At 69.7% G+C, this 56,794-nt stretch carries 50 protein-coding genes (1 of these 50 cut by a window edge); 25 read left to right on the top strand and 25 right to left on the bottom strand.

What is annotated here, in order from left to right:
• From BIX52_RS20820 to BIX52_RS20810, 3 genes are all read left to right on the top strand, one after another.
• Nucleotides 1-828 carry the 3' portion of a c-type cytochrome gene (locus tag BIX52_RS20820; RefSeq protein ID WP_157956288.1) on the top strand. The gene continues 207 nt to the left of window position 1, outside the view, so the window shows 828 of its 1,035 coding nt (coding positions 208-1,035); its start codon lies off the left edge, out of view; it ends in the stop codon at nt 826-828.
• Between the two features lie 193 nt (nt 829-1,021).
• Nucleotides 1,022-1,738, top strand: a complete 717-nt coding sequence (locus tag BIX52_RS20815) for a Crp/Fnr family transcriptional regulator (protein WP_205647869.1) — start codon at nt 1,022-1,024, stop codon at nt 1,736-1,738.
• Between the two features lie 245 nt (nt 1,739-1,983).
• A complete protein-coding gene (locus BIX52_RS20810) occupies nt 1,984-2,844 on the top strand; it encodes an HWE histidine kinase domain-containing protein (protein ID WP_157956287.1) in 861 nt (286 codons plus the stop codon).
• 97 nt (nt 2,845-2,941) lie between these two features.
• Here BIX52_RS20810 and BIX52_RS20805 read toward each other — a convergent pair whose 3' ends face one another.
• A complete protein-coding gene (locus BIX52_RS20805) occupies nt 2,942-3,157 on the bottom strand; it encodes a hypothetical protein (RefSeq protein WP_075223036.1) in 216 nt (71 codons plus the stop codon).
• Nucleotides 3,158-3,224: 67 nt separating this feature from the next.
• Nucleotides 3,225-4,079 carry an SDR family oxidoreductase gene (locus BIX52_RS20800; RefSeq protein WP_075223035.1) on the bottom strand — a complete coding sequence of 285 codons (855 nt, stop codon included), beginning with the start codon at nt 4,077-4,079 and terminating at the stop codon, nt 3,225-3,227.
• Between the two features lie 455 nt (nt 4,080-4,534).
• On the opposite strand from BIX52_RS20800, the gene BIX52_RS20795 reads away from it, so the two are divergent.
• From BIX52_RS20795 to BIX52_RS20780, 4 genes are all read left to right on the top strand, one after another.
• Nucleotides 4,535-5,680 carry an AI-2E family transporter gene (locus BIX52_RS20795; RefSeq protein WP_075223034.1) on the top strand — a complete coding sequence of 382 codons (1,146 nt, stop codon included), beginning with the start codon at nt 4,535-4,537 and terminating at the stop codon, nt 5,678-5,680.
• A 285-nt stretch (nt 5,681-5,965) separates the two neighbouring features.
• A complete protein-coding gene (locus BIX52_RS20790) occupies nt 5,966-6,211 on the top strand; it encodes a DUF2934 domain-containing protein (RefSeq protein WP_075223033.1) in 246 nt (81 codons plus the stop codon).
• Nucleotides 6,212-6,242: 31 nt separating this feature from the next.
• Nucleotides 6,243-6,926 carry an SRPBCC family protein gene (locus tag BIX52_RS20785; protein ID WP_075223032.1) on the top strand — a complete coding sequence of 228 codons (684 nt, stop codon included), beginning with the start codon at nt 6,243-6,245 and terminating at the stop codon, nt 6,924-6,926.
• A 2-nt stretch (nt 6,927-6,928) separates the two neighbouring features.
• On the top strand, nt 6,929-8,107 hold the full coding sequence (locus BIX52_RS20780) for a zinc-dependent alcohol dehydrogenase (protein WP_075223031.1): 1,179 nt from the start codon (nt 6,929-6,931) through the stop codon (nt 8,105-8,107).
• Nucleotides 8,108-8,420: 313 nt separating this feature from the next.
• On the opposite strand, the gene BIX52_RS20775 is transcribed toward BIX52_RS20780, so the two are convergent.
• Together BIX52_RS20775 and BIX52_RS20770 are read right to left on the bottom strand one after the other, a co-directional pair.
• Entirely contained in the window at nt 8,421-10,262 is a 1,842-nt protein-coding gene (locus tag BIX52_RS20775) for an amidohydrolase (RefSeq protein ID WP_075223030.1), read from the bottom strand.
• 28 nt (nt 10,263-10,290) lie between these two features.
• A complete protein-coding gene (locus BIX52_RS20770; protein ID WP_075223029.1) occupies nt 10,291-11,502 on the bottom strand; it encodes a TIGR03032 family protein in 1,212 nt (403 codons plus the stop codon).
• A gap of 236 nt (nt 11,503-11,738) precedes the next feature.
• Between BIX52_RS20770 and BIX52_RS20765 the strand changes: the two genes are divergently transcribed.
• Nucleotides 11,739-18,578 (top strand): autotransporter outer membrane beta-barrel domain-containing protein, encoded by a 6,840-nt coding sequence (locus BIX52_RS20765; protein WP_083660612.1) that lies wholly within the window; start codon nt 11,739-11,741, stop codon nt 18,576-18,578.
• 25 nt (nt 18,579-18,603) lie between these two features.
• On the opposite strand, the gene BIX52_RS23055 is transcribed toward BIX52_RS20765, so the two are convergent.
• Nucleotides 18,604-19,269: a TetR/AcrR family transcriptional regulator gene (locus tag BIX52_RS23055; RefSeq protein WP_245803254.1), complete on the bottom strand. Its 666-nt coding sequence runs from the start codon at nt 19,267-19,269 to the stop codon at nt 18,604-18,606.
• Nucleotides 19,270-19,488: 219 nt separating this feature from the next.
• Here BIX52_RS23055 and BIX52_RS20755 point away from each other — a divergent pair, with 219 nt between their 5' ends.
• From BIX52_RS20755 to BIX52_RS20740, 4 genes are all read left to right on the top strand, one after another.
• Nucleotides 19,489-20,031, top strand: coding sequence for a (2Fe-2S)-binding protein (locus tag BIX52_RS20755; RefSeq protein ID WP_075223028.1), 543 nt, complete (start codon nt 19,489-19,491; stop codon nt 20,029-20,031).
• Nucleotides 20,028-21,119: an FAD binding domain-containing protein gene (locus BIX52_RS20750; RefSeq protein WP_075223027.1), complete on the top strand. Its 1,092-nt coding sequence runs from the start codon at nt 20,028-20,030 to the stop codon at nt 21,117-21,119. Before BIX52_RS20755 ends, BIX52_RS20750 begins: the two co-directional genes overlap by 4 nt.
• Nucleotides 21,116-23,392, top strand: coding sequence for a xanthine dehydrogenase family protein molybdopterin-binding subunit (locus BIX52_RS20745; protein WP_425426695.1), 2,277 nt, complete (start codon nt 21,116-21,118; stop codon nt 23,390-23,392). The genes BIX52_RS20750 and BIX52_RS20745 overlap by 4 nt, the downstream gene beginning before the upstream one ends.
• A gap of 241 nt (nt 23,393-23,633) precedes the next feature.
• Nucleotides 23,634-24,551: a LysR family transcriptional regulator gene (locus BIX52_RS20740; protein WP_139312831.1), complete on the top strand. Its 918-nt coding sequence runs from the start codon at nt 23,634-23,636 to the stop codon at nt 24,549-24,551.
• A 7-nt stretch (nt 24,552-24,558) separates the two neighbouring features.
• Here BIX52_RS20740 and BIX52_RS20735 read toward each other — a convergent pair whose 3' ends face one another.
• Nucleotides 24,559-25,356 carry an aldolase/citrate lyase family protein gene (locus BIX52_RS20735; protein WP_211098207.1) on the bottom strand — a complete coding sequence of 266 codons (798 nt, stop codon included), beginning with the start codon at nt 25,354-25,356 and terminating at the stop codon, nt 24,559-24,561.
• Between the two features lie 228 nt (nt 25,357-25,584).
• On the opposite strand from BIX52_RS20735, the gene BIX52_RS20730 reads away from it, so the two are divergent.
• From BIX52_RS20730 to BIX52_RS20720, 3 genes are all read left to right on the top strand, one after another.
• Nucleotides 25,585-26,181 (top strand): TRAP transporter small permease, encoded by a 597-nt coding sequence (locus tag BIX52_RS20730; RefSeq protein ID WP_211098206.1) that lies wholly within the window; start codon nt 25,585-25,587, stop codon nt 26,179-26,181.
• Nucleotides 26,178-27,458 carry a TRAP transporter large permease gene (locus tag BIX52_RS20725; RefSeq protein ID WP_075223023.1) on the top strand — a complete coding sequence of 427 codons (1,281 nt, stop codon included), beginning with the start codon at nt 26,178-26,180 and terminating at the stop codon, nt 27,456-27,458. The genes BIX52_RS20730 and BIX52_RS20725 overlap by 4 nt, the downstream gene beginning before the upstream one ends.
• Nucleotides 27,459-27,522: 64 nt before the next feature.
• Nucleotides 27,523-28,491, top strand: a complete 969-nt coding sequence (locus BIX52_RS20720) for a TRAP transporter substrate-binding protein (protein ID WP_075223022.1) — start codon at nt 27,523-27,525, stop codon at nt 28,489-28,491.
• Between the two features lie 23 nt (nt 28,492-28,514).
• Here the strand turns inward: BIX52_RS20720 and BIX52_RS20715 are convergent, their stop codons facing one another.
• Nucleotides 28,515-29,555, bottom strand: coding sequence for a dihydrodipicolinate synthase family protein (locus BIX52_RS20715; protein WP_083660632.1), 1,041 nt, complete (start codon nt 29,553-29,555; stop codon nt 28,515-28,517).
• Between the two features lie 74 nt (nt 29,556-29,629).
• Here BIX52_RS20715 and BIX52_RS20710 point away from each other — a divergent pair, with 74 nt between their 5' ends.
• The gene (locus tag BIX52_RS20710) at nt 29,630-30,946 is read left to right on the top strand and encodes a flavin monoamine oxidase family protein (protein WP_075223021.1); all 1,317 of its coding nucleotides are present in this window, start codon (nt 29,630-29,632) and stop codon (nt 30,944-30,946) included.
• 25 nt (nt 30,947-30,971) lie between these two features.
• Here BIX52_RS20710 and BIX52_RS20705 read toward each other — a convergent pair whose 3' ends face one another.
• From BIX52_RS20705 to BIX52_RS20675, 7 genes are all read right to left on the bottom strand, one after another.
• On the bottom strand, nt 30,972-31,733 hold the full coding sequence (locus BIX52_RS20705) for an SDR family NAD(P)-dependent oxidoreductase (protein ID WP_075223020.1): 762 nt from the start codon (nt 31,731-31,733) through the stop codon (nt 30,972-30,974).
• Nucleotides 31,734-31,875: 142 nt separating this feature from the next.
• The gene (locus tag BIX52_RS20700) at nt 31,876-32,796 is read right to left on the bottom strand and encodes an acetamidase/formamidase family protein (protein ID WP_075223019.1); all 921 of its coding nucleotides are present in this window, start codon (nt 32,794-32,796) and stop codon (nt 31,876-31,878) included.
• Between the two features lie 71 nt (nt 32,797-32,867).
• Nucleotides 32,868-33,734 carry an ABC transporter permease gene (locus BIX52_RS20695; RefSeq protein ID WP_075223018.1) on the bottom strand — a complete coding sequence of 289 codons (867 nt, stop codon included), beginning with the start codon at nt 33,732-33,734 and terminating at the stop codon, nt 32,868-32,870.
• Complete coding sequence (locus BIX52_RS20690) at nt 33,731-34,486, bottom strand: ATP-binding cassette domain-containing protein (protein WP_205647868.1); 756 nt, start codon at nt 34,484-34,486, stop codon at nt 33,731-33,733. Before BIX52_RS20690 ends, BIX52_RS20695 begins: the two co-directional genes overlap by 4 nt.
• An 85-nt stretch (nt 34,487-34,571) precedes the next feature.
• Nucleotides 34,572-35,588: an ABC transporter substrate-binding protein gene (locus BIX52_RS20685; protein WP_075223016.1), complete on the bottom strand. Its 1,017-nt coding sequence runs from the start codon at nt 35,586-35,588 to the stop codon at nt 34,572-34,574.
• 487 nt (nt 35,589-36,075) lie between these two features.
• On the bottom strand, nt 36,076-36,672 hold the full coding sequence (locus tag BIX52_RS20680; RefSeq protein ID WP_075223015.1) for a ferric reductase: 597 nt from the start codon (nt 36,670-36,672) through the stop codon (nt 36,076-36,078).
• A gap of 4 nt (nt 36,673-36,676) precedes the next feature.
• Nucleotides 36,677-37,219, bottom strand: a complete 543-nt coding sequence (locus tag BIX52_RS20675) for a peptidase associated/transthyretin-like domain-containing protein (RefSeq protein WP_075223014.1) — start codon at nt 37,217-37,219, stop codon at nt 36,677-36,679.
• Nucleotides 37,220-37,618: 399 nt separating this feature from the next.
• On the opposite strand from BIX52_RS20675, the gene BIX52_RS20670 reads away from it, so the two are divergent.
• A complete protein-coding gene (locus BIX52_RS20670) occupies nt 37,619-38,221 on the top strand; it encodes an HD domain-containing protein (RefSeq protein ID WP_075223060.1) in 603 nt (200 codons plus the stop codon).
• Nucleotides 38,222-38,262: 41 nt separating this feature from the next.
• On the opposite strand, the gene BIX52_RS20665 is transcribed toward BIX52_RS20670, so the two are convergent.
• Complete coding sequence (locus BIX52_RS20665; protein ID WP_075223013.1) at nt 38,263-38,664, bottom strand: winged helix-turn-helix transcriptional regulator; 402 nt, start codon at nt 38,662-38,664, stop codon at nt 38,263-38,265.
• 103 nt (nt 38,665-38,767) lie between these two features.
• On the opposite strand from BIX52_RS20665, the gene BIX52_RS20660 reads away from it, so the two are divergent.
• On the top strand, nt 38,768-39,514 hold the full coding sequence (locus BIX52_RS20660) for an SDR family oxidoreductase (RefSeq protein ID WP_075223012.1): 747 nt from the start codon (nt 38,768-38,770) through the stop codon (nt 39,512-39,514).
• A gap of 139 nt (nt 39,515-39,653) precedes the next feature.
• On the opposite strand, the gene BIX52_RS20655 is transcribed toward BIX52_RS20660, so the two are convergent.
• The gene (locus tag BIX52_RS20655; protein ID WP_075223011.1) at nt 39,654-40,478 is read right to left on the bottom strand and encodes an undecaprenyl-diphosphate phosphatase; all 825 of its coding nucleotides are present in this window, start codon (nt 40,476-40,478) and stop codon (nt 39,654-39,656) included.
• Nucleotides 40,479-40,735: 257 nt separating this feature from the next.
• Nucleotides 40,736-41,449, bottom strand: a complete 714-nt coding sequence (locus BIX52_RS20650; RefSeq protein ID WP_075223059.1) for a GntR family transcriptional regulator — start codon at nt 41,447-41,449, stop codon at nt 40,736-40,738.
• 112 nt (nt 41,450-41,561) lie between these two features.
• On the opposite strand from BIX52_RS20650, the gene BIX52_RS20645 reads away from it, so the two are divergent.
• Nucleotides 41,562-42,947 carry an NAD(P)H-dependent oxidoreductase gene (locus BIX52_RS20645; RefSeq protein WP_075223010.1) on the top strand — a complete coding sequence of 462 codons (1,386 nt, stop codon included), beginning with the start codon at nt 41,562-41,564 and terminating at the stop codon, nt 42,945-42,947.
• A 286-nt stretch (nt 42,948-43,233) separates the two neighbouring features.
• On the opposite strand, the gene BIX52_RS20640 is transcribed toward BIX52_RS20645, so the two are convergent.
• The 8 genes from BIX52_RS20640 to BIX52_RS20605 all read right to left on the bottom strand — a co-directional run bounded on the left by BIX52_RS20640 (nt 43,234) and on the right by BIX52_RS20605 (nt 50,827).
• Entirely contained in the window at nt 43,234-44,010 is a 777-nt protein-coding gene (locus tag BIX52_RS20640; RefSeq protein ID WP_075223009.1) for an SDR family NAD(P)-dependent oxidoreductase, read from the bottom strand.
• Nucleotides 44,011-44,027: 17 nt separating this feature from the next.
• Nucleotides 44,028-44,537, bottom strand: a complete 510-nt coding sequence (locus BIX52_RS20635; protein WP_083660610.1) for a TRAP transporter small permease — start codon at nt 44,535-44,537, stop codon at nt 44,028-44,030.
• On the bottom strand, nt 44,534-45,826 hold the full coding sequence (locus BIX52_RS20630; protein WP_075223007.1) for a TRAP transporter large permease: 1,293 nt from the start codon (nt 45,824-45,826) through the stop codon (nt 44,534-44,536). The genes BIX52_RS20635 and BIX52_RS20630 overlap by 4 nt, the downstream gene beginning before the upstream one ends.
• Nucleotides 45,827-46,197: 371 nt before the next feature.
• On the bottom strand, nt 46,198-47,220 hold the full coding sequence (locus BIX52_RS20625; RefSeq protein ID WP_075223006.1) for a TRAP transporter substrate-binding protein: 1,023 nt from the start codon (nt 47,218-47,220) through the stop codon (nt 46,198-46,200).
• Nucleotides 47,221-47,415: 195 nt separating this feature from the next.
• Complete coding sequence (locus BIX52_RS20620) at nt 47,416-48,084, bottom strand: cyclase family protein (RefSeq protein WP_075223005.1); 669 nt, start codon at nt 48,082-48,084, stop codon at nt 47,416-47,418.
• 6 nt (nt 48,085-48,090) lie between these two features.
• Nucleotides 48,091-49,377, bottom strand: a complete 1,287-nt coding sequence (locus tag BIX52_RS20615; protein WP_075223004.1) for a TRAP transporter large permease — start codon at nt 49,375-49,377, stop codon at nt 48,091-48,093.
• Nucleotides 49,374-49,832 carry a TRAP transporter small permease gene (locus BIX52_RS20610; RefSeq protein ID WP_075223003.1) on the bottom strand — a complete coding sequence of 153 codons (459 nt, stop codon included), beginning with the start codon at nt 49,830-49,832 and terminating at the stop codon, nt 49,374-49,376. Before BIX52_RS20610 ends, BIX52_RS20615 begins: the two co-directional genes overlap by 4 nt.
• An 8-nt stretch (nt 49,833-49,840) precedes the next feature.
• The gene (locus BIX52_RS20605; protein WP_075223002.1) at nt 49,841-50,827 is read right to left on the bottom strand and encodes a TRAP transporter substrate-binding protein; all 987 of its coding nucleotides are present in this window, start codon (nt 50,825-50,827) and stop codon (nt 49,841-49,843) included.
• A gap of 284 nt (nt 50,828-51,111) precedes the next feature.
• Here BIX52_RS20605 and BIX52_RS20600 point away from each other — a divergent pair, with 284 nt between their 5' ends.
• The 6 genes from BIX52_RS20600 to BIX52_RS20575 form a co-directional block, all read left to right on the top strand.
• Nucleotides 51,112-51,774, top strand: coding sequence for a GntR family transcriptional regulator (locus tag BIX52_RS20600; protein ID WP_075223001.1), 663 nt, complete (start codon nt 51,112-51,114; stop codon nt 51,772-51,774).
• Nucleotides 51,775-51,928: 154 nt separating this feature from the next.
• Entirely contained in the window at nt 51,929-52,708 is a 780-nt protein-coding gene (locus BIX52_RS20595) for an SDR family NAD(P)-dependent oxidoreductase (RefSeq protein WP_075223000.1), read from the top strand.
• Nucleotides 52,709-52,952: 244 nt separating this feature from the next.
• Entirely contained in the window at nt 52,953-53,450 is a 498-nt protein-coding gene (locus tag BIX52_RS20590; RefSeq protein WP_075222999.1) for a TRAP transporter small permease, read from the top strand.
• Between the two features lie 12 nt (nt 53,451-53,462).
• Complete coding sequence (locus BIX52_RS20585; RefSeq protein ID WP_075222998.1) at nt 53,463-54,740, top strand: TRAP transporter large permease; 1,278 nt, start codon at nt 53,463-53,465, stop codon at nt 54,738-54,740.
• Between the two features lie 162 nt (nt 54,741-54,902).
• Nucleotides 54,903-55,862 carry a TRAP transporter substrate-binding protein gene (locus tag BIX52_RS20580; protein WP_075222997.1) on the top strand — a complete coding sequence of 320 codons (960 nt, stop codon included), beginning with the start codon at nt 54,903-54,905 and terminating at the stop codon, nt 55,860-55,862.
• Nucleotides 55,863-55,939: 77 nt separating this feature from the next.
• A partial coding sequence (locus tag BIX52_RS20575) for an isocitrate/isopropylmalate dehydrogenase family protein (RefSeq protein WP_075222996.1) occupies nt 55,940-56,794 on the top strand: 855 nt, incomplete at its 3' end.

Genomic DNA, 56,794 nt, shown 5'->3' with positions numbered 1-56,794 from the left:
CAAGGTCATCCGCGGATCGTCTACGACGCGATTGCGGTCGCGCGCGACGCCTCCATCGCGATCCAGACGCGCAACATCACCGTCCCTTCGGACTTCGCGCCGGCGCTGAGCGAAGAAGGCGCCCGGCTCTACCAGGCGCACTGCGTCACATGTCACGGTGCTCCGGGGGTGGCCCCCTCGTCGCTGGCGCTCGGCATGAATCCGCTGCCGACGCCGATCGTCGCCGCCGCCAGAGCCAGGCCCGCGCGCGAGATCTTCTGGCTCGTCAAAAACGGCCTCAGGATGACCGGGATGCCGGCATGGGACGTGCGTCTCACCGAGGCGCAGATGTGGACCATCACCGCCTTCACCGAAGCGTTGCCGGACGTTTCGCCGGCGCAATACAAGACCTTCGTGAACGGGCTCGGCGAGGAGCTGTCACCGCCGCCCGATATGGCGCCGGACATGTCGTCGCCCATGGCGCCGGACAATGATCTCGTTGTTCGGGGCGAGCGCGCCATCCGCATGTACGGTTGCCACGGCTGTCACGACATTCCGGGGGTCGTCGGCCACGAGACGGCGGTCGGGCCGAGGCTCGAGGCCATCGGCGAGCAGCGCTTCCTCGCCGGGGTTCTGCCGAACACCGAAGCGGCGATGGTGCGCTGGCTGATGGAGCCGACCCACGTCGACCCGTTGACGGCGATGCCGGACCTCAACGTCACGCGACCGGCCGCAGAGGCGATGGCGGCCTTCCTCTACGCCGGAAACCCGCCCGAACGCCATGCGCACGATGATGAAGGCGGAACCCGAGAGGCCGTTCATCATCAACCGGCGGATGTTGCCGAGTGATCGTTCCGCGGGTGATGCCCGCCGGCATGAGCATCCCCATGCGGGACCCGCGTCGCGGAGTGGGATGGTGCGGGCCGAGGGGGCGAGGCGCCTTCTCGCGCAGGGGCGCGCGCCTGCCGGGCGCTAGGCCAGTGGCGCACCTTGAAACCTGCGGCTGGCTGGTGCCGGAGCGCCGTGTGATACGTGTCGGCCTATGATGTTTCATCCGCTCATCCAAAAGATTTCGAACTTCACGCAGCTCGACGATGGTGAACGGCGCGTTCTCCATGAGGTTCTCAGCGAGCGGGTGCGCGTGTTCGACCCGCGGCACGTGCTGCTCCAGGAAGGGATGTCGCCGCAACACGTCTACGTGCTGATCGACGGATGGGCTTATCGCTACAAGATCCTCCCGGACGGTCGCCGGCAGATCACATCGTTTTTGCTCCCCGGTGATCTATGCGATTCGCATATGTTTGTTCTTGCGGCGATGGATCATTCCATCGCTGCCCTTTCGTCGGTTACGGTCTCCGAAGTGGGACGCGAGTCGTTCGTAGATTTGACGACCCGCTCGCCAAAACTCGCGCGGGCGCTGTGGTGGGATACACTTGTGAGCACCTCGATCCAGCGTGAGTGGACCGTCAACATCGGGCGCCGCGATGCGACCGAGCGCATGGCGCACCTGATCGTCGAGATCATGTTGCGGCTGCAGAGTGTCGGACGTGCCGGCAATGGCGCGTTTTCGTTTCCGGTGACCCAGGGCGAACTTGCCGATGCCTTGGGGATCACCACGGTTCACGCCAACCGGACATTGCAGTCGCTGAGGGCGGCGGGATTGATCCTGTTGGAAAAGCGGCACCTCACCGTCTTGGATCTCAGTCGACTGAAGCAAATCGCGATGTTCAATCAGCGCTACCTTCATCTCGACGAATGACGAAGCGGCAGCGTCCCGGACCTGGCTCGAAGTTTTGACAGGCACGGCCTTGGCCCACTGCACCTTTCCATAGAGTTTGCGTCATGAGCACAACGAGGAATACGGGATGGCGCGCGATCGAACGGCATCCTTGGGACGCGTCTGCGCTCGGCCCGATGCGCGACTGGCCGGCCAGCCTTCGAGGTGCGGTCGATCTTATGCTGGCTTTGCCCTGTCCGGCGTCCGTCCTCTGGGGACGAGAGCTCGTGTTGATCCCGAACCGGCCGTTCGCATCGTTGTGGCCGGGGCCGAGGGCGCCGCTGGGCTGCGACGCGGTCGCGGCGTGGCCGCAGGAGTGGCCGGGCGGTGACCGCGTCTGGTCGGCCGTGCGCGGCGGCGACACGGTGACGAGGATGATGGAGAGTGGCCGCTCCCTCGTCTTCAGCGCCTTGCGCGGCGAGGACGGTGATGTCGCCGGGATTTTGGTGATCATCGGGTCGCTCGGCGACGACGTGGAAGTCCGCCGCAGCCGCGTGCAGCACGAGCGCAGGAATGCGGTGGCGTGGGTCCGCTCGATCGCGAAGCGCACCGCCCTCACGAGCGTCGACGTCGACGACTTCCTCATGCACCTGGACGGCCGTGTCGACGTCTTCTCGCGGGTCGATTCGGCGATGTTGCTTTATTCCGGCGGGATCCCGCTCGCCTCCCTCGTCGCGTCCGAGCTGTTGGCCGCCGGTGCGCAAGAGGACGAGACGCTCAAGTACGACGGCCCCGATGTGATGATCGACGCGCGCGCCGCACGCACCGTCGCGCTGGCGCTGCATGAGCTTGCGACCAACGCCGTCAAGTTCGGTGCGCTCGGCATCGAGGGTGGGCGGATTGCCGTGCGCTGGCGGGTGGACGATGGTCGCGACGGCCGCCGCCTGATCTTCGAGTGGATCGAGGACGGCCTTCCCGCCGCACCGACGCTCACACATCGCGGGTTCGGCTTCGAAGTGTTGGAGCGGACGGTCGTCTACGAATTGGGAGCAGAGACCGTGATCACGGCTGAAGCCGGAGGAATCCACGTGACGATCGACGCGGATTGGAACCGGCTTCAGCCGACTGCCGGAGGGGGATCGGCCTAAGGCGGCCGCCCACCCCGGCGGTGATGACGGCGCAGCTCCTCACCGTCGGCGTGGGCGCCGTTGTCGACCTCGCGGCGGCGGAGCGCTCGCCCGCCGCTCAACCCGGCTGACGCCGTTCCTTGCGAAGGGCCTCGTCGACCTCCTTGGTCGCGGGAGGATCACCTGCGGCTTCATCGTCCGTGCCGAGAGGTGAAGCCGCCGGGTCGGGGTGGTCCACCTTGTCGCCGGTGTGACCACTGTCGATCTCCTTGCGAAGCTGCGCCGTGGTCGGACGGTCCGGCTCTTGGTCCGAACGGTCTCTTTCGTGGGTCATGTCGTTGTCCTTCACGTTCGCTGTGGCGGTGTCGAAACTCGCGCGAGGGGCGGAACGTTCAGGCCGCTCAGACGAAAGGCCGCCCGCCCGTGACGGGGATCGTCGCGCCGATGATGTAGCTGGCCTCGTCGCTGGCGAGCATCACGTAAGGCGGGGCCAGCTCCTTCGGCTGCGCAGCCCGGCCGATGGGGGTGTTTTGTCCGAACGTCGCCACGTCCTCTGCCGGTAGGGTGGAGGGGATCAGCGGCGTCCACACCGGCCCTGGCGCGACGGCGTTCACGCGGATCCCGCGCGGCGCCAGCATCTGGCCGAGGCCCGCCACGAAATCGCGGATCGTCCCCTTCGTCGTGGCGTAGGGCAACAGGCCGGGGTTCGGCGAATCGGCGTTGATCGAACTGGTGCCGATGATCGAGCCGCCTTCCGACATGTGGGGCAGCGCCGCCTTCACGAGGTAGAAGAACGGATCGACGTTCACCGCGAAGGTGTGACGCCACTCCTCGTCGGTGATGTCCTCGAACTCGGCGAAGTTCGCCTGGTGTGCGGCGTTGCTGACGAGGACGTCGATACGGCCGAAGGCCTTCACGCTCTCCTCGACCACGGCGCGGCAATGGGAGGGATCGCTGAGATCGCCCCGCACGAGGATCGCCTTGCGGCCGGCGTCCTCGACGTGGCGGGCCGTCTGCGCGGCATCCTCGTCCTCCGACAGGTATGCGATGACGACGTCTGCACCTTCGCGGGCGAAGGCGATGGCGACGGCCCGGCCGATGCCGCTGTCGCTACCGGTGATGACCGTCGTCTTGCCCTCCAGTCTTCCGTGGCCGACGTAGGACGTCTCGCCATGGTCCGGGGTCGGCATCATCTGGTCCGTGGTTCCGGGCATCGGCTGCTTCTGGGCAGGGCGGTGGGGATTGGGTTGATCCATCGTCGGCTCCAATGGCTTTGAGAATGGTGGATGGAACGTCGGCGCGGCAGGCCGGGCGGTTCGGCCGGGACGGGTCCCGCCGCAAGGCCGGGAAGGGGCCCACCCGCAAGGCCGGGAAGGGGACCACCCGCAAGGCCTGGAAGGGCCCACCCACAACGAGGCGGCGCGCGCCCTCTGCCGTGCATCTCGTTCGTTCTGAACCAAGAGCAAGGCCCCTGTGTTCCCTCCGCCCGGTTCCCTCTCGCGCCCATCTGCGACGCGATTGACCTAAGTGATTCCACCACCCCGTTGGCGCGCTTTCCAGGACCGGCGGGCGACGACGCCCTCGCCGTCGAGCGGCGGGGCCGAGGCAAAGGCCATTGAACGGACCGGGGGCCGTTGCCGTTGGCGGATAGAGGCAGGGAGCGTCTTCGGCGTCCCGATGTCCCCGCAATCTCACCGCCTGGAGATCAACAATGGCCGATGCCGATCAGGGCGTGTCGACGCCTCAATCAGCGCAGGGCGACCGCCGCACCTCGACGGTGACTTGGCTGCTCGCCGCGATCCTCACCATTCTCGCTGCGTGGGCGCTGCGCACGGCTGCGGTTGTTGCGATCCCGTTCGTCACCGCATTGTTCGTCACGCTCGCGGTGGCGCCGGTCGATTCGCGGATCCGCCGTGCCGTGCCGGAGCGGCTGAGCTGGCTGGGCCATCTGACGGCGATGCTGATCGTGCTCGTCGTCCTCGCGGCCTTCTTGGCGGGCATCTTCCTCGCCGCGCGGCAGGCGCAGGGCGAGTTTCCGGATGTGTCGGCCGAGCTCAACGCTGCGCTCAATCAGGAGGGTGATGCCGGGTCCATCCTCCAAGGCATCGAGCTCGGCGATCCATTCGGATTGGAGGTCGATGCCGAAGCCGTTCTGGAGCGCGTCGTGTCGTATCTCGCATCCCACGCCAGCGCCTATGGCCGGGCCATTCTGGATGCGGCGACGCAGGTCGTCAGCGGGGTGGTCCTCGTCCTCTTCCTCGTCGTCCTCATGCTTGTCGAGGGGCCGACATGGCGGGACAAGATGATCAACGCCCTCGGCGAACGGCGGGCGGCCGGCTGGCACACCACCTTCAGCGTCATGGCCGTTCGCTTCCGCTGGTACATTCTCGTTCGCACGGGGCTCGGGCTGCTGTCGGCGCTGCTCTACGGCGCGTGGCTTGCGATCTTCGGTGTCGACCTCATCATCGTCTGGAGCGTCCTCGCCTTTCTGTTGAACTACATCCCGACCATCGGTTCACTCATGGCGGCGGCCTTGCCCGCGCTCTACGCCTTGTCGACGAAAGACTGGGGGACGGCCCTCATGGTCGCGGGCGGGCTTCTCGTGATCGAGCAGGTGATGGGCAACTACGTCGATCCACGGCTCCAGGGGCGTCAGCTCTCCGTGTCGCCGCTCGTCACGTTCTTCGCTCTGCTTTTGTTTGCCTGGATCTGGGGTGTCGTCGGTGCGCTTCTCGCCGTGCCGATCGCGGTTTTCGTCGTCGTTGGTTGCGCCAACATCGACAGTCTGCGCCCGGTGGGCCTGATCCTGAGCAACTGCCACGACATGGATGAGCTTCGCGAAACGACGACCCGCTGACGCCCGGCGTGAGCGGCCCGTCGCAGCGTCCCTTTCGGCTGGCGGCCGCCCAATAGCGGAGGCCGGTTCAAGTTATGGCACCCCGCACGGCCGGCATCGGATGAGATGAAGCGCGACCATTTGAAGCGTTCTATTTTAATCTATGTTTTTATTCTTCGATGTGGCGCGGGAAATGAAATGTAATCGCGCATTTCACAGGAACGAAAACCTGATCCCGCGTCTTCCCTCGGAACGGCGAGGCGTCCCACGCGGATGAGACCCGGCCGCTCGAGAAGGACCGGCATCATGGACAACGACAACGAGCTCGAACACCGCATCCGGCAGAGAGCCTACGCCCTTTGGGAGGCGGAAGGCCGGCCGGACGGAAGACGCGAAGCGCATTGGAACGAGGCGTGGCGTGAGATCGCGGCGCGGCAGCACGGCGAAATGGGAACGCCCCCGCCGGTGCCGGACGCCTATCGCCCCGAGGGCGACGCCGCTCCGAGTTCGGACGAGGCGCCGATCGGCGCCGTTCCGTCCCCCCGTATCTGATCGATCTGACCCATGGACACCCGTTGATATCATGACCCTCACTCATCACGCCCCGCCCGCGGGAGAGGCGCCCGAGGCCGACCGTTCGTCCCACCGATGGGCCGGCGCCGGTGCCTTGGCGGCGGCCGCCGTCGGCCTCATCGCCGTCACCGCACTGATCGAGCGGCCGCACCGCTCCGGCGCATCCGATTCGGCGCCTGGGCGCACCCGCCGCGGCCTGGCCCGTTTCGGCAAGCACGACGTCGTCGGCCGCACCGTCACCATCAACCGCCCCCGCGCGGACGTCTATGCGGTGTTCAAGGACCCCGCCCAGCTCGCCCGCTTCATGGAGAACATCCATAAGGTGAAGCGCACAGGGGACACGCGCGCGGTGTGGACCATCGCCGGCCCCGCCGGTGTGAACTTCGACGTCGAGACCGAAATCGTCACCGACCGCGAGAACGAGGAGATCGCCTGGCGCTCCGTCGAGGGCTCCGAGATCGAAACGCGTGGCAAGATCCTCCTGCGCGACGCCCCGGCCGGCCGCGGCACCGAGGTTGAGGCGGTAATCGCCTACAAGGCCCCGTTCGGCGAGATCGGCCGCGCCATCGCCGCGCTGTTCCAGAAGGAGCCCGCCATCCAGGGCCGGCGCGACCTGAAGCGTCTCAAGATGCTGATGGAGACAGGCGAGATCGCCATCTCCCGCAACCACCGCCCGACGTCGCAGGGAGACTGAACATGCGCGCTCTGACTTGGCACGGCACGCACGACGTGCGCGTCGAAACGATGCCCGATCCCGAAATCATGAACCCGCGCGACGCGATCCTGAAGATCACGTCCACAGCGATCTGCGGTTCCGACCTCCACCTTTATGACGGTGTCATTCCGGGCGTTCTGCCGGGGGACATTCTCGGCCACGAATTCATGGGCGAGGTCGTCGACGTGGGGCCGGGGTCGACGCTGAAGGTGGGGCAGCGCGTCGTCGTGCCGTTCACCATCTCCTGCGGCAGCTGCTTCTTCTGCGAGAAGAAGCTCTACTCGGCGTGCGACAACTCCAACCCCGTCGCCAAACAGGACATTTCCGAGACGCTCTACGGCCACGCGGTCAGCGCTCTGTTCGGCTACTCGCACCTCACCGGCGGCTATCCGGGCGGCCAGGCCGAATATGTGCGCGTGCCCTTCTCCGACGTCGGCCCCATCGTCATCCCCGACCATCTGGAGGACGAGAAAGTGCTCTTCCTGTCCGACATTCTGCCGACCGGCTGGATGGCGGCAGAGAATTGCGACATCGAAGAGGGCGACACCGTGGCAGTGTGGGGTGCCGGTCCCGTCGGTCTGTTCGCGGTGCAGTCGGCCCTTGCGATGGGGGCCCATCAGGTGATCGCGATCGACCACTATCCCCACCGCCTGGAGCTTGCGCAGCGGCTGGGCGCGAAGACGATCAACTTCCGCGAGACGTCGGTGCTTCAGGCGCTGATGGAGATGAGCGGCGGTCTGGGGCCGGATGCGGTGATCGACGCTGTCGGCATGGAGAGCCACGGCTTCGCCCTCGACAACGTGATGGATACGATCAAGCAGAAGGTCGGCATCGGCGCGGATGTGGGGCACGCCTTGCGTGAGGCGCTGATGGCGGTGCGCAAGGGCGGCCGGGTTTCGATCCCCGGTGTCTATGGCGGCTTCCTCGACACCTTCCCCCTCGGCGCGTTGATGGAGAAGGGGCTGCAGGTCCGCACCGGGCAGACGCACGTCCAGCGCTACACGCACGAGCTGCTGAAGCGCATCGAAGAGGGTGAGCTCGACACGACCTTCCTCATCAGCCACCGCCTGCCGCTGGACGAGGCGCCCACCGGCTACGCCAACTTCAAGAACGAGCAGGACACGTGGACGAAGGTCGTCCTGAAGCCTGGCGGGGTGTAACGCCCGACCGCCACGAAATGCCGCGAACCGAGACGGGCCGCCGATCGCATCGGCGGCCCATTTTCGTGCGCGCAGGAGCCGCCGCCGGGTCTTGTATCGCTGCTTCGGCGATGACCGAGTCCGGCGTAGAAGGAGACTTATGGAACGCCGCCTCAGACCCAGGGGGTCAAGAGCGCCGTGCCCATCGGCTCGAAGTCGCGGCGGTTGCGCGTCACCACCGTCAGGCCGTGGAGGAGCGCCTTGGCGGCGCTCGAGGTGTCGCGTTCGTCGGTTGTGTTTCGCGCGCAAAACACAACCGGAAATAAAGCTGCGCTCAGCGGTGCATGTGGCCGGCGTCCGGGGTGGCGCCGAGGCCGTCATACATGGCGTGCAGCAGAAGGTGGGCGGTGACGGGGTCGGCGCCGAACGGCGATTGCATGCGGCCCTGGCGCATGCCGCCGTCCCCGTTTTCGTCGCCGCGGGTGAAGACCACCGTGCCGTCCTTGATGGTGGACATGACCTGAAGGTCGGCCAGCGTCTCGGGATCGACGGCGGTGGGGTCCTGCGACAGGATCACGAAATCGGCGAGCTTGCCGACCTCGATGGACCCCTTGTCGGCCTCCTCGAAGTGCTGCCAGGCGGGCCAGATCGTCATCGCCTTCAGCGCCGTCATGACGTCGACGCGCTGGGCGGGGCCCAGAATGTCGCCGGAGCGCGTGCGCCGGGTGACCGTCGCGGCGAGAACGCGCATAGAATCGGGGAAGGCCACCGGCGCGTCGTGGTGGGTGCCGAAGATCATGCCCCGCTCACGCACCCAGCCGGTGGGCGAAATGTTGTCGGCATTCACCGGCCCCACCGTGTGATCGCGGTGCCAGTCGCCCCAGTAGAAGGTGTGCATCGGGAACAGCGACGGAAACACGCCGAGGCGCTTGTAGCTGTCGATCTGGTCTTGGCGCACGAACTGGCCGTGGACGAGGACGGGGCGGATCGGCTTCGCGCCATAGGTCGCCTGGGCGGCGTCGATGGCGGCGATCAGCATGTCGGACGCGCCCTCGCCGTTGGCGTGGGTGATGATCTGAATGCCGTTATCGTAGCACCAGTTCACCGCGTCCTGGACCTCGTCCATGGTGACGGCGGCGTAGCCCGCATAGCCGGGGGGATAGTCGCCGACCGGGTCGTAATAGGGCCGGTCGCGCAGGGCGGTGAAGCCCTGGGGCGAGCCGTCGATGGTGAGCTTGCAGCCGCCGACGCGCACCCGGTCGGTATAGTCCGGCGCAACGTTGGCGGCGATGAAGTCGCGCGCCTCCAGAACGTCGGGGAAGGTCACGACGTCGATGGGAAGGTCTCCGGTGCCGCCCACGGCGCGGATGGCCTCGACGATGGCAGGCGTCGAGCGGCCCTCCTGGGCGGTGGTGTAGCCGAAGCTCGCCCACAACGCGGCGCCCGCCTTGGTGAAGGATTCCAGCCCGGCCGGGCCGAGGCCGGCGAGGTTTTTGATCAGCACCGGGAAGAAGGCGTATTCCTCCATCACGCCGTTCAGGGTGCCGTCGGCGCTCCGCTGGTAGACGCCGCCGGGCGGGTTCTGCGTCGCGTCGGTGATCCCCGCCACCTCCAGCGCCTTGGAGTTGGCAACGCCCAGATGGCCGGACTGGTGGACGATGATGACGGGATAGTCGGTCGTCACCGCGTCGAGCTCGGCGCGGGTCGGGTGGCGCAGCTCGGAAAGCTGGGCGTTGTCGTAACCGAAGCCGACGACGACGCCGACCTTCTTCACCTCGTCGGCGTTCGCCTCCATCCAGCTCTTCAGCGTGGCTTGCAGGCTGGCGATGTCGGTCACCTTGCCGTCCGGCGGGGAGAGGAGATTGGCCGACAGCGCCTGCAGGCCGCCGAAGACAACGTGGCCGTGACTGTCGACGAAGCCCGGCAGCATGGCGCGCCCGGCGAGGTCGAAGGCCTCCGTCGCCTCGCCGCGGAAGGCGTCCATGGCGTCCAGCGTGCCGACGGCGACGATGCGCCCGTCCTTCACCGCCACCGCCTCGGCGGTGGGGCGGGCATCATCGATGGTGACGATGGGGCCGCCGGAATAGATGGTGTCGGCGATCTGTTGCGCGGTGGCGGCGCCGGTCCAGAGCATGGATCCGGCCAGCAGCGCGGCGGCGAGCGGTAGGTGTTTCAACGGGGTCTCCGTGCAGGCCAAGAAAGGGTCAGGCGGGCGCGGACCAGCCGCGCTCAGACAGCGGGCGGTCGGGCGCCTCGATGGTGATGAAGCTGGCGAGTTCCGGGCCGAAGGTCGGCAGCGCCATGGGGCAGCGCACGCCGGGCAGGACGCGCACGTCGAAGAGCTCGCGCACGGCGCCTTCCAGCCGCAGCCATTCGACGATGTCGCCGTTGCGCGTGTCGACGATCTGGACGCCGCACCAGGGGTCGGCGCCGCGCGCCTCCAGCGCCTCCTGCAAGGGAAGCCCGGAGAAGACGCCCTCGTGGCGGGCGAGCGATAGGCCGACGACCGCGTAACCGCCATGGAAGGACAGGCCGCGCAGGAAGCCGGGGCAGAAGGCGACACGCTCGGCCGCGCCGGTCTCGGGGTCGATGCGCGTCAAATATCCGTTGCCGGAATCGAGCACCCACACCGCGCCCTGATGCACCCGCGGCGAGTGCGGCATGGAGAGGCCCTCGGCAAGGATGCGGTCGGTCGCGATCTCCACCACCACGCCGCCGTCGCGCCGCTTGTCGCGCCAGCCGTCGACGATGTCGGTGGTGGCGACGGCGGTGACGTAGCGCGGAACGCCCTCCTCCATGGCGAGGCCGTTGAGGTGGCAGCGGTCCTCCGGGGCGAGGCGGGAGACGAAAGGCGGGCGCCAGACGGGCTTGAAGGAATGGAGCGTGCTGTCGGTGGCGAGGCAGGAATATTTGGTGTTGACGAAAAGGAGCCGCCCGGCGCGGTCGATGCCGAGCTCGTGGACGTCGAGGTCGGCGACGGTGTGGCCGCGGCGGGGCACGTAGAGCCGATCGAAGTGGGCGTTGGCGCGCTGGTCGGGGCCGAGCACGTTCTCGAACCGCCAGATTTGGGCAAGGCCCGCCAGCAGCAGCGTCTGGCTGTTCCCGGCGAGGCCCATGGCGCGCACGAAGTTGCGCTGGTGCAGCGACAGCGCCCCGTCCGGCCGCACGCCGACGAGGAAGAATTGGCCCGTCTGGTAGGAGGTGAAGGCGAGCGAGGCGTTGTGCAGCGCCAGCCACTGGGCGAAGCCGCGCGATGCGGTGATGGTGGTGAGGAGCGGCTGCGGCGGGGCGGCCGCGTGTGCGCCGGGTGCATCGGCGGCCGCGGGCGCGGCCGTTGCGGCGGGCTTATCGGTCGCGGCGGCGTCTCGGCTCGGCGGCGGGGCGGGGTTCGCGCCGGGTTCGATGTCGTCGTTCATGGGGGCGGGGATCTCTCAGCTCGGGCGCGGGGCGGGGGTGGCGGCCGGACCCGCGCCGGCGGCGGGGGCGCCCGTGCGTCCCATAACATCACCTCGCGATTCGATTAAATGCATGTGGTTCAAAGTCCCCACTCCAGTGGCGAATGCCCCGGCTTTCAAGCATCCCAACGAGAATGCGTTGACATAATTATCGCTTTCCGTCGACGAAAAGTAAGATGATTTCGGGGCGGCGGACGATGACGGCGGACAGATTTGACGAATACAACGGGGCGACTGCCGCGAAATCCACCTCTCGTGAGACGCTTCCTGCCCGCGCGGCGGCCGTGACGCGGCCGCGGGGGGCTGCGATCAGGCGCATCGCCTCCACGCTGCTGCTGCAGTCGACCGCGCTCGCCGGGACGATGGCCGGGGTGCCCTTGGCGGTCTATTCGCGGGCCTATGCGCAGGCGTCCTGCAGTCCCTCGGTGTCCAGCTATACGATCGACGGGTCGCAGAAATTCGACCCGTCCGACGTGGCACAGCAGCGCCAGGACCGCGCCGACGTGGTCTTCACCTGCACCATCACGTCCGACTCGGCGCTGACGACGCCGCAATATGGCTATGCCGGCGCCTACGCCTACTACCTCAACACGCCGGCGCAGGAGCTCTACCTCAACGACGGCAACTATGTCGTCAGCCGGCACATCCCCGCCTATGGGCGCAAGGGGCTCTCCCTCACCGCGACCAACAGCGCCGACATCACCGTCACCGACAAGGCGGACACGTCCTCCTTCCTGCCGAACACGGCCGGGAGCGCCCTGCCCAACCAGCAGTCCCAGCAGGGCAGCGCCTTCTCGATCTATTCGCACGGCTCGATGGCGTCATTTAACGCCTATTACTACAACAACACGGTCAATCCGGCCGGTGACGGCGGGGCGATCTCGATCACCAATACCGGGGCGCTGTCGTCCTCGGTGGGCGCGGGCATCGCCGCGGTGTCGGTGGGCAACATGCAGCCTCTGGGCGGGCTGACCGGCAAGGGCGGCGCCGTCACCATCGTGACGAGCGGCGACGTCGCGGGGTCGGCCGGCGGCATCGTGGCGCTCAGCCAGGGCGGCATGTCGACCATCCAGGACTATTCGCCGATCCCGCCTTACGCGGTCGGCGGCAAGGGCGGCACGGTGTCGGTCACCGTCACAGGCGCGGCCAAGGTCGCCGCGACGTCCACGGGGGCGGGCATCTTCGCCGGGTCCTATGGCGGCAACGCGCTCTATCAGCCCAACCCGTTCGGCCAGTATCTTTATGGCGGCCCCGGCGGCAAAGGCGGCGACGTCACCGTGGCGCTCGGCACCGCGTCGGACGCCTTCACCGGCGAGGTGTCCAGCACCGCCGCGGGCACCAACCCCGGCGAGACGCAGCTCATCCGCAAAACCGGCGCCGCGGTGGCGGCCGTCAGCCAGGGCGGGCGCGGTGTCGCGGTCGGCGTCACCATCTCCGAAGGCGGGCACGCGGGCGACGTCAACGTCACCGCCAACGGCTCGTCCGACACGTTGATCCACACCAGCGGCGATGCGTCGTTCGGCATCCTGGCGCAGAGCGTGGCGGGGCTGGCCCAGGCGGAGATCGGCGAGTCCTACAAGCTGAGCGGCGGCGATGGGGGCACCGTCACCGTCGACCTTGCAGGCGGCGGCTCGATCACCACGGCGGGCGAGAATTCCAGCGCCATCGTCGCCCAGTCGCTGGGCGGGGCGGGCCAGAACAACGACGTGAACACCGGCAGCGCCTATGGCGACGCGGGGTCCGGCGGCGTCGTGAACGTCACCTCCGACTTCGCCCTGTCGACGGCGGGGATGCTGGCGCACGGCATCGTCGGCCAGTCGATGGCGGCATCCATCGCCGGGGCGATCTACGACAATCCGAGCGACCAGAAGTTCGTCGTCGGCGACGTCGCCGACAGCGCCACGGGTGCGCAATCGGTGACGATCACCAACCACGGCGCGATCACCACGAAGGGCGTCGATTCGGCCGGCATCATCGCCCAGTCGATCGGCGGCGGCGGCGGCATGGTCCACTCCACCGCGGACCTGTCGACGGACAGCCGCGGCGTGGTCAATTCCAGCGCCTTCCAGGGCGTCGGCGGCTATGCGGGCACGGCGGCCGGCAACGACGTCACCGTGAACAACTACGGCGCCATCACAACCTATGGCGGGACGACGGACTCGTCCGGCGATGCGGTCGGCGGCGGCATCGGCATCCTGGCGCAGTCGATCGGCGGGGGCGGCGGCATCAACACCGGCAGCGGCGCTTATGGCGCGCTGGGCGGGGCCGGCAACAGCACCGAAAAGGGCAGCGACGGCGGCACGGTGACGGTGTGGAACCGCGCGGCGATCACCACGGCGGGCGACGAGGGGCACGGCGTGCTGGCGCAGTCGATCGGCGGCGGCGGCGGCATGGGGCGCAACGAGAAGGGGCTGTTCCGTGCGGTCGGCGGGTCCGGCGGCGCGGGCGGCGACGGCGGCGCGGTCACGGTGCATCAGCACAGCGACATTGCCGTCAGCGGCGACTATGCGGCCGGCGTGATCGCCCAGTCGATCGGCGGCGGCGGCGGCAATGGCGGCAGCGCGACCGCGTTCGGCCTCTTCGGCAGCTCCAGCGTGGGCGGCGCCGGCGGTGCGGGCGGCGACGCGGCCAAGGCCGAGGTGCTGACGCTGACGAGCAGCAAGACGGAGACCACCGGCGACCACGGCATCGGCATCCACGTGCAGTCGATCGGCGGCGGCGGCGGCACCGGCGGCGCGGCGAAGTCGACCAGCGACGGGCTGCTGTTCTCGTTCGCGCTGGCGACCGGCGGCACCGGCGGCAGCGGCGGCGCGGGCGGTGAGGCGGAGGTGGAGCACTACGGCGCGGTGACCACCACCGGCACCGACGCCATCGGCGCACTGATCCAGTCGATCGGCGGCGGCGGCGGCGCGGGCGGCACGGCGACCACGAAGGCGACATCGCTCGGCATGCCGATCGACGAGGACGGCGACTCGCTATCCCTCAACCTGACGATCTCGCACGGCGGCGTCGGCGGCGACGGTGGCGATGCGGGCGAAGCGGTCGGCATCGTCCAGAAGAGCGCGTCGATCGTCACCAGCGGCGACGGGGCGACTGGCCTGCACATCCAGTCCATCGGCGGCAGCGGCGGTGCGGGCGGCGACGCCACCGCGACATCGGTCAGCAAGTCGCTGGGCGATCTGGTGGGCGACGACGACTCCAAGCCGATCAGCGCCGACCTCAACCTCACGATCGGCGGCGCGGGCGCAGGGGCGGGTGACGGGGCCAAGGCCTATGGCCACGTCCTCGGCACCATCTCCACCTCCGGCGCGTTGGCTGACGGCATGCTGGTGCAGTCGGTCGGCGGCGGCGGCGGGGCCGGCGGCGCGGGGGCCGGCACGGCCAAGACGGTGAAGCATGCGGTGTCCGGCACGCTGAACATCTCGGTCGGCGCGGCCGGTGGCGGCGGCGGTACCGGCGGGCTGGCGATGGGCGGCCTCGCGTCCGGCGCGTCGGTGACCGCCAAGGGCCTCGGCGCGCGCGGCATCGTGGTGCAGTCGGTCGGCGGTGGCGGCGGCTCGGGCGGCGGCGGCACCGGCAATGACGGCGCGGACTGGACGGTGACTGTCGGCCTCGGCGGCACAGGCGGACCGGGCGGCGACGGCGGGACGGTCTACGCCTGGAACGCCGGCGCGATCTCGACGTCCGGCGACGACGCCACGGGGCTGATCGCCCAGTCGGTCGGCGGTGGCGGCGGCACGGCGGGCCTCGGCACCAGCTCCATCACCCACACCGAAGAGAAGAAGAAGGAGGACGACGACGGCGGGGACGATGATGGCGGGGACGACGACGATGGGGATGGCGGCGACGAGACCGCGATCCTGGTCGGCGACGACGACGACACCGAGACGAAGAATTATCTGACGGTGGGCGACGGCACGGGCGGCGGCGGCGGCACCGGCGGGACGATCTATGTCGGCATCGGCGAGACGGGCGGCGCGATCAAGCGCGGCACCATCGTCACCACCGGGGACGTGTCGCACGGGGTGCTGGCCCAATCGGTCGGCGGCGGCGGCGGCGCGGGCGCGGTCACCACGTCGTCGGACTCCTCCTCCTCGTCGTCCTCCTCCTCCGACTCCTCCTCGGACGACAGCGGCGACGACCCGGACGTGACCTTGACGATGGGGTCGAGCGGCGGCCTCGGCGGCAACGGACGCGACGTGACGGTCTATGCCAGCACCGTGACGACGTCCGGCTTCGGGTCGAGCGCGATCATCGCCCAGTCGATCGGCGGCGGCGGCGGCACGGGCACATCGTCCGGCTTCGCGGTGCCGAAGGTGAAGGTGTCGCTGGGCGCCAAGTCGTCGGAGAATGGCGGCGGCACGGGCGGCACGGTCACCGTGGACGTGCTGGACGGCGAGACGCTGAAGACCGGCGGCGACAGTTCGCACGGCGTTGTGGCGCAGTCGGTCGGCGGCGGCGGCGGCCTCGGCATCGTCGCCCTCGGCACGGCCGATCTGGCGCACGACGACACGTTGCAGGGCGTCATCTCCGTGGAGCTCGGCACCAACGGCGGAACCTCCGATCCCGCGAACAAGCTCTTCGCCAACACGGTGACGGTGGATCACAAGGGACATATCGAGACGGCGGGGGATCGGTCGATCGGCATCATCGCCCAGTCCATCGGCGGCGGTGGCGGCTTCCTCTCGGCCTCGTCGCAGAATTTCGACGGCGGGGTGAACTGGGTCAGCGACCAATCGGCCGCTGCGGGCGCGGACGTGACGGTGTCGCTGGAAGGCGCCACCATCGTCACCTCAGGCGATGGGGCGTTCGGCATTCTCGCCCAGTCGATCAGCGGCGGCGGCGGCGCGGTGACGGACACCTCGGAGATGGTCCAGGTCGATTCCGACGGCCTGTCGTCCTACAGCTACGCCCACGGCACCGCCACATCGTCCGGGCAGGTTGCGGTGACGCTCGATTCCACGTCGTCGATCGCAACGAGCGGTTTCCAGGCGCACGGGATCATGGCCCAGTCGATCGCCGGCGGCGGCGGCCTCATCTTAAGAGATCAGGGAAGCTTCGCCGGCTCGCTGAACCGCAATGCCGGGTCGAGCAATTCCGGCGGCGTCACGGTCGACGTCAACGGCAGCGTCTCGACGACGTCGAGCTATGCCTGGTCGGTGTGGACGCAGACCCAGGACGGCACGGTCGACATCACCATCGGCGAAGGGGGCACCGTCTCGGGCGCGATCGGGATTGGCAGCTACGGCGACAACCTCGGCGGGGCGGTGTACGCCAGCGTCGGCACCGCGGGCACGATCAACGTCACGAACAACGGCACGTTGGACGGCGATCTCGTGACGACTTACAACGTTGCGACCGGCCAGAGCAGCGCCGTGCGCGGGGCGGCGCCGACGGTGACCACGGTCCCCTCCAATTCCGCCCCCTCCAATTCACCCCCTGCCAATTCGCGCCTCGTCAACACCGGCACGTTCCGCACGGGCGGCACCGTCGCCGTCAACAACGTGCTGAACGCGGGCACGATGACCGTCGGCAAGGTGGGCGACTTCGCCGCCACGACGGTCCACGGCGACCTCACCAGCATCACGGCGGCGCAGGCACGCCGGCTCACCCGCACCGCGCTCCCCGCCGACGCGCGCGCCCGTGGCCGCGGCCACCTCGCCGGGGTCGATGTCGACATGGAGAAGGGCCTCAGCGACCAGCTCGTCGTGAAGGGCGATTTCGCGGGCGATTGGGACGTGTCGCTCAACGTCGCCACGCTGCTTCCCAACGTGCGGGCGGAGTTCCTCGCCATCGAGGGCGCGGCGACCGGCACCATCGACGTTGAGGACTCGCTGATCTTCGGCTTCTCCGGGCTGACGACGGGCGCCAACGGCCGGTCCGGCGTGACGGTGGAGCAGGCCAACTTCGACGCGGCGGGCGCGGGCCTGTCACGCAACCGGCAGGAGGCGGCGCGCGCCCTGCAAAGCGCGTGGGACACGATCGCCGCCGCCAACGGCACGCGCGCGATGAACGACGGCGGCCCGACGATGGGCGAAATGTTCGGCGCCTTCCACGGCGCGACGGCGGACACCTACGACGACATGGTGGCGCAGCTCGTCTCCCACACGGCGCTCGGCCCCCTGGCGCGGGCGCCGTCCATGGCGGTGGCGGCGGCCAATTCCGCGATGGCGTGCGAAGGGTTCGCCACCGGCGCCATCCTGGAGGACGGGGCCTGCATGTGGGGCACCGTCAACGGCGCCGCCGCGCGCTATGACGGTTACGACGGCGACCCCGGCTACAGCCTCGACGCCTACGGGGTGACAGGCGGGGCGCAGTTCGAGCTCGGCGGCGGCTGGTTCGTCGGCGGCACGGTGGGCTACGAGAACGGCGCCTATAGCGGCAACGGGGCGACGCTCGACACGGACACCGCGTTCGGCGCGCTGTCGGTGAAGAAGGAGATCGCCGGGTTCACCGTGGGCCTGGCGGCGGGCGGCGGCTACACCTGGGGCGACGGCTCGCGCACCGTGGTGAACGGCGCCTTCGTGGGGCGGGCGGAGTCCGAGCCCAACTCCAGCTATCTCTTCGCCCGTGCGCGCGGCGCCTACACGCTGGCGCTGAACGAGTGGGCCTATGTGCGCCCGGCGCTGGACTTCGACGTGATCAGCGTCAACCAGGAGAGCTACCGCGAGAGCGGCGCCGGGGCGCTGAACCTCGACGTCGCGGGCGCGACGGAGACCTTCGTTGTGCTGACCCCGTCCGTCGAGATGGGGGCGCGGGTGAACGTGACGGAGACGCTGCCGACGCGCATCTTCGCCACCGCCGGGGTGAGCTTCTTCTCGGAGGACGAGTTCACCTCCAAGGGCCGTCTCGCCGGTGTGCCGTCGATGGAGACGTTCGACACGAAGACCTCGATCGGCGATGCGCTGGCGCGTGTCGGCATCGGCGTCGATCTCTCCCCCGCCGAAGGGTTCGAGGTGAAGCTGCAATATGACGGCGCCTTCTCCGAAGAGATGCAGTCGCACGGCGGCTCGCTGAGGATCGGGTACCGGTTCTGACGGGCGGCGGGGTCCGCCCCGCCTTTCACGTCCGGATCGCGAGACCGTCGACGAAGATGTCGAGGAGGTGGGTTGCCGTCTCCTGCCAACCGGCGGCGGCCTGGGCGGGGGCGTAGCACACGCCCAGCAACATGCGCAGGACCTCGTCGGGCGTGACGTCGGCGCGCAGGGTGCCGGCGGCGGCGGCGCGCTCCATCAGCCCGCCCAGCGCGGCCAGGATGCGCGCGCCTTTGTCGGCATAGAAGGCGGGATCGTCGATCGCCGGGGCGAGCGCGGCCACCATCCCCTTCTTCGTGGCGATCATGCGCACGGCGAGGCGCAGCCAGGTGCGCAGCGCCTCCAGCGGCGGGGTGGTCTCGCCAAGCTGGGCGGCCAGCGCCACAAGCTCGTCCACCTCGCGGCTATAGACGGCCTGAAACAGCGCCTCACGCGTCGGAAAATGCCGGTACAGGGTGCCGATGCCGACGCCCGCCTCGCGCGCGACCGCCTCGAGGCTCGCCCCCGGCCCGCCTGCCGAAAATATGTCGCGCGCGGCGTTGAGCAGCCGCTCGCGATTGCGCAGCGAATCGGCGCGCGGCTTGCGGCCGGTGGCGGCGGCGGGCGGCTTCGCGCTCGTCCGCGTGGGCGCGTCACCGGCCGCGGACGGGGGCGAACCGGCGGAGGCGACAGGCGCGGCGTGCCCCTTTTTCACCGCCGAAACAGGCGGTTCTGCCGGGGCGGCGTCAGATTTTGGCCTGTCGCGTGCGATTTTGAAGTCCTCCAGCTTGAAAAGCGGAGGCGCCCTCCGCATATGGCCCTACGCAGATCGCGTTGTCCCGGCCGTTCGTCTTCTACCTCACTTCGGCTCCGGATGGGTCAATGCGTCCCCACCTCCCACGGTTTCACCGTCATGCCTCCATGGAGGGCGCTCATGCCACTGACTTTGCACCTCACAGTCAACGGAGAGGCGCACAGGGTCGATCTCACCGATCCCCGCCCCACCCTGCTCGACGTCCTGCGCGAGCGCATCGGCCTGACCGGCACCAAGAAGGGCTGCGACCGCGGCCAATGCGGCGCATGTACCGTTCTCCTCGACGGTCAGCGCGTCAACTCCTGCCTCGTCCTCGCCGCGAGCGCGGACGGGGCGGAGGTCACCACCATCGAGGGCCTGTCCGCGGACGGGGCGCTGCACCCGGTGCAGGCCGCGTTCATCGAGAACGACGCCTTTCAGTGCGGCTTCTGCACGCCGGGCCAGGTGATGAGCGCCGTGGGTCTTCTGGCGGAGGGCGAGACGGGGGGTGACCCTGAACGCATCCGCGAGGGGATGAGCGGCAACCTGTGCCGCTGCGCCGCCTACCCCGGCATCACCGCCGCGGTGATGGACGCGTTCGCCCGCATGGAGGCCGCCGAGGGCGAGCGTGCCGACGACCGCGCCCGCACAGAAGACCGAGCCCGTCAGGGAGAACCGGCATGAACCTCTTCGACTATGTGCGCCCGGCGACCCTCGGCGAGGCGCTCGGCGCAGCGGCCCATCCCGGCGCCGCGGTGCTGGCCGGCGGCACCAACCTCGTCGACCTGATGAAGGCCGGCGTGGCGCGGCCCGAACGCATCGTCGACATTTCCCGCCTCCCCGGCCTGTCCGAGATAGAGACGCTGGAGGACGGCGCCATCCGCATCGGCGCCCTCGTCGGCAACGCGGCGCTGGCGCGTCACCCGGCGGTGAAGGCGGCGGCGCCCGCGGTGGCGGAGGCGGTGCTTGCCGGTGCCTCGGCCCAATTGCGCAACAAGGCGAGCGTCGGCGGCAACCTGTTGCAGGCCACCCGCTGCGCCTATTTTGGCGACCCCGCCAGCGCCTGCAACCGCCGCGTCCCCGGCTCCGGCTGCGACGCCAAGGGCGGCGACCGGCGCGGCCACGCGGTGCTCGGCTGGTCGGACGCCTGCAGCGCCACCAACCCGTCCGACCTCCTCGTCCCGCTGGCCGCGCTCGGCGCAGTGGTCGAGATCGCCGGGCAGGACGGCACGCGCGAGGTGCCCGTCGCCGAATTCCACACGCTCCCCGGCGCGGACGGTGACGCGGGCGGGCCGCAACTCCGCCACGGCGAGATCGTCACCGCCGTGCGCCTTCCCGCGGACGCCGCGCGGTTCGCCGCCGCCTCGCGCTACGTGAAGGTGCGCGAACGGACGTCCTTCGCCTTCGCCCTCGTCTCCGCCGCGGCGGCGCTCGACATCGAGGACGGCACCATCCGCGCCGCGCGGCTGGCGCTGGGCGGTGTCGCCGCCCGCCCCTGGCGCGCTGCCGAGGCGGAGGCGGCGCTGACCGGCAAGGCGCCGGACGCCGCCGCCTTCCAGGCCGCAGCCGAGGCCGCGATGGCGCAGGCGCGCCCGTCCGCCGAGGACAACGCCTTCAAGATTGCGCTGGCCCTCCGTGTCGCGGTGCGGGCGCTCACGCTGGCCGCCAAGGGGACGCCGGAGCGCATGCCCGCCCTCCCCGCCTCCGTCTTCGCGCCCACCCTCTCCGCGCCCTCCCCTTCCGCGCCCTCTTTCCAAGGGACCGCCCGATGACCGACATGATCGAACCCGTCTCCCCCGATACGCTGGCGAACGGTTCGGCCCACGTGCGCCTCGGCTCCAACGCCGGGCAGCCGCTGACCCGCGCGGACGGCCGCCTGAAGGTCACCGGCCGCGCCACCTTCGCCGCCGACAACCGGCCGGACGGGATGCTCTACGCCGTCTACGTCTCCGCCACGATCGCCCGCGGGCGCGTCACGCATCTGGACGTCGACGCCGCCAAGGCGCATCCCGGTGTGGTGGAGGTGATGACGCCGGCCAACCGCCCGCCGCTGGCGCGCGACCCCGACGCCAAGCCCCACCCCTTCGCGCTCAAGGTGGACGCGCTGCAGAACGACCGCGTGCGCTATGCCGGCCAGCCGATCGCCCTGGTGATCGCCGAGACGCTGGAGGCCGCCGCCGAGGGCGCCGTGCTGCTGGCGCCCGCCTACGCCGCCGAGCCCGCGCGGATGGACGAGGCGACCGGCGAAATCTTCGCCACCGAGATCGCCGGCTTCGGCAACCCGGCGCTGTTCGAGAAGGGCGACGTGGAGGCCGGCCTCGCCGCCGCCGCGCGCCGTGTCGAGGCGCGCTACACCACGCCCGCCCAGTATCATAACGCGATGGAGCCTCACGCCATCGTCGCCGCGTGGGAGGGCGACCGGCTGATCCTCGACATGCCGACCCAGGCACCCGCGCTCTCGACGGCCGAGTTCGCGAGCTTCTTCGGCATCCCGCCCCAGAACGTTCTGGTGCGCAGCCCCTTCATCGGCGGCGGCTTCGGCTCCAAGGCGTTTGCGACCGGGCCCTATCTCCTCGCCATGCTGGCGGCGCGCATGGTCGGGCGGCCGGTGAAGATGGTGCACCGGCGCGACCAGCAATTCGGCCCCGTCGGCCATCGCGGTGCGACGCGGCAGACGCTGCGGCTCGGCGCGGCCGCGGACGGGCGGCTGACCGCGCTCGACCATACCGCGCTCTCCACCACGTCGAGCTTCGACGACTTCCTGGAGCCCGCCGCCAACGCCTCGCACAACATGTATGCCAGCCCCGCGATGCGCATGGCCCACCAGGGCCTGCGCAACGACGTCGGCACCCCCGGCGCGATGCGCGCGCCAGGCGAGGCGACCGGCTCGGCGGCGCTCGAATGCGCGATGGACGAGGCGGCCGAGGCGTGCGGCATGGACCCCCTCGCCTTCCGCCTCGCCAACTATGCCGAGACGGACCCGCAGACAGGGCGCCCCTTCTCGTCCAAGGCTCTGCGCGAATGCTACACCGCCGCGGCCGAGCGCTTCGGCTGGTCCGGCCGTCCCCTGGCGCCGCGCCAGATGCGCGATGATGAAGGCCGCCTCGTCGGCTGGGGCATGGGAAGCGCGCTCTTCCCGTGCCCGATGTTCGAGGCGGAGGCGCGCGCGACCATCCACGCCGACGGCACCGGAACGGTGGAGATCTCCGCCTCTGAGATGGGCCAGGGCGCGTTGACGGCGCTCGCCCAGATCGCCGCCGACGGGCTGGGGATCGACGGCGATCGTCTCGATTTCCGGTCGGGCGATTCCTCGCTTCCCAATGGCGGCATCGCCGGCGGGTCGGGGCACACGGCGACGGCGGGAAGCGCCATCTTCACCGCCGGGGCCGACGCGGTGCGGCGCCTCGCCGAGATCGCCGTCGCCGACGAGGCCTCGCCGCTCTTCGGCGCGTCGAACTCCGGCGTCGAGGCCCGCGGCGGCCGTCTCCACCGGGTCGACGATCCGTCCCGCAGCGAGACCTATGCGGCGATCCTGTCGCGCGCCGGGCTTTCGTCGGTCACCGGCGAGGGCAAGGGGGCGCGCGACCCCGCCGCCGCCGAGAGCCGGGCGATGTTCTCCCACGGCGCCGTCTTCGCCGAGGTGACGGTGGACCCTGACCTCGCCCAGATCCGCGTCACCCGGCTCGTCGGCGCCTTCGCGGCGGGGCGGATCGTCAACCCGCGTCTGGCGACGAGCCAACTCACGGGCGGCATGATCTGGGGCATCGGCTTCGCGCTGCACGAGGAGACGGTGTACGACCCGCGCACCGGCCGGCCGATGAACGCCGATTTCGCCGGCTACCACGTGCCGGTGAACGCCGACGTTCCGTCCGTGGAGGCGCTTCTCGTCGAGGAAACCGACCGCCACGTCAACGCGCTCGGCATCAAGGGTGTGGGCGAGATCGGCATCACCGGCACCGTCGGCGCCATCGCCAACGCGCTCTGGCACGCGACCGGCGTGCGCGTGCGCGACTTCCCGGTGAAGATGGAGACGCTGCTGGGGTAAGGCGCGGCGGCCGGCCTTGCGCCGATCGACACGTCCCATCCCGAGCGCGGACGGCCCTACCGGCGGCCTGCGCTCGGCTCTTCGCGCCTCTCAGTCCCGCGGCGCGTTTCCCGTCGCGGCGGCGCCGCCCTCGATCGCCTCCCCCGGTGGGGGCCGAGCGGTTTGCGATGGACGCCGCACCGTCCGCCGTGCTCATGGAAAAGGTGGGTGCGCGCCCCAACCAGTGCGGGAGGCAGGACGGGTGAAGCGGTTGAACTTGCGCGAACTGGAGATCTTCCGCGCGGTCATGGTCCTCGGCACCACGGTGCGGGCGGCGGACGAGTTGTCGATGTCCCAGCCCGCGGTCAGCAACGCGCTGAAGACCATGGAGGCGCGGCTCGGCTTCACCCTGTTCGAGCGCGCCGGCAACCGGCTGGACCCGACCGACGAGGCGCGGCTCCTCCACCAGCGGGCCGAGCCCGTCTTCCAGCTCATCGAGACGGTGAACCAGAGCGCGCTCGACATTCGGTCGGGCAGTCTCGGCCGCGTGCGCGTCGTCGCCACCTCGGAGGTGACGGAGGCGCTGATGCCGATCGCCATGAGCACCTTCCTTTCCGCCCGGCCGGATGTTCACGTGACGCTCGATACGAAGCCGCTGCACACGGTGCTGGAGGCGGTGGAGAGCGGCCTTGCCGATGTCGGCTTCGCGATGGATCCGGGCGCGCGCACCGGCCTGTTGCTGCAGCCGATCGAGAGTCTGCGGACGGTGTGCGTGTGCGCGGCAGGGAGCGCGCTGGCGCAACTGCCGTTCGTGACGCCGCAGGACCTCGTCGGCCAGCGGCTGATCTGTCCCCTGTCGGGAACGCGCATCGCCTCTCAGTTGGAAGAGGCGTTCCGCAAGTCCGCCCTTCCTTACGAGCCGCGGGTGGAGGTGCGCTTTCTCAACGCGGCCGCGCAGATCGTGCAAAAAGGTTGGGGCGTGGCGATCCTCGACGAGCTGACCGCGTCGTCCGGGCGCTACCCGGACCTTGCGGTTCTGCCGTTCGAGCCCAGCATTCCGCGGCCTCTGGCGGCGATCGGGCCGCGCCACAAATCGCAGTCGCGGCTGACGCGCGAGTTCGTCGCCAACTTCATCCTGGAGACGGGGGCGCTCATCGCCACGGTGCGCGGCACCGGGTGAGCCTCACTCAGGCGGCCGCGGCGTCCTGCCGTGCGGTCAGGTCGCGGTAGCGGCCCAGCACTGCGCGCCCGCCGTCGGCGATGAGATTGATCTCGTTGGTGGCGACGAGCAGCGAGGCGCCGAGGTCGCGCGCGTGGCTGGCCACCAGCGGCTCGGGCAGGCCCATGGCGCCGAACCCCTTGGCCGAGGCGTGCGCCGCCCCGGCGATGGCGCGGAAGGCGCCGAGAACCTCCTCGTGGCCCAGCGCGCCCAGATGCCCCATCGCCGCGGCGAGGTCGTTGGAGCCGATCATCAGCGCGTCGATCCCGTCGAGCGCGGCGATGGCGGCGGCGTCGGCAAGCCCGCTGCGGCTTTCGATCATCGCGATCACGCGGGTGGCGGGCTCGGCCTCGCGCACCATGGTCACCGCGTCGACGGGCTCGAAGCCGAAGTGGGCGATGGCGCCCGGAAGCGCCCGCTCGCCGGTGGCGGGAAAGCGCGTGCGGCGGACGATCTCGCGCGCGTCGTCCAGGCTGTCGACATGGGGGATGATGACGCCGGTGGCGCCGCAGTCGAGCACGCGGGCAAGGTCCGGCGAGGCGGGGCCGGTGACGCGCACATAGACCGGAAACCCGCCCATCTGCCCGGCGACGCAGATGGCGGCGGCGGCGTTCACGGTGATCGGCCCGTGCTCCATGTCGACGACGAGGAAGTCGTAGCCGCAGCGGCGGGCGACGGCGACGGCTTCGGGCGTGCCGAGGACGCATACGGCAAGGCCGATGGCGGTCATATCCTCGGATGTGTCGGTCGGGTGAGGGGCGGGCATGGGCGCAATCCAGTGGCAGGCCGGACCGTTATCGCGGAGGTCCGGACCTGGCGCAACGGACTTGGTGCCTATTATAGAGGCGTGCCTATTTCTGATACAGCGACCTCTGGCGACGGTCGCGATTGTCGGTAATCTGAGGCCGGTCGCGACCCGGTCCGCCGGGCGCCGCCACGACGATCCGGTCCGCCGGATGCACCGACTTTCGCGAACCACCTCGCCCGGATGCCGATGGAACGTCTCACGACCCCGCCCAGACCTCGAAAGGTCGCCCTGCCTCTCGCCGCGGCGCACTTCGCGCTCATCGCCCTTCGGCGCGCGGTCGACACGGTGGCCGGCCTCCTCTTCATCTACATGTGCTTCGCCATCCTGGTGCAGATCATGGGGCGCTACGTCTTCGCCTACTCCATCGCCGGGACGGAGGAGACGGCCACCTTCGCGCAGATCTGGCTGGTGCTGCTGGGCGCCGGCATCGCCATGCGCAACGCCCAGCACGTGGCGATCGACGTCCTCATCGTGCGCTGCCCGCCGCTGGTGCAGCGGATCGCCAAGACCGCCTCGCTGGCGCTGGGGCTGTGGTTCCTCGGCGTCGTCCTCGTCGGCAGCTTCGGCCTTCTCTCCATCGGCATGATCGTCAAGTCGCCGGCGCTGCGCATCCCGCTCGCCTGGCCCTATGCCGCGCTCCCGGTCGGCATCGCCTATTTCATGCTGGAATTCGCCATCGCCACGATCCCCGACATCGTGCGCGGACAGGCACGGCCCGCGCCGCTCCCCGCCGACGCCGACCTTCCGGCCGACCTCGCCGCCGACAAAGGACGCGCCGCATGATCCTCGCCTTCGGCGGCTTCGCCCTCCTCATCGTCTCCGGCATCCCCATCGTCCTGGCGCTCGGGATCGCCGCGCTCATCACCATCGTCACCTTCACGGACGTGCCGCTGGCGATCCTCGCCCAGCGCGTCTATGGCGGCGTCAACTCCTTCCCGCTGATGGCGATTCCCTTCTTCGTCGCCGCGGGGCTCATCATGGAGGCCGGCGGCATCGCCCGGCGCTTCGTCAACCTCGCGGCGGCGCTCGTCGGGTGGATCACCGGCAGCCTCTTCATGGTGGCCGTCGTCACCGGCACCGGGCTCGCGGCGATCTCGGGCTCCGGCTCGGCCGACACCGCGGCGATCTCCTCCATCCTCGTGCCCGAGATGAAGAAGCGGCGCTACGACGTGGACCTGTCGGCGGTCATCATCGCCGCCGCGGGGTCGATGGCGTCGATCATCCCGCCGTCCATCATCATGGTTGTCATCGCCATCACCACCAACCAGTCGATCGGGGCGATGTTCCTCGGCGGCATCGTGCCGGGGCTCCTCATCGCGCTCAGCCTGATGATCGGCTCCTACATCTTCGCCAAGCGCGGCGGCGCGACCTACCGCGACGCCGAGCCCTTCTCCGGCCGCCGCCTGTGGACCGCCTTCGTCGAGGCGATCCCGGCCTTGTGCGTGCCGATCATCATCGTCGGCGGCATCGTCGGCGGAGTGTTCACCGCCACGGAGGCGGCGTGCATCGCAGTGTTCGCGACGCTCATCATCTCGCTCTTCATCTACCGCGAATTGAAGCTGCCGCAGGTGTGGGGGCTGATCCAGCGCACGGTGAGCCTGTCGGCCGCCGTCCTCATCATCGTCGCGACGGCGAGCATCTTCTCCTGGATCATCGCCAACCTCGGCGTGCCGGCGGCGCTCGATGCGTGGCTGCGCTCGGTCACATCCTCGCCCGCCGGGTTCATCCTCATCGTCACGCTGCTGCTCCTCGTCGTCGGCATGTTCATGGAGAGCATCTCGGCGATCCTCATCATCCTGCCGGTGCTGATGCCGATCGCCGTCGGCTACGGCATCGATCCCATTCAGTTCGGCGTGCTCGTCGCGCTCAACCTCTCCGTCGGGCTGATCACGCCGCCTTACGGGATCTGCCTCTACGTCGCCGCTCTGGTGGCGGGACGCAGTGTCGAACAGGTGTCGCGCCGGGTGTGGATCGCGCTGGTGCCGATGCTGATCGTCCTCCTCCTCACCGCCTTCGTCCCCGTCCTCACCCTCGCATTGCCGCGCCTCGCCTTCGGGTGAGGTCGGCGCCCGTCCTGTCGTTCCCCCCTCCTCCGGCCTCATGCCGCTTTACGGAGCCTCATCCATGACGTTCGCTCGTTACGCCTTCGCCGCCGCATTCGCGTGCTTGTCCCTGCCGGCGCTCGCCGCCGACTACACCTTCAAGGTCGCCCACACCAACGCGGCGGACGAGGTGCAGGACAAGGGCCTGCAATTGATGCGGGACCTTCTGGAAAAGAAGACCGACGGCCGCGCCACGCTGGAGATCTTCCCCAACGGCGTGCTCGGCGACGAGGCGCAGCTCGTGGAGGGCGTTCTCCTCGGCACGCTCGACATGGGGATGACCGCCAACTCCACCCTGTCGAACTACGTCGCCGACTACCGGGTGTTCGACCTGCCCTTCCTCCTCACCAGCATCGAGGCGCTGTCGACCGCGGTGGAGAAGGACGACGTCTACGAGAAGATGGAGGCGGCGGCGAACGGCTCGGGGTTCGAGCTGATCGGCGTGTTCGCGTCGGGCATTCGCCACATCATGACCAAGAAGCCGGTGTCCGACATCGCCGACATCGCGGACCTGAAGATCCGCACGATGCAGAACCCGATCCACGTCGACGCCTTCACCGCCTTCGGCGCCAACCCGACGCCGCTCGCCTATTCCGAGCTCTATGGCGCGCTGCAGTCGGGCGTGGTGGACGGCGCGGAGGGTGCTGCCACCAACTATACCGGCCAGAAGCTCTACGAGGTGGCGCCCGACTTCGCGCTGCTCGGCTGGCTCAACATGACGTCGGTGGTGTTCGTCAACGCCGGCAAGTTCGCCGCGCTGCCGGAGGACATCCGCGTGGCCCTGAAGGAGTCCGGCGAGGAGGCCGCCGCCTGGCAGCGCACCTATGTCGACGAGCAGGAGAAGCCGCTCTTGGATGCGCTGGTGGAAAAGGGCGTGAAGATCACGCAGCCGGATCCGGCCCCCTTCCGCACCGCCGTCACCCCGCTGTGGGATCAGATGCTGGAGACCGACAGCCAGCGCGCTCTGTTCGAGGCCGTCTCCGCGGAGTGATCCGCCGCGGCTGACACGCCCCTCTAAACGAGGCGCTGGAGCAGGGGCTTCAGCGCCTCGTCCACGTCCGGCGTCGTCTCCCGGTTGGGGGCATAGACCGCGCCGGAGGGGATGATGCCGAGGAGTTTGAGGCACGCCTTCAGCCGCGCCCCGGCCTCGAACCCGGTGCGGCCGCGATAGATGAGGGCGGCGAGCGGGTAGAGCCGCTCATGATGCGCGCGTGCCGCCTCCCAGCGCCCGGCCGCCGCCGCCTCCCACAGGTCGCACACCAGGCCCGGAACCACGGCGGCCAGGCTCACCTGGCTGCCCACGGTGCCGATCAGATAGGACGTCAACAGATGCTCGTCGCCCGAGGCCATCACCGCCACCTCCGGCGCGATCCGGGACAGCATCCGCCAGTTCTCCTCGTATCGGGCGACCTCCCAGCTCCCCTCTTTCACCCCGGCCACCGACGGCAGGCGGACGAGCGCCTCCAGCGTTTCCAGGCTGTAGGCGATGCGCCCGGCCAGCATCGGCGCCTGATAGAGGACGAGGGGCAGGCCGGTCGCGGCGGCGATGGCGGCGTGGTGATCCAGCGCGGTGCGGGTGTCGTGGCCGAGCGCCCAGCCGTTGGGCGGGAAGACGAGGATGGCGTCGGCGCCGGCCTCCTCCATGGCGCGGGCGTGGGCGGCGGCCTCGGCCGTCGCCTCACTGTAGACGCCGCTGGTGAGGAAGGTGCCCGGCGGTGTCGCCTGCCGCGCGATCTCGACCACCCGGCGCTTCTCGGCGAGCGGCATCTGCGCGTTCTCGCCCGCGTGGCCGTTGATCAAGAGGCCGCGGATGCGCGGCTCGGCGCAGACGGCCGCGAGGTGGGCGGCGAGGGCGCCCTCGTCCAGCGTCAGGCCGCCATCCGCGCCGGGGGTGCCGGTTGCGAGAGCGCCAGGAGCGCCGGGGGCGAGAGCGTCGGGCGCGCCGGGGGCGACAGCGGCGGGCGCGAGCGGGGCGACGGTGGCGGCGTGGATGCCGGTCAGCCGCGCCGCAGCCGCCCGCACATGGTCCGGCCGCGCGATGATCTTTTCAGCCATGTTCAAGCCTATACACGCGGAATCTGCCGGATCAACACACGTTCGCGCAGCCTGATGCGCCGCCGGGGCGGGCGATGAGCGCGGCCACCTGTGACGTCGTCGTGGTCGGGGCGGGGCTTGCCGGGCTCGTCGCCGCCGACCGGCTCGCCGCCTCGTGCGACGTGCGCGTTCTGGAAGCGGACACGCGGCCCGGCGGGCGCATCCTCTCCACCGGCGACGAGGCGGGCTGGCTCAACTTCGGCGCCCACATGTTCGGCGGTCCGGGCACGCGCGTCGGTGATCTGTGCGCCGCATTGGGGCTGCCGCTGCGGCCGATCGCGGGCCGCCTCTTCGGCATCGAGGACGCGGGGCGGCTTCTGTTGCGCACCCGGCCCGAGGCGCTGCCTTTCGTGCTGGAGCTGCCGCCGCGTGCGCGGCTGTCGCTGGTGCGCATGGGGCTCGTCCTGCGCGCCGGGTCGGGCCGCCGGACGCCGCGCCCGGCCGATGCAGAGCGCACCCTCACCGCCGCCATGGGCGGCCGCCTCCACCCGCGCGTGGCCGCTCTCCTCGCATCTCTGACGGAGCGGTGCGGCGGCGATCCGCAGGAGATCAGCGCCGCCCATGCCTTCCGCTCCTTCGCCAACGTCTGGCGCGTCGGGGCGCCGGGCAACACGCTGGAGGGCGGCTCCGCGCGGCTGCCGCAGGCGCTGGCGGCCCGCCTCGGCGAGCGGCTGACGCTCGGCGCCACGGTGCTGTCGGCGCGGAAGGAGGGCGACCGGGTGCGCATCACCCATACCGGGACCCAGAGCGGGACCGGCGGCGACCTCCTCGCCCGCGCGGTCGTCCTCGCGGTGCCGGCCCCGGCGGCGCATGCGATCGCGCCGGGCCTTCCGGCGGACACCCGCGCGGCGCTGGCGGCCATCCGCTACGGACCGTTCCTCACCGCATCGCTCCACACCGCCGAGACGGCCCCGCCGCCGTGGGACGAGACATATGCCGTCGCAACGCCCGCCCGCATTTTCTCCGTCCTGTTCAACCAGGCGACCGGGCGCTTCTCCGGCGGCCGAGGTCCGTCGCAGGGCAGCCTGATGGTGTTCGCCGGGGCCCGCCGCGCCGCCGCTCTGATGGCGCTGAGCGATGCGGAGATCGCCGCCCGCGTCCGCGCTGATCTCGCCGCGATGACGCTTCAGAGCGGCGGGATCGCGGACGCGCCGATCCATGTGCAGCGCTGGCCGCTGGGCGCACCCTTCGGATTTCCGGGACGGGCCGCGCTTCAACCCGCCCTCACCCGGCCGATGGGGCCGTTCGTCCTCGCCGGCGACTATCTCGACTTCCCCAACATGGAGGCGGCGGCGGCCTCCGGCGAGGCGGCCGCCGCCCGCGTGGCGCTGCTGCTGGGCGGGGCGGGCTGAGGCGCCCGGTCCCGCCGCCGCACGCTCAGAGCTGCACGCCCTTCGTCAGCGCGCCGTCCACCACCAGGTTGGTGCCGGTGGTGAAGGAGGAGGCGGGGCTCGCCAAAAAGACCACGCCGCGCGCGACCTCCTCGGGCTTTGCCATCCGCCCGGTCGGGTTCAGCGCCAGCGCCTGCGCGAACAGCTCCGGGTTGCCGGTCTCGATCTGGTTCCAGATGCCGCCGGGAAAGTAGGTGTTGCCGGGCGAGACGGCGTTGGCGCGGATCATCTTCGGCGCCAGCTTCACCGCCAGGCCGTGCATGTAGTGGACGAGGGCGGCCTTGTAGGCGCCGTAGGCCGGGCCGGTAAAATCCGTCTCGCGGCCCGACACCGACGAGATCGCCGTGATCGACGCCGCCTTGGAGGCTTCGAGGAACGGCATCGCCGCCGTCACCAGCCGCACGGTGTGCATCATATCGACGTCGAAGCCCGCCTTCCACGCCGCCTCGTCGTCCGCCACGGCGAGCGCCGAGACGTTGGCGACGACGATGTCGAGACCGCCGAGCGCCGCGCCCGCGTCGGCGACGAAGCCTTCCAGCGCCGCCTTGTCGGCAACGTCGACGGAGCGGCCGAACGCCTTCACCCCGGCCGCCTCGAGCGCGGTGACGGTGGCCGCCACCTCGTCCCCATTGCGCGCGCAGACCGCGACGTCCGCCCCCTCGGCAGCGAAGATTTCGGCGCATTGCCGGCCGATCCCCTTCGTCCCGCCGGTGACGAGCGCCTTCATTCCTTTCAGACCGAGATCCATGCGGTGTCCTTCTTGTGTCTCACGGCGCGCAGCGCCTCCGACGGGGCGGCTTCGCCGGCGCGCGGTCGCGCGCTGTGGGGGATGTCCGATCGCCCGGAGCGAGGGTGCGTGCGGGCGGCGCAGAGAGGCCGGCCGGACGCGGTCAGCCGAACTGCTTCAAGAGCTCCTTGGAGACCTTGCAGATATACGTGTATTTCGGATTCACGACCTGGGTGCAGCGCGCCTCGGCGATCTGGCCGAGCAGCATGTAGGCCTCACCGGCGGGGATGCCGTAGTCGTCCTCCAGCCAGTAGCACATCTCCTCGAAGGCGATTCGCATGGCGTCCTCCAGCGGCCGCGCGCAGCCGATGGTGCCGATGTGCGTCGCGTCCTCGATGCGCGGCCAGGTCATCCGCTCCGGCGCCGGCTTCAGCGACACCTTCAGCGTCAGCACCGCGGCGATCTCGGTCGCACCCATGCCGTTGGCCTCGCCGTCGCCCTGCACCGCGTGGCAGTCGCCGGCGAAGAAGTGGGCGCCGTCCTTGTGCACGCGGAACATCGCCGTGGTGCCCGGCGTGAACTCCTGCGCGTCGAGGTTGCCGCCGTTGGGGCCGTTGTCGACGGTCGGCGTAGCGCCGTTCACCGGGGCGACACCCATCACGCCGATCATCGGCGCGACCGGGATCTTCACCGTGTCCGACCAGTGGACGAAGCCGTCCTTCACCGCCATCACGCGCGGCTGGTAGCCGAATTCCTTCTGGCGCACCCAGTCGGGGAACATGCCGATGCCGGGCCATAGGGCGGTGAAGCCGAGCTCGTCCAGCTCCATCTCGACGATCTCGACCACCAGCATGTCGCCGGCCTTCGCGCCCTCGACCTCGATCGGCCCGGTCGCGCCGTTGACGAAGGGCAGCTTGACGAGAGCCGGGTCCGGGATCTGGCCGGGATGGGTGAGGATGCCGTCGCCGATATTGATGGCGCACTCGACCTTGAAGGTCTCGCCGGGCGCGACCTTGTCGACGAACGCCTCGTGCCCCGACAGGGCGAATTTGATGTTGCCCGCCTTGGGGACGACGTGGGTCATGGGAGCTCCGTTTCTATGATGGGCGGCGCGAACCGGTGGCCGCGCCGCATGTGCCGAAGTTCGGTGCGCGGTCAGAGATCGCGGCGCCAGGGCATCAGCCGCTTCTCCAGCTTGCCGACGACGAACGTCAGCGCCAGGGCGAGCGCGATGGTGGCCACCAGCGAGGCCAGCACCTTGGGGATGATGTAGAGCGACCCGGCCTTGAAGATCGCATGGCCGAGGCCTTCCGAGGACGACATGAACTCGCCGATGATCGCCCCGATCAGCGCGAAGCCGACCGTGAGCTTCAGCCCGGCGAAGATGTCGGTCAGCGAGGCCGGCACCACCAGGCGGTTGAAGATCTGCCACTTGCGGGCGCCGAGCGTCCTCATCAGGTTGATCTGGTCCGGATCGACGCTCGTCGCCCCCTTGTAGGACGTCACCAGCGCGACCACGACGACCGACAGCGTCGCCATCGCGATCTTGGACGCGAGGCCGGTGCCGAACCAGATGATCACCATCGGCGCCAGGGCGATGATCGGGATCGACCCCAACGCGACGACGAACGGGCTGACGACGCGCGACACGAACGGCGAGTACCAGAGCGCGAGGCCAAGCACGGTGCCGAGAACGTTGCCGACGACGAAGCCGAGCACCGTTTCCATGCCCGTGACCCAGGTGTCGCGGAACAGGCTGCCGTCCGACGCCATGGTGACGAGGAAGCCGAAGATCGCCGTCGGCCGGCCGAACATGAAAGCGGCCTGCCGGTCGGCATAGGTGGCGTATTCCCAAAGGCCGAGCAGGACGGCGAGCAGAGCGAGCTGGGTGAGGAGCACGAGAAGCCGGGTGCGCCGCGCGCGGCGGCGGACCGCGTTGCCAGTCCGCGAAGCGGCTTCGGCCGGGGGGGCAACTTCGGCCGGAGGGGCGGCGGCCTCGGTCGATGCGGTGCCGACGCTCATGCCGCCCGCTCCCGGCCGACGTCGAGGTCGCGCCAGATCTGTTTCACGTAGGCGCTGAAGCCGGGGGCCTCCCGCGCGGCGATCATGTCGTTCCGGTCGCCCGCAGCGCCGGGGTGCAAGTCGATGGTGTAGGTGGACCGGATGCGGGTCGGCCGCCCGGTCAGCACGATCACGCGGTCGGCCATGGACACAGCCTCTTCGATGTCGTGGGTGATGAGGAGCAGCGCACGGCCCTCCGAGCGGACCAGGCGCACCGTGTCGCTCTCGATGAGCAGCTTGGTCTGGAAGTCGAGCGCGGCGAAGGGCTCGTCGAAGAGCAGCACCTCCGGGTCGTGGATCAGCGTGCGGGCGAGCGCCACGCGCTGGCGCATGCCGCCCGAGAGCGTCGACGGGTAGTGGTCGGCAAAACCGTGCAGGCCGAGCTGGTCGAGGAGGGCGCGCGCCTTGTTGTGGGCCTCCGCGCCCGTGTTGCGGCGGATCTCCATGCCCAGCATCACGTTGGCCTTCGCCGTGCGCCAGGGGAACAGGAGGTCCTTCTGCAGCATGTAGCCGATGCGCGGGCGGCGGTGCGCCATCTCCACGTTCCACGCCACCTCGCCGCCGGTGGGCGCCAAAAGGCCGGAGATGACGTTGAGCATCGTCGTCTTGCCGCAGCCGGACGGGCCGACGATGGCAACGATCTCGCCCGCGTGAAGGTCGAACGACACGTCGCCGATGACGGGGACGCGCGTGGTCCCGTCATCGAACGTCATGGCGAGGTTCCGCGCCGAAAGCTTCGGCGCGGTCCCCGTTGCGGATCCGGACATGATCATGCCGGTGCCCTTCTCGCCCTGGCGCTCAGCCGTCGCTCTCCATGGCCGCCTTCTCGGCGAAGGAGTTGTCGATCACCTCTTCGAACGGCACGGTGCCCTTGATGTTGCCGAGATAGAGCTGCATCGCCATCAGGTTGTCCCACTGGTCGCGCTCCACGATGACGCCCTCGGCGGGGATCTTGTACTCGAGCTGCGCGTCGATCGCGGCGTTCACCACTTCGGCCGGAAGGTCCGGGAACTCCATCCGCGCAACTTCCTTGGCGTAGTCGGGGTCGGAGTAGGTCAGCTTGGAGGCTTCCTCGAAGGCCGACACCAGGGACTGGACCATCTCCGGATCGTTCTCGATCGTCTCCGGCAACACCATGATGCCGGTGTTGCAGAACGGGCCGACGAAGCTGGCGAAGTCGAACACGACCTTCGCGCCCTGGTCGACGGCGGAGGCGACGCTCGGCTGGTAGGCGATGGCCATGTCGGCCTGTCCGGCGAGCATGGCGCCGATCTCGGTGCCGGGGTTCACCTGCAGGATGGTGACGTCCTCGCCGACCTTGAGCCCCGCCTCTTCGATCATCTTCTTGGCGACCGAATAGTTGGTGTTGGGCTCAGGGGAGGTGACGATGGTGAGGCCCTTGAAGTCCTTCGGGTCGGTGATGGTGTCGAGGTTCTTCGACACGCCGAAATAGTGCGCCCGCTGCACCACGGTGCCGACCACCATGCCCGGTCCGCCGGCCTCGCGGCTCATCACCGCCATGGTGGCGTCGCCGATGGCGAAGTCGGCCGAGCCGCCCAGCACCGCGGCGAAGGTCTGGGTGTCGCCGCCCGCGGCCGACACGTTCATGTCGAGGCCGTGCTTCTCGAAGATGCCGGCGTGCATGCCGACATAAAGGTTGATGTAGCCGAGGTTATGGACGGCCTCGCTGAAATTGACCTCTTTGAGGTCCTGGGCCTGCGCACCGGCGACGGCGCCCAGGGTGCCGGCAAGCGTGAGGCTGGCCGCGAAGAGACGGCCCTTAAGGCCGAGGGTCAGGGTCCGTAGAGTGGTCATGCGTTCTCCCGTGGCAGGCGCGGGCGTCTGGCGCCGCGTGTTCGGTGGGGGTCGGCCATCGGGCGGCTCGTGGTCGCGCCCGGTCCGGTCCTCCCGCTACGAAGCAAACGGCATGCCATTGCGCCATTTTCGCGAACGCCGCCGCCGTTCCCGCGCACTCGGCGCACGTTCGGAGGCTTCCACGCGCAACATCACGACACGCGGCCGCCCGGCGGGGGTGCGCGACGGGGAGCGATGCCGGATGCGCAAGCAACTGCTTAATTTATAAGTCGGTATCGGCCCCCGAGAACGCGGCCCGAAGCACGTCATGAAGCCGGCGCAAGGGATGCGCGCCGGGACGGGCGCGGACATCGCTCTGCGGTGCGGCCCGCGGGTCCGGCCGTCGCTGCGGCCAGACCGTGTTGGGGAGCCGGAGTCGCGACGTTTGCTGACGGCCTCTGAGCGTGTTCGCGCCGGTGCGGCCCGCGGCCCGGACGGGTGCGCCGCGTCAGGCCCGGACGCGGCGCAGGCCGAGGCGGGGCCAGAACCGCACCGTCACCCGCATCGTCGCAGCGGCGACGAGAACGCACAGCGCGATCTTGGTGACGGTGCCCATCGTCCCGTCGATGAGAATCGCGTGAATGGCGCTGCCGGTGACGATCACGGCCGCCAGCGACAGATGGGCGATGCGCCAGGCCGCGGCGGACAGGCCCCGCCTGGCGAGCGCGAGGACGGCGGTGGCGACCACGCCCCAGAGCGCCACCACGCCGAAGACCGAAAAGGCCGTGGGTGCGCGCAGAAGCAGAGCGTCCACGACATCGGGCGGGCTTGTCACGGCGAGACCGCCGACGTGGACGGCCACGGCCGCGACCAGCAGCGCGCCCCCCGCCGCGTGCAGCCGGCGCGACAGGCGCGGCGACAGGCCGGGCAGCGACCGCCCCGCCAGCAGCGGCTGGAGAAGGAGCACCTCCATGCCGACGATGCCGGCAAAGCACGCGGTGATATAGACCGCGTCCCTCCAGGCGAGCAGCGGGCTCGTCGCCGCCACGGCGAGCGGCAGCGCAAGGGCGAGCCCCAGCCCGCCCCAGATGAGGATGCGCCGCAAAGGTTCAGGCCGAAACGAGGACGAAGTCGGCCGAAAGGCTGGTGTCGCCGCGGCTTTGCAGGAGCGGGCGCAGGAACACGGTCTGGAAGCCGTGATCGTCGAACTCGGCGTCGTAGGCGAGGTGGGCGTGAGCCTGGCCGAAGGCGGGGACGATCTGCGGCATGTCCATCACGAAGCGCCCATCGGCGTCGGTGAGGGTGGCGCCGTGGCTTCGGGCGTCGCGCTCGTTGCCCTCGGTGGTGTGGGCCCAGATCTGGATGCGGATGCCGGACAGCGGGGCGCCGTCACCCGCGCGGCGCACGCGGCCCGACATCGCGAACCCGCCGCCGCCGATGCGCGGGACGATGGGCGCGCCGGGCCGGTAGTTGTTGGCGCCGCCGCGCATGGTGGGTGTCGGCGCGAGGCCGGCGGCGCGGGCGGGGAGGACGCCGAACGGCCCCCCGGCGAGGACGGCGCCCGCCGCTGCGGCGGCCCCGCCGGTCAAAAGCGCGCGGCGCGACGGCAGGCGGAGTGCGGACGTGGCGGTGATCGGAGGGGCTGACGTCATGTCTCTCTCCTCTGGTGTGGCGGACACCGTGCGGCGGTCGGGCCGGGTGCGGCACCCGCGGTGTTGTAACACGCAAAGGTGCCGCCCGGCCTGCCGCAGCGGCGCCGGTCAGGCTCCTATATAGAACGCGTCGGTGCGGGGGCCGATGCGCCCACCCGTCGCGCCTTCGCCCTCCGCCACGCCCGCCTGCGCGCCCACCCGTCGCGCCGGCGTCGCCCTCGACCCCTCGCCGCCCCGCTGTGCCGCGGCAATGCCGCCCGGCGGCCGGCGCGTCGCATGTTGCCGCCGGGCATCGGCTCCCCGCCGCCGCCTCTCGCACCGTCCGCCGGGCCGGTGCTAAGGCGGGGGCGCGGCCGCGAGGAGACCGGCCGCACCCCTTGCCCGTTGGAAAGCGCCGCGATGACCCCGACACCCGCCGACACCTTGACCCGCCGCCTCGCCTTCCTCGGCGAGATCGAGAAGCTGAAGGCGGTGACGCGGCAGAACCGGCTCGTCGACGGCAGCCGCAACGAGAACACCGCCGAGCATAGCTGGCACGTCGCCATGTTCGCCTTGGTGCTGGCGCCCCACGCGCCGGGCATCGACCCCGTGCGCGTCATGCAGATGCTGCTGGTTCACGACATCGTGGAGATCGACGCGGGCGACGTGCCCTTCCATCAGCCGGGCAAGGACCTGTCGGCGATCGCCGCCGCGGAGGATGCCGCCGCCGCGCGCCTTTTCGGCCTGCTGCCGGAGGAGGATGCGGCCCGCCTGCGCGCCCTGTGGGACGAGTTCGAGGCGGCCGAAACGCCGGACGCGCGCTTTGCCAAAGGCATCGACCGGATGCAGCCGGTGCTCCTCAATCTGATGACCGGCGGCGGCACCTGGCACGACTTCGCCGTCACCGAGGCGCAGGTGATGGAGCGGTGCGGCCCGCCGATCCGCGGCGCATCCCCGGACCTGTGGGACGCGGTCGCCGCTCTGGTGCGGGACCATTTCGCCGCCCGCACCCCTGCGGCCTAGAGGTTGGAGCCTCGGCCCGGCGGGACGCGGGCGAGGCGGCGCTAAGCCTCCTCCTGCGCGGCGGCGTAGGCGGCGCGCGCGGCCTCGATCGCCTCGCGGTTCGCCTCGGCCCAGAGCCACACGCCGCAAAACGCCTTCGCCAGACCCAAACCGAGATCGGTGAGACGATACTCCACCTTCGGCGGGACGACGGGGTAGACGGTGCGCGTCACCAGACCGTCCCGCTCCATGGCGCGCAGGGTCTGCGTCAGCATCTTCTGGCTGATCCCCTCGCAGGCGCGGGCGAGCTCGGAGAAGCGGCACACCTCCTGCTCGGTCAGGACCTCGATCAAAAGCATGGTCCATTTGTCGGCGACACGGCCGATGATCTCCTCCACCAGCCGATCGACCGCCGGGTCGCTCGGCGGCAGCGTCATGAGCTGGTGCCGCAAATCGTCCGCCATCCGCCTACACTCTCCGCCAGGTAAGTATGGATCTTTCGGGTGCCTTCTTTCCATAAGGTAGCACGAGGCGCACATCCGGCCCAGTCAGTCACAGGGGCACGGCATGAACTTCACGAACCGGACGATCCTCATCACCGGCGGCAACTCCGGCATCGGCCAGGCGCTGGCCGAGGCGCTGCAGGCGCACGGCAACCGCATCATCATCACCGGCCGCAACCCGGCGAGCCTGAACGCCGCGCTGGAGCGCAACCCGGCGATGACCGGCTACACGCTCGACGTCACCGACCCGGCGGCGCTGGAGGCTTTCGCCGCGCAGGTGCTGGCCGATCACCCGGCGCTGGACGCGGTGATCCTCAACGCCGGCATCATGGAGACGGAGGACTACGCCGCCGCCCCGGTGGCGCTGGGCGCCATGGAGCGCACGATCGCCACCAACCTCGCGGCGCCGATCCGCCTGGCCGCGGGGCTGCTGCCGCATCTGCGCGCACGGCCCGAGGCGGCGCTGGTGACGGTGTCCTCCGGCCTCGCCTTCGTGCCCAAGGCGTCGACGCCGACCTATTCGGCCACCAAGGCGGCGATCCATTCCTGGACCCAGGCGGTGCGGCACCAGTTGCGCGGAACGTCCGTGTCGGTGCACGAGATCGCCCCGCCTCTGGTGGCGACGGAGCTGACGCCCGGCCAGTCGCAGGTGGCCGCGGCGATGCCTCTCAAGGACTTCACCGACGAGGTGGTGGGCATCCTCACCGGCCCCGACGTGCCGGACGAGGTGCTGGTGAACCGCGTGCGCTTCCAGCGCGATGCGGAGGCCGAGGGCCGTTATTTGGCAGCCTTCGCGGCGATCAACGGCTGAGGCTTGCGGGCGGGTTCCACCGCCTGCGTGCGCCTCGTCCGCAAGGCGCACGCGCCGGCCCGGCGCCCAGCCGGGCCGGGCGCGCGACCCGCCGGGGCGAACCCGGCCGCACCCCGGCGGGTGCGCACGCTGATGAACGTTAGCCCATCACCAGCGCCAGGAGCGCGACGCCGAGAACGACGCGGTAGATCACGAACGGCGTATAGCTGCGCGTCCTCAGCCAGCCCATCATCAGGCTGATCGCCACCAGGGCGCTGACGAAGGCCATCGCCCCGCCGATCAGCGCATCCGTCGTCACCGTGGCGTCACCCGCCTTGACGAGGTCCACCGTCGCCAGAACGCCCGCGCCCATGATCGTCGGGATCGACAGCAGCATCGCAAAACGCGCCGACAGCGTGCGGTCGAGGCCCAAGAAGCGCCCCGCCGTCATGCAGATGCCCGAGCGGCTCACCCCCGGAATGATCGCCAGGCACTGGGCGAAGCCGATCAGCACGCCGTCACGCAGCGTCAGATCGCCGAGCGCGCCTTTGACCTGGCCGCGCCTGTCCGCCGCCCACAGCAGCAGCCCGAACAGCACCGACGTCCAGCCGATCACCACCGTGCTGCGCGCCTGGTCGGTGATGAAGTCCTTGGCGAGGAAGCCGATGATGACGATCGGCACGCTGGCGGCGATGGTGAGAAGAAGGAGCCGCCCCGCCTCCCCCATGCGGCCGGTGACGAGCTCCAGCGCGCCGCGCACGAACATCAGCATCTCGCGCCAGAAGTAGATCACCACGGCGCCCAGGGTGCCGATGTGCAGGGCGATGTCGAAGGCCAGCTCCTCCATGGGCGTCATCTGGCTGGAGGCGACGCCGAGCGCCTGCATCAGCTCGCGCCCGAGGATGAGATGCGCCGACGAGCTGATCGGCAGAAACTCGGTAATGCCCTGTACGATCGACAGGAAGGACAGTTCGGCCAGGTTCAAGGCGTGTCTCGCTTCGTGGTTCGGTCGGCCCGCCGCGGCAACGGGCCGGGCGGCATGGGCCGACAAGCTCGCCGCCGCGGCATCTTGTCAAGCCGCCCGCCCCCCCGGTCACGACGGCGCTACCCCGGGCCGCGCGCGGCCGACCGCGCTGTGCCTCAGCCCGCGGCCGGCCGCGGGGGTACATCAGCCCGCGGCCGACCGCGGGGGTACATCAGGCCGCGGCCGAGCGCGGGGGTACATCAGACCGCGGCGGCCACTCAGCCCAGCTCCTCGCCCCACTCCTCGCTTAGAACCTTCGCCGTCGCCTTCCAGCCGTTCCAGTGGTGCGCCCGCAGAACCTCGCGCAGGATCGCCCCCTCGCGCTGCTTCAACGCATCCAAAATCTGCTCGTGCTCCTGGACCGCACGCGGCCAGCGCGTCGCCTCGCGGTTGCTCACGAACCTGAACCGCCTGATCCGCGCACTCTCCGCCCGGTACACCCTCAGCAGCGCCGCATTGTGCGCACACACGAAAATCTGCTCGTGAATCTGCTGGTTGATGTTGAAATATTCGATCAGCGCCCCGCGCCGATAAGCCGACGCCATCTCGTGGTGCAACTCCTCCGCCCGCGCGATCTCCTCGTCGCTCGCCCGCACACACGCAAGCTCCGCCGCGCTCAGCTCCAGACCGATCAGCATCTCGATCACCGCCTCCACATCGCCGAGCGACAGCTTCACCACCATCGCCCCGCGGTTGGGCGAGATCTGCACCAGCCCCTCCACCTCCAACACCTTCAACGCCTCGCGCAGCGGCGTGCGCGAAATGCCGAGTCGCTCGGTGATCACCCGCTCCGGCACCCGCTCCCCCGCCGGAAGCTCGCCCGACACGATCATGTCCCGGATCGCCTGAACCGCGAACGCCGAGCGCTGGCCGCGCTGCGCCGCGTCGGGTGCCGCCTCTCCGGACGTCGCCTGCCCTTCGACAATCTGCATGCAAAACCCTTTAGATGCGGCCCGAAATGACGCATAGAGATGGACGGGCATGCCAAGTTGCATGCAACATGTCATGGTCCGGTCCAACGAAACCATAACGAAGAAACGGCATATGAACTTCCACGCCTACTACCGGGATGTGAAGCCCGTCACCGCATGCCTGATCGGGACCGGCGACTTTGGCAACAGTTTCATCGCCCAGACCGAGCGCATAGAGCGCGTCACCACCCGCGTCGCCGTCGACCTCGACGCCGCGCGCGCCGCCCGCGCCTTCGCCGCCTCCGGTGTGGACTCCGCCCGCATCGCCGTCTGCGCCACCGCCGCCGAGGCGCGCACCGCATGGGAGGCCGGCAAGGCGATCGCCACCAGCGAGCCCGCACTCGCCGCCGACCTCCCCGTCGACATCATCGTCGAGGCGACCGGCGACCCCGAAGGCGGCGCCCGCCACGCCCGCCTCGCGATCGAGGCGGACAAGCACCTCGTCATGGTCAGCAAGGAGGCCGACAGCCTCATCGGCCCCGGCATCGCCGCCATGGCCGCCGACCGCGGCCGCATCGTCACCCCCGTGGACGGCGATCAGCCGAGCCTTCTCATCGGCCTCGTCACCTGGGCCGAGACCCTGGGGTTCGAGATCCTCGCCGCCGGCAAGTCCAGCGAATACGACTTCGTGTTCGACGCCGCGTCCGAAACCATCGACAGCAACGGCCGCGTGATCGACGTCGCCGGGTTCGCCGCCCTCGACCGGCTCGGCACCCGCGACGTGGCGGACGCTGTGGCGGAGCGCTCCCGCCTCGCCGCCGCCCTGCCGCAGAAGCTGGTTCCGGACCTGTGCGAGATGACGCTCGTCTCCAACCACACCGGGCTAATGGCCGACCGGCCAGACCTCCACGTTCCCATCGCCCGCATCGAGGAGCTGCCCACCCTGTTCGCCCTCGCCGCGGACGGCGGGCTTCTGTCGGCCGGCCGCCGCATCGACGTGTTCCAATGCCTGCGCGCCCCGCATGAGCTGAGCTTCGCCGGCGGCGTCTTCGTGGTCGTGCGCTGCACCCATGAGGCCACCTGGAAGCTCCTCGCCCACAAGGGCCACGTCCTCAGCCGCGACGGGTCGACCGCGCTCCTGTGGCTGCCGCGCCACCTCCTCGGCCTCGAGGCCGCCACCAGCGTGCTCGACGCGGCCGGCCTCGGCGTCTCCTCCGGCGCCGTCACCCCCGCCCCCCACACCGACCTCGTGATGCACGCCGACCGCGACTTCGCCGCCGGCGAGGTGCTCACCATGGGCGGCCACCACCACGAGGTCGCGGACGCCTCCGCCCGCATGATCCCCGCCGCGCCCCTGTCCGCCGAGGCCCCCGCGCCCTTCTACCTCGTCTCCAACCGCACTCTCGTGCGGCCTGTCTCCAAGGGCGACCTCTTCCGCCTCGCCGACGTGGAAATCGACGCCGCGTCTGAACTCCTCGCCCTGCGCCAGGCCCAGGACGCGCGGTTCTTTCCGGGGTGACTGCGCGGTGTGACGCTGCGGGGTGACTGCGCGGCGGCGTCTTGCGCGGCGCCGCCTCAGCGAGGGGAGTTCCCCCCTCGCGCTCCCCCCGCCTCGCCGGCAGGCAGGCCTGCAGGTGAAGAACCTGCAGACCGCTGCAAGGCTGAGTGGGATTTTGGCGGCATCAAGCACCCGTGCTCCCCATGCTCGCCCGCCCCCGAGAGGGCGGCCTGCGCGTGGGTCCGCGCGGATGCTTGACCCCGCCAAAATCCCACAGTTTTGTTCGGGGTTTCGGGGCTTGGCCCCCTCACATCACCGGGCGGCCGCCGTCGACCATGATGTTCGTCGCCGTCATGTAGGACGCCTCGTCCGACGCCAGCCACAGGATCGGCAGCGCGATCTCCCGCGGGTCGCACCAGCGGCGCATGATGCAGTCCTTCACCGGCGCGGCACGAAGCTCCGCCTCGCTCGTCCCCGCCTCCGCCGCACGCCGCACATGGAACGGCGTCAACGTGTAGCCGGGACACAGCGAGTTCACCCGCACACCATATTCGGCCTCCTCGAAGGCCAAAGTGCGCGTCATCGCGATGATGCCCGCCTTCGTCGCATCATACTGCCCCATCCCCGCGCGACCGGAGACGCCGTAGGTGGACGAGATGTTCACCATCGCCCCGTTGCCGGCCTTGCGAAGATCCGGCAGCGCCGCCTTGGCCATGAAGGCATAGCTGAGGAGGTTCACCGCCAGAATGCGCTCCCACGTCTCCGCCTTCGCCTCCGCCAGCGGCTCGTAGGAGCGGATCCCGGCGTTGTTCACCAGAACGTCCACCGGCCCGAACGCATCGCGCGCCGCCGCCACCGCCTCCGCACACGCAGGCTCCGCGGAGACGTCGAGCGCCGCACCCGCGACCTCGGCGCCGGCAACCTCCGCCCGGATCGCCGCGACGACCTCCTCCAGCGCCTCCGCGTTGGGGTCAACCAGGAGCACCCGCGCCCCCTCCTCGCAGAAGACGCGCCCCGTCGCACCGCCGATCCCGCCCGCACCGCCGGTGATGATCGCCGTGCGGCCCGCCAAACGTTGTGTCATGTCCTATCCTTCGTGGGTCAGCCCAAGAGCCCGCCCGAGGTCTCCGCCTCGTCGAACCGGCCGCGAAATGTGAGAATGAGACCCGCCACGCTGTAGGCGCACATCAACGCCCCGCACACCGGGATGGAGGCGTACCACCACGCCTTGTCGAGCCGCAGGAAAGGCGTCGTCTCCCCCGACCCCGCCATGAACGCATAGCCCTTGATGAGAAGCACCAGCGCCACCATCAGCATCAGAAACTTGATGCCGATCTCGATGCCGTGCCGCACCTTCGCCGGCACCGACACCAGCACGAGGGTGACGTTGTAGAGCGCCCCCTCCCGCCACAGGGCGACGGCGCCGAGGAAGGTCAGCCACGCGAACAAAAGCTCGACGATCTCGTCCGATCCGGTGATCGACACCACCGGGACCGAGCGCGTGATGACCCCCGCCAGAAGCAGGAGGAAGAGCCCGACGAGCGCCCCCGTGACACCCCAGCGGCAGACGAAAGCCACGGCCCTGTCGGCCGCCTTCAAAACGCGGATCATGAGCCGTACCCCAACGCATGCGGCAGCCACAGCACCGTCTCCGGCACGAAGGTGACGAGAAGCAGCACCGCGAACAGCGCCAAGATGTAAGGCCACATCTCCCGCACCATGTCGCTGATCGGAACGTTGCTGACCGACGACACCGCGAACAGACACATCCCCACCGGCGGCGTGACGAGGCCGATCATCAGGTTCAGCACCATGATGATGCCGAAATGCACAGGGTCCACGCCGATCTGCAGCATCACCGGCAACAGGATCGGGAAGGCGATGATGATGATCGCCACCCCCTCGATGAACATGCCGAGCACCAACAGGATCACGTTCACCAGAATGAGGATCACCCAAGGATCGCTCGACAGGCTGAACATCGCTTCGATGACCGCGTTCGGGATCTGCTGCTGGATGAGCACCCACCCGAACGGCGCGGCGGCGGCGATGATGAACATCACCTGCACCGTCTGCCGGCCCGACAGCCACAGGATGTCCGGAATGTCGCGCCACCTCAGCTCGCGGTAGACGCAGGTGCCGAGGAAGAGCGCATAGGCCGTGGCGAGCACCGCCGCCTCCGTCGGCGTGGCGAGCCCGCCCAGGATTCCGCCGATGATGAAGACCGGCGTCAGCATCGCCGGCAGCGCGCCGAAGAAGACGCGCCGCGCCTCCGGCCCCGCCGGGCGTTCGTCCATCACGGGAAGGCCGCGCACCCGCGCCACCACGGAGATGACCACCATCAGCGCCACCGCCATCAGGACGCCCGGCACCACGCCCGCCAGGAACAGCGCGCCGATGGAAACGTTGGCGAGGCTGCCATAGATCACCAGCGGGATGGACGGCGGCATGATCGGCCCGATCGTCGACGACACCGCGGTGATCGTCGCGGCGAAGCGGCCCGAATAGCCGGCCTCGCGCATCGCCTTCACCTCGATGATGCCGAGCCCCGCCGCGTCCGCCACCGCCGAGCCCGACATGCCCGAAAAGAGCACGCTGGCGAGAACGTTGACATGCGCCAGCCCGCCCCGGATGCGCCCGACGAAGAGCTGCGCCGCCGCGAAGATGCGCTCGGTGATGCCGCCCGTGTTCATCAGGTTGCCGGCGATGATGAAGAAGGGGATGGCGAGCAGCGGGAACGACGTCGTGCCCGCATAAAGCCGCTGGATGAAGATGAAGAGGAGGTCCGGCCCCGTCGCCCACCACATGGTGCCGATGGCCGTGGCCGCCAGCGCCACCGCGATCGGTACGCCGAGAAGAATGAGCCCGCACAGGACGAGCAGCAGGACGACCATCAACATGAAAGAAACCGCACGAAGAGACTGACGAGAGGAACGGGCGAACGAAGACGACCGGGCCCGAGGTCGCGAGCCGACACGGGGCGGCCGGACAAGAGGCCGCCGGACACGAGGACGTCGGGCAGGGCGCCGCACGACAGGGCGCCGCACGGCACGAGGTGACCCGGAACGTTGCCGCCCGGATGAAGCGGCCGTGATCCACCCTCAGGCGGAAATCCGGGCAGCCGGACGACGAAGCCAGGTGACGCAGCCGGGCAACGCAGCCAAGTGACGGGGGCCACCCGTCACCTCACATCCGGCGCATCACGGCCGGACCGCGCGGGCCGCGCCCGGGCAGCGCGGAGCCGGGCCCGAAGACTCGGCGCGGCGGCCGCTCAGCCCTCGCCCTTCGCGGCGTCGACGAGGCCCTGCCAGGTGGTCCACGCCTCCTCGCCGATGTTGCGCTTCAACTCCGCATAGGCGGGTTCCATCTCGGCCTGGAAGGGCGCGATCTCGGGCCGCGTCACCGCGACGCCTGCCGCCTCCATCTGCGCCAGATAGTCCTCCTCCTGCGCCACCACGGCGGCCCGCGCCGCGTTGCCGGCCGCGGTCGCCTCCTCCTGGATGATGCCGCGCTGATCCTCGCTCAAACGGTCCCAGGAGCGCGGATTGGAGGCCAGCATCACCGTCGCGTAGATGTGCTTGGTCAGCGCGATGTGGCTCTGCACCTCGTAGAACTTCGCCGCGAAGGTGGTGCCGACGGGGTTGTCCTGCCCGTCCACCGTCTTGTTGGCGAGCGCCAGATAGACCTCCTGGAAGGCGATCGTCTGCGTCTGCGCGCCCAGCGCCTCGAACGCCAGCTTGATGGCGAGCTCCGGCGGCACACGCAGCTTCATGCCGCGAATATCCTCCGGCCCGTTCACCGGCCGCACGCTGTTGGAAAGACTGCGGAAACCCCACTCGTAGTTGGCGATCCACGTGAAGCCCGCCTTGGCGAGCTGCTCGGCCATGAACTCGCGCCCGGTCACGTCCAGCGTGCGGTGCGCGTGTGCGTAGCTCTCGAACTGGTAGGGGATGTTCACGACGCCCACCGTGCGCGACAGCGCCTCGATGTTCGCCGGGTTCAGAATGATCATGTCGACCGCGCCGGCCCGCACCTGCTGCGCGGTCTCCGTCGGCGAGCCGAGTGCGTTGTTCGGGAACAGCGTGATCTGAACCTCGCCCCCCGTCCGCTCGGCGATGTTGGCCGCCATCGTCACGGTGGTCGTGTGCACCGGATGGCTGGTGTCGGCCGGGTGGGTGAGCTTCAGGCTCGTCGCCGCGCGGCTGAGGCCGGGGCGCAAGATGACCGCCGCCGACGCCGCCCCCGACAGGGCCACGAATTTGCGGCGCGAAAGCGCGTCGAAAGAGGATCCCATGGCTGTTTCCTTCCGCCTTGTTCTATGACCCGCACGCTCTGCGGCGCGTTTGGTCGAACGGCGGCAGGCCGAGGTTCATCCCCGGTCCCGCCGCCGCATAAGGCGAACTTTGCATTCAAAGACGGTCAATCGTCAAGCGTACGATCCGCCGTCCGACCATTATCGGCCGTTATTGCATGCAAACGAAGCGCGCCGTCAGTTCAGGTCCATCGCCACCACGCGGGCGGGCGCACCGTCCGAGCCGGTGTAGCGGATCGGCAGCGCGCTCAGGACCGTCGTCGCCGTCGTCACCTGGCGCGTGTTCACCAGATACTCGATCAAGGTCACCTTGTTGCGCAAAAGCACGTCGTGGGTGACGTGCTCCTCGATCGGCCTCATCTCGCCGTGCAGCATCAGGCGGATGGTGTAGTCCTGCGGAAAATCGAAGGCGACGGCGGTCGGCCCGCGCTCCAAGAGCCACTCCGACGCCTCGCGCGACATGAAGGGCGCATCCAGCCAGAAATCGGCGGTGCGCCAGTCCCTCTGCTCGTCCCAGCAGGAGCGGAACATGGCGATCTGCCCGCGCTCCAGGTGGCCCGCACGCTCGGCGAGGCGCGCCGCCGTCACCTCCTCGTTGGGTTTGATGTCGGTGAGGTCGATCACCGCCGCGGTCCCGCACACGCGCGACAGGTCCAGCGCGTCCAGCGTGTCGCCGCCCGGCACCATGTGGCGCGGCGCGTCCACATGGGTGAAGCCGTGGCAGGTGGTCTTCAGCCCGCTCGCCTCGAACAGGTCGCCGTCGGCGAAGCTGCCCTTCTTGAACCGCTCGATCGGCCAGCGCAGGTGGCCTTCCTCGATCGGCATGGAGAGGTCGTAGATCTTCATAAAGGGTCAGCCTCCGCTGTAGAGGCCCGGCAAGGTCAGCACCACGGCCGGGAAAACGAGACAGATGACGAGCGCCACGATGAGCGCGGCGAGGAAGGGCAGGCTCTCGCGGATCACCACCTCAGGCCGCTCCCGCGCGATGTAGGCGGAGAGGTAGATGAGGTAGCCGATCGGCGGCGTCGTCAGCCCGATCATCAGGTTGAGGACGATGAGAACGCCGAAGTGGATCGGGTCGATGCCGAGCGACACCATCGTCGGCAGGAACACCGGAACGACGATGACGAGGGCCGCCAGCGGGTCCAGGAACAGGCCGATGACGAGGACGAAGACCATCACCAGGACGAGCACCCAGAAGGGATCGGTGGTGACCGCGAAGATCGCCTCCGCCGCCATGGTCGACACCTTCAGATCGGCGACGATCCACGCGAACAGCGCCGACGCGCCGACGATGACGAGAACCGTCGCCGTCCCCTTCGCCGCCTCCACCAACGCGGTGAAGCAGCCGCCCCAGGTGAGCTCGCGGAACCAGAACTTGCCCACCACGAAGGCGTAGGCGACCGCGACCGCGCCGGCCTCCGTCGCCGTCATGATCCCGCCCAGGATGCCGCCGACGATGATCACCGGCGTGAGCAGCGCCACCAGCGCCCCGGCGCCCGCGCGCACGATGGCGCCGAACCCGGCCCACGGATCGGCCGGATAGTTCCGCCTGATGGAGATGATGTAGACCACCACCATCAGACACGCCGCGACGACGAGACCGGGCACGATGCCGGCGAGGAACATCTTGCCCACCGACACCTGGGCCAGAACCGCGTAGACGATCATCGGGATCGACGGCGGGATGATCGGCCCGATGACGCTGGACGTCTGCGTGATCGCCGCCGCGAACCCGCGCGAGAAGCCGGACTTCTCCATCGCCGGGATCATCACCGAGCCGACCGCGGCCGTGTCCGCCACCGCCGAGCCGGAGATGCCGGAGAAGAACACCGAGGACAGGACGTTGACGTGGCCGAGCCCGCCGCGGATGTGGCCGACGCAGGTCTGCGCGAAGGCGACGATGCGCCGGGTGACGCCGCCGCGGTTCATGAGCTCGCCCGCCAGGAAGAAGAAGGCGACCGCGAGCAGCAGGAAATTGTCGACGCCCGACAAGAACTGCTGCGCCACCACCGCGAACGGGATGCCCGGCCGGTAGACGAGAAGCGCCACCACCGAGGCGATGATGATGGCGAACACCAGCCGCACGCCCAGCAGCGCGAGCAGCACCATGGTGCCGACGAGGATGAGCGCGGTCACAGCGGCGCACCCCCGCCCGGGTGGAACACCTCACGCCACACGCTGGCGACGGCCCACACCGCCCCGCCCACCATCAGCGCGGCGAAATACCACCACTTGGAAAGGTCCAGCGTGACGTAGCGGTCGAACGCGAACATGGCCGACAGCTTCCACGCGCCCCACGCCAACAGGGCGATGGCGCCGAGCGCGCCGAGGGCGGCGACGACGCGCAGCGGGCGGCTGAAGCGCGGCAGATCGGCGATGAGGCCGATGCGCATGTGGTCCGCCCCCGCCGCGCCCAGCACGACGAGCCAGACGAAGAGGAGCCTGTTCAGCTCCTCCGCCCAGACGATGGAATTGTTGAGGCCGTAGCGCGCCACCACCTGCGCGATGGTGATCGCGGTGATGACGGCGACGAGCCCCGCGACGGCGACGCGCCACAGCCACGTCGCCGCCGTCTCGATGGAATGGATCACGGGCGCCCTTATTGTGCGGAGGGCGCCAGCGCGTCGATCTTCGTCAGCAGCGCGTCACCGAACTTCTCGGCGTACATGGCGCGCGTCTTGTCGGCCACGACGGCGCGGAAGGCGTCCACGTCCGGGTCGGTGACGATTTCCATGCCGGCCGCCGTCATCGCCTCCAGGCTGGAATTTTCCTGCACCCGGTTCAGCTCACGCTCGTAGGCCGCGGACAGCTTGGCGGCCACGCGCAGCGCCTCCTTCTGGTCCTCCGGCAGGCCGTTGAACTTCGCCGCGTTCATCACCAGAGGCGCCGCCGTATAGGCGTGCTCGGTGATCGACATGTACTTCTGCACTTCGTGGAAGTTGGAGTGGTAGATGTGCGTGGTCGGGTTCTCCTGCCCGTCCACCGTGCCCGTCTGCAGCGCGCTGTAGAGTTCGGCGAAGGGCATCGGGGCCGGGTTGGCGCCGAGCAGCGTGAAGGCTTCGATGTGCGCCGGGTTCGGCGTCGTGCGCAGCTTCAGCCCCTTCAGGTCGTCAGGCGTGGTGATCGGCCGCTCGTTGTTGGTGAGGTTGCGGAAGCCGATTTCCCAGAAGGCGAGGCCCTGGAGGCCCACCCCGTTGATGGAATCCATCAGCTCGGCGCCGACCTCACCGTCCAGCACGCGGTAGGCATGCTCGGGCGATTCGAACAGGAAGGGCAGGTCGAGAACGTTCACCTGCGGCGCGAAGGAGGTGAAATAGGGGTTGCCGGTCACCGTGATGTCGATGGTGCCGAGCCGCGCACCCTGCAGCGAGTTGGCCGAGTTGCCGAGTTCGCCGGCCGGGTAGACCTCGATCTCGAGCGCCTTGTCGGTCATGTCCTCGACGATCCACTTGAACATCATCGCCGCCTTGTGGGGCGTGTCGCTGGTGTTGGCATAGTGGCCGAAGCGCAGCGTCTCGGCGCTGGCGCCGGTGGCGAAACCGGCCGCGACGATGGATGCCGCGAGTAGGGTGTTGAGGGTCCGCATGGTGTCCTCCAGACGTTTCTTTTTGGGAGCCGCACCGCGAGCGGGCACGGCGGGGTTGGGGGAGGAGACGCCACGACCTTGCCGCTTTACGCAAGCGACACCCAAAGATTTTCAGATCGAGGGGAATGCGCGAAGAGCAAAACCTATCGCCGGCGCCGCACTCCACCGCCGGTCGGCGCGCCACCGGGGCAGGATCGGGCGAAAGGGCCGCAAGAGGCTTTCATCCGCGCATAGCCTGAATGTATTAGGAGATATATGTAGCGAGAGCGCGTTGGAGAGCCAGCATGGGACGAGCCGCCGATACGGCCTACACCGCCATCAAGGAGCGGATCGTCCGCGGCCGGCTCACGCCCAACACCACCGTCGATGAAAGCGAGATCGCCAACGAGCTCGGAATGAGCCGCACGCCCGTGCGCGAGGCGCTGCTCAGGCTGCAGACCGAATCGCTCGTCGACATCGCGCGCGGGCGCGGCATCCGCGTCCTGCCCATCTCCATCACCGACATGCGCGAGGCTTACCAGGTCATTTCCGGCCTTGAAATGGTCGCGGTGCAGCTTCTGTCGGAGCGGGCGCCGGATGCGGCCTACCTCGCCCCCCTCGCCGAGACCGTCGCGCGGATGCGCGCCGCGCAGGACGCCGGCGACGTGATGGGCTGGTGCGACGCGGACGAGGACTTTCACCGCACCTTGATGCGCCTGTCCGGCAACACCCGTCTCGCCTCCGCGGGGATCCAGATGCGCGATTTCGCCCGCCGCGCCCACGTCGTCGCCGTGCGCCTGCAGAGCGCTGAATATACCCGCACCTCGACCGAGAATCACGCCGCGCTGGTCGACGCGCTGGCCTCCGGCAGCTTCGAGCTCGCGGTGGAGAAGCACCTCCTCCAGCGCCGGCGCGGCGAGGGCCTCCTCATCGGCGCCGTGGAGGCGATGAACTTCAGCGCCCTGTGAGCGCGGACCGGCCCCCGTGTGCCGCCACGTTCGCGCCCCGGCCCCGGCCGCGATGCTGAGACCGGGCCACGCGGCGCCACGCCCCCCGCGCCACGACACTCAGCACCCGCACCCCGCGCGCACCACCGCGCGCCAACAATCAGGACGGACCACAATGGGCGGACTCTTCTCCTTGGACGGCACGATGGCCATCGTCACCGGCGGGGCCAGCGGCATCGGCGCCGCCGCCGCGCGAACGCTTGCCGAGGCGGGTGCCACCGTCGCCGTGCTCGACCTCGACCGGGAGCGCGCCGCCGCCGTCGCGGACACCCTCCCCGGCGCCCCGTCCGGCTCCCCGGCCGCATCCATGGCGCTCGCCTGCGACGTCGCCGACGAAGCGTCGGTGGAGGCGGCCGTCGCACAGGTCGCCGAACGCGCCGTGCCGGGCGTCCTCGTCAACTGCGCCGGCATCGCCATCCGCGATGCCGCCACCGATCACCCGCTGGCGAGCTGGAACAAGGTCGTCGACGTCAACCTGACGGGGAGCTTCCTCATCTCGCGCGCAGTGGCGCGGCGGATGATCGCGGCGGGCACCGGCGGCAGCATCGTGCAGACCGCGTCGATCATGGGCCTCTCCGGCGGCGGGGTTTATCCCAACGTCTCCTACCAGACCACCAAGGGCGCCCTCGTCAACATGACCCGCGCGCTGGCGGTGGAGTGGGCCGGGGCGGGCATCCGCGTCAACGCCGTGGCGCCGACCTATGTGCGCACCCCGTTCATCAAGGCGCTGCTCGATCAGCCCGAGGTGATGGAGAAGATCTTCGCCATGACGCCGCTGAAGCGCCTGGCCGAGCCTGAGGAGGTCGCCGCCGCCATCCTCTTCCTCGCCAGCCCCGCCGCCGGGATGGTCACCGGCCACACCCTCCCCGTCGACGGCGGCTTCCTCGCCCAATAACGGCGCGTCGCTTCATCGGCGCGCCCCGTTATCGGCGCGCCCCGGCGTCTGCCTGTCCGGCATCGGCGGACGCCGTTGCCGGCTCGACGCATCCGCGCGAGCATACCTATTGATATATTTACACGTATATGGTTGGTTCCCACGACCAACATGAACCGGCCGCCAAAGGCCGGCGCTGACGCCGGGTCCACCCCCGGCGCGGGAGGACCATCGTGAGACACAACCCCCAACGGGGGCGCAGCTGATGCGCCGCCCGACCCTCAGTCACGGCCCCGTCGGCTTCGTCTGCGACTGCCTCGAAGCCGTCGCCGGCCTCCTCGTCGTCGTCCTGTTCGCGCTCATGATCGGCGTCGTCTCCTACGAGGTCGTCATGCGCTACGTCTTCAACGCACCCACCTTCTGGTCCGGCGAACTGGCACGCTGGGCGATGGTCTGGGTCGCCCTCGTCGGCCTCGCGCTCGCCGTGCGCCACCTCGACAACATCAAGGTGGACGTCCTCGTCGACGCCGTGCCCCGCCCCGTGCAGGTGGTCATGGCCATCCTGCGCTTCGTCTTCGCCTTCGCCTTCGCGGGGGTGATGCTGGTCTACGGCATCCGCCTCATGCGCCTCAACGCGGGCCAGACGAGCCCCGGCCTCGAATGGTCGGTCTCCATCCTCTACCTCGCCCCGACCGTCTCGGCCGTCCTGATGCTCGCCTTCCTCGCCGAGCTCGCCCTGCGCCGCGACATCCGCCCCTTCTGACGGAGACCCCCGATGGAACTGACAATCCTCGTGGGCACGCTCGTCCTCACGCTCCTCATCGGCCTGCCGCTGCCGATGTGCCTCGCCGGCGCCTCACTCGCCGCGCTCCTCGCCATCGGCGACCTGCCCCTCGGCATGATCCCGCAACGCTTCGTCGCCGGCATCAACTCCTTCGCCTTCATGGCGATCCCGTTCTTCCTGCTGGTCGGCCAGATCATGAACGAGGCCGGCATTACCCGGCGCATCGTCGCCTTCTCCAACGCCCTCGTCGGGCCGATGCCGGGGGGCCTTGCCCAGGTCAACGTGGTGTCGTCGATGTTCTTCGGCGGCATCTCCGGCTCGGCCACGGCCGACACCGCGTCGGTCGGCTCCATCATGATCCCGGCGATGAAGAAGGAGGGCTATTCCGGCCCCTTCACCGTCGCCCTCACCGCCTGCTCGTCCACCTGCGGGCCGATCATCCCGCCGTCGATCACGCTCATCCTCTACGGCATCATCGCCGAGGTCTCGATCACCCAGCTCTTCCTCGGCGGCTACGTGCCGGGCATCATGCTGGGGCTCGGCTTCATGGTGATGACCTACATCATCTCCAAACGCCGCAACTATCCGACCTATGCGCGCCCGTCGCTGAGCGAACTCGCGCGCACCGCCGTCTCGGCCGCGTGGGCGGTGATCCTGCCCTTCCTCATCATCGGCGGGCTCCTCTTCGGCCTCTTCACGGTGACGGAGGCGGCGGCGGTCGCGGTCGTCTACGCCCTCTTCATCGGCCTCTTCGTCTATCGCGACCTCAAGGTCACCGCCCTGCCGCGCATCCTGTTCCAGACCGCCATCCGCGTCGGCGCGCTGATGACGGTGGCGGCCGGCGCCCTCGTCTTCGCCTGGGTGCTGACGATCCTGGAGGTGCCGCAGCAGGTGGCCGAATGGATCTTCGCCTTCTCCAGCGATCCCATCGTCATCCTGCTCCTTCTGAACGTGCTCTTCCTCGTCATCGGCATGTTCATGGAGGCCAAGGCGGCGATGCTGATCCTGCTGCCGGTCATCCTGCCGATCCTGCCCGAAGTCGGCATCGACCCGATCCACTTCGGCGTGGTGGTGGTGTTCAACCTCCTCGTCGGCCTCGTCACCCCGCCGGTGGGGCTGTGCCTCAACCTGGCGGCCAAGATCGGCGACGTGCCGCTCAACCAGGCCGCCGTCGCCGCCCTCCCCTTCATCGCGGTTCAGCTCATCGTGCTGTTCCTCATCACCTACATCCCGGGCCTCGTCCTCTGGCTCCCCGGCCTACTCGGCTGAGCCTTTTCGGCTGAGCCTTCCGGCCCGCGCCGGCCGGCCCGCACCTCTTCCGGGGCCCCGGCCCCGGCACGCACCTCTTCCGGGGCCCCGGCCCCGGCACCCCAACGGGGCAAAGACCCCGGCACAACCCAGGGGCTGAACCAGCCCGACAGAGAGGAAACCATGCGCTTCATCGCCCTCATCGCCGCCGGTGCGCTCGCCGGTGCCGTCTCCACCGCCTCCGCCGAGACGCTGCGCCTCGGCCACGGCCAGGACCCCTCGGACCCCGTCCACACCGCCGCCAAGACCTTCGCCGAAGCCGTCTCCGAAAAGACCGGCGGCGAGGTGGACGTTCGCATCTTCCCCTCCTCCAGCCTCGGCGACTACCAGCAGATGCAGGAGGCGCTGCAGCAGGGCGGCATGGATATCGTCATCGAATCCATCGGCACCCTGTCTCGCTATCACCCGCTCGCGGGGGTCGAGAGCATGCCCTACCTGTTCGACGACGCCGCCCACTACGCCGCCGTCTGGAACGGCGAGGTCGGCGAGGAGCTGAAGGCCAAGATCGCCGACGAAGCGAACTTCCTCGTCCTCGGCCACATGTATCGCGGCGCGCGCCAGCTCACCGCCAACCGCGAGGTGCAGTCGATCGACGATCTCGCCGGCCTCAAGATGCGCGTCTCGCCGATGAAGGAACGCCTCGTCACCTGGCGCACCTTCGGCGCCAGCCCGACGCCGATGTCCTGGTCCGAAGTCTTCACCGCGCTGCAGCAGGGCGTGATCGAGGCGCAGGAGAACCCGCTCGCCACCATCCAGTCCGCCAGCCTGGACGAGGTGCAGGACTACCTCATCCTCACCGCCCACATGGCCAACGGCTTCACCTTCCAGTTCAACGCCGACGCCTTCGAGGCGATGGAGCCGGCCCATCAGCAGGCGATCCGCGAGGCCGCCAACGAGGCCGCCGACTGGTACAACGCCTACATCACCGAGGAAGAGGCCGCGATCCTGGCCGACCTCAAGGAAAAGGGCATGACGGTCGTCGAGATCGACCGCGCCCCCTTCCGCGCCAAGGCCGACGAGGTTGTCGCCGAGTTCCCCGAGCTCGCCGACTGGTACCGCCGCATGGTCGCCGCCTCCAACTGAGGCCCCTCCCCCCGCTCTCCGGCGTGCGCCGCTCCGCGCCGCCGGCCCCGCCTTCTCACCCCGCGAACGAGACCACCATGAACGATATGATGCCGAAAACCCGCTACGACATTGCCGTCGTCAAGGGCGATGGAATCGGCCCCGAAGTCTGCGACGCCGGCCTCAAGGTCATCCAGGCCGCGCTGCCCGACCCCGGCAAGCTGAACTTCAACGAATACCGCGCCGGCGCCACGCTGTGGAAGGAAACCGGCACCTCCTTCCCCGAGGAGACCTTCAACGCCTGCCGCGATGCCGACGCGATCTTCCACGGCGCGGCGGGCCTGCCCGACGTCACCGCCGCCGACGGCACCGAGCCGGGCCTCGACTTCGGCCTGCAGCTCCGCTTCCGGCTCGACCTCTACGCCAACATCCGGCCGATCAAGCTGCACCCCGGCGTGACCTCGGTGCTGCGCCACTACGAGCCGGGGCAGATCGACTACATCATCCTGCGCGAGAACACCGAAGGCTTCTACGCCGCGCGCGGCGGCGGCAACATCGTGCGCGGCGAGATCGCCAGCGACACGTCGATCATCACCCGCCACGGCACCGAACGCATCGTGCGCAAGGCGTTCGAGCTGGCGCGCTCCCGCAACGGCGCCCCGCTCGACGGCAAGAAGCGCGTCACCTGCTGCGACAAGGCCAACGTGCTGCGCTCCTACGCCTTCTTCCGCAAGATCGCGCGCGAGGTGGCGGAAGATTATCCCGACGTCGAACTCGACTTCGCGCTGATCGACGCGATGACGGTCCACCTCGTCAAGCGGCCGGACTTCTACGACGTCATCGTCACCGAAAACATGTTCGGCGACATCATCTCCGACCTCGGCGCGGCGACGGTCGGCGGCATGGGCATGTCCCCCACGGCCGAGGTGGGCGACAACAACGGCTTCTTCCAG

The organism is Acuticoccus yangtzensis, from assembly GCF_001927245.1.
GTDB lineage: Bacteria > Pseudomonadota > Alphaproteobacteria > Rhizobiales > Amorphaceae > Acuticoccus > Acuticoccus yangtzensis.
This window is presented reverse-complemented; position numbering and strand designations above follow the sequence as displayed.

What these genes read in the sequence shown, in the direction of transcription:
- BIX52_RS20585 (WP_075222998.1), top strand. Translation starts at nt 53,463, where the DNA reads ATGGAACTGACAATCCTCGTGGGCACGCTCGTCCTCACGCTCCTCATC.
- BIX52_RS20645 (WP_075223010.1), top strand. Translation starts at nt 41,562, where the DNA reads ATGAACTTCCACGCCTACTACCGGGATGTGAAGCCCGTCACCGCATGC.
- BIX52_RS20745 (WP_425426695.1), top strand. Translation starts at nt 21,116, where the DNA reads ATGACCGACATGATCGAACCCGTCTCCCCCGATACGCTGGCGAACGGT.
- BIX52_RS20800 (WP_075223035.1), bottom strand. Translation starts at nt 4,079, where the DNA reads ATGGATCAACCCAATCCCCACCGCCCTGCCCAGAAGCAGCCGATGCCC.
- BIX52_RS20725 (WP_075223023.1), top strand. Translation starts at nt 26,178, where the DNA reads ATGATCCTCGCCTTCGGCGGCTTCGCCCTCCTCATCGTCTCCGGCATC.
- BIX52_RS20590 (WP_075222999.1), top strand. Translation starts at nt 52,953, where the DNA reads ATGCGCCGCCCGACCCTCAGTCACGGCCCCGTCGGCTTCGTCTGCGAC.
- BIX52_RS20690 (WP_205647868.1), bottom strand. Translation starts at nt 34,486, where the DNA reads ATGACGTTCGATGACGGGACCACGCGCGTCCCCGTCATCGGCGACGTG.
- BIX52_RS20635 (WP_083660610.1), bottom strand. Translation starts at nt 44,537, where the DNA reads ATGATCCGCGTTTTGAAGGCGGCCGACAGGGCCGTGGCTTTCGTCTGC.
- BIX52_RS20695 (WP_075223018.1), bottom strand. Translation starts at nt 33,734, where the DNA reads ATGAGCGTCGGCACCGCATCGACCGAGGCCGCCGCCCCTCCGGCCGAA.
- BIX52_RS20650 (WP_075223059.1), bottom strand. Translation starts at nt 41,449, where the DNA reads ATGCAGATTGTCGAAGGGCAGGCGACGTCCGGAGAGGCGGCACCCGAC.
- BIX52_RS20630 (WP_075223007.1), bottom strand. Translation starts at nt 45,826, where the DNA reads ATGTTGATGGTCGTCCTGCTGCTCGTCCTGTGCGGGCTCATTCTTCTC.
- BIX52_RS20735 (WP_211098207.1), bottom strand. Translation starts at nt 25,356, where the DNA reads ATGCCCGCCCCTCACCCGACCGACACATCCGAGGATATGACCGCCATC.
- BIX52_RS20720 (WP_075223022.1), top strand. Translation starts at nt 27,523, where the DNA reads ATGACGTTCGCTCGTTACGCCTTCGCCGCCGCATTCGCGTGCTTGTCC.
- BIX52_RS20605 (WP_075223002.1), bottom strand. Translation starts at nt 50,827, where the DNA reads ATGCGGACCCTCAACACCCTACTCGCGGCATCCATCGTCGCGGCCGGT.
- BIX52_RS20755 (WP_075223028.1), top strand. Translation starts at nt 19,489, where the DNA reads ATGCCACTGACTTTGCACCTCACAGTCAACGGAGAGGCGCACAGGGTC.
- BIX52_RS20640 (WP_075223009.1), bottom strand. Translation starts at nt 44,010, where the DNA reads ATGACACAACGTTTGGCGGGCCGCACGGCGATCATCACCGGCGGTGCG.
- BIX52_RS20625 (WP_075223006.1), bottom strand. Translation starts at nt 47,220, where the DNA reads ATGGGATCCTCTTTCGACGCGCTTTCGCGCCGCAAATTCGTGGCCCTG.
- BIX52_RS20665 (WP_075223013.1), bottom strand. Translation starts at nt 38,664, where the DNA reads ATGGCGGACGATTTGCGGCACCAGCTCATGACGCTGCCGCCGAGCGAC.
- BIX52_RS20580 (WP_075222997.1), top strand. Translation starts at nt 54,903, where the DNA reads ATGCGCTTCATCGCCCTCATCGCCGCCGGTGCGCTCGCCGGTGCCGTC.
- BIX52_RS20685 (WP_075223016.1), bottom strand. Translation starts at nt 35,588, where the DNA reads ATGACCACTCTACGGACCCTGACCCTCGGCCTTAAGGGCCGTCTCTTC.
- BIX52_RS20705 (WP_075223020.1), bottom strand. Translation starts at nt 31,733, where the DNA reads ATGGATCTCGGTCTGAAAGGAATGAAGGCGCTCGTCACCGGCGGGACG.
- BIX52_RS20660 (WP_075223012.1), top strand. Translation starts at nt 38,768, where the DNA reads ATGAACTTCACGAACCGGACGATCCTCATCACCGGCGGCAACTCCGGC.
- BIX52_RS20780 (WP_075223031.1), top strand. Translation starts at nt 6,929, where the DNA reads ATGCGCGCTCTGACTTGGCACGGCACGCACGACGTGCGCGTCGAAACG.
- BIX52_RS20795 (WP_075223034.1), top strand. Translation starts at nt 4,535, where the DNA reads ATGGCCGATGCCGATCAGGGCGTGTCGACGCCTCAATCAGCGCAGGGC.
- BIX52_RS20770 (WP_075223029.1), bottom strand. Translation starts at nt 11,502, where the DNA reads ATGAACGACGACATCGAACCCGGCGCGAACCCCGCCCCGCCGCCGAGC.
- BIX52_RS20790 (WP_075223033.1), top strand. Translation starts at nt 5,966, where the DNA reads ATGGACAACGACAACGAGCTCGAACACCGCATCCGGCAGAGAGCCTAC.
- BIX52_RS20595 (WP_075223000.1), top strand. Translation starts at nt 51,929, where the DNA reads ATGGGCGGACTCTTCTCCTTGGACGGCACGATGGCCATCGTCACCGGC.
- BIX52_RS20710 (WP_075223021.1), top strand. Translation starts at nt 29,630, where the DNA reads ATGAGCGCGGCCACCTGTGACGTCGTCGTGGTCGGGGCGGGGCTTGCC.
- BIX52_RS20600 (WP_075223001.1), top strand. Translation starts at nt 51,112, where the DNA reads ATGGGACGAGCCGCCGATACGGCCTACACCGCCATCAAGGAGCGGATC.
- BIX52_RS20700 (WP_075223019.1), bottom strand. Translation starts at nt 32,796, where the DNA reads ATGACCCACGTCGTCCCCAAGGCGGGCAACATCAAATTCGCCCTGTCG.
- BIX52_RS20805 (WP_075223036.1), bottom strand. Translation starts at nt 3,157, where the DNA reads ATGACCCACGAAAGAGACCGTTCGGACCAAGAGCCGGACCGTCCGACC.
- BIX52_RS20785 (WP_075223032.1), top strand. Translation starts at nt 6,243, where the DNA reads ATGACCCTCACTCATCACGCCCCGCCCGCGGGAGAGGCGCCCGAGGCC.
- BIX52_RS20620 (WP_075223005.1), bottom strand. Translation starts at nt 48,084, where the DNA reads ATGAAGATCTACGACCTCTCCATGCCGATCGAGGAAGGCCACCTGCGC.
- BIX52_RS20750 (WP_075223027.1), top strand. Translation starts at nt 20,028, where the DNA reads ATGAACCTCTTCGACTATGTGCGCCCGGCGACCCTCGGCGAGGCGCTC.
- BIX52_RS20670 (WP_075223060.1), top strand. Translation starts at nt 37,619, where the DNA reads ATGACCCCGACACCCGCCGACACCTTGACCCGCCGCCTCGCCTTCCTC.
- BIX52_RS20815 (WP_205647869.1), top strand. Translation starts at nt 1,022, where the DNA reads ATGATGTTTCATCCGCTCATCCAAAAGATTTCGAACTTCACGCAGCTC.
- BIX52_RS20765 (WP_083660612.1), top strand. Translation starts at nt 11,739, where the DNA reads ATGACGGCGGACAGATTTGACGAATACAACGGGGCGACTGCCGCGAAA.
- BIX52_RS20715 (WP_083660632.1), bottom strand. Translation starts at nt 29,555, where the DNA reads ATGGCTGAAAAGATCATCGCGCGGCCGGACCATGTGCGGGCGGCTGCG.
- BIX52_RS20730 (WP_211098206.1), top strand. Translation starts at nt 25,585, where the DNA reads ATGGAACGTCTCACGACCCCGCCCAGACCTCGAAAGGTCGCCCTGCCT.
- BIX52_RS20675 (WP_075223014.1), bottom strand. Translation starts at nt 37,219, where the DNA reads ATGACGTCAGCCCCTCCGATCACCGCCACGTCCGCACTCCGCCTGCCG.